This is a genomic window from Bradyrhizobium zhengyangense (assembly GCF_022012435.1).
In the GTDB taxonomy this organism is placed as follows: domain Bacteria; phylum Pseudomonadota; class Alphaproteobacteria; order Rhizobiales; family Xanthobacteraceae; genus Bradyrhizobium; species Bradyrhizobium zhengyangense.
The window spans coordinates 1-57,671 of the sequence record NZ_JAKLUA010000022.1 but is presented as its reverse complement, the minus strand read 5'-3'; the positions used below and the strand labels follow the sequence as shown (position 1 = coordinate 57,671).

Sequence of the window (57,671 nt, the reverse complement as noted above, 5' to 3'; positions counted from 1 at the left end):
CTGCGCGTCTATGTCCGCCAGCTCCGCCAGAAGATCGAAGCCGATCCGGAGCGCCCGCAATATGTGCTGACGGAGACGGGGATCGGGTACCGGCTGAAGGCGGGGGATTGACTTCCTGTTGGGACGCGATTCTGCTTCCATATCGTCATTGCGAGCGCAGCGAAGCAATCCAGAGTCCCTCCGCGGAACGATCCTGGATTGCTTCGCTGCGCTCACAATGACGGAGCAAATCAACCCGCCTTCCTCTGCCGCGCTGTGGATCGGTGCGTCTTCTTGGCAGCGTGCCGCCGCCCCGTCGCCCGTCGCGCATGCGACTTCGCCGCGGTTTTCTTCCCGCCGCGCCCCTTCAAGCTCTGCTTCAGCGCATCCATCAGGCTGACAACATTGCTCGGCCGCTCCTCGGGCTCCGGTAGCTCAATCTTCTTGCCGCTCGCCTTGCGCTTCACCAGCGCCTTCAGCGCAGTCTCGTATTCGTCCTTGAATTTGCTCGGGTCGAAATGGGCGGCCTTGGTGTGCAGGATGTGGCCGGCGAGCTCGACCATGTCCTTGGTGATCTTCGGGCTCTTGATGTCGTCGAAAAACGCGTCCTCGTCGCGCAGCTCGTAAGGAAAGCGCAGCGTGGTGCCGAGCAGGCCCTTGCCGAGCGGCTCGATCGCGATGATGTGCTCGCGATTGGTCAGCACGATCTTGGCGAGCGCCACGCGATCCTGGTCCTTCATGGCGTCGCGGATCACGGCAAAGGCGTCGATCGCAGCCTTGCCTTCGGGCGCAATGTAATAGGGGTGGTTGAGATAGCGCTGATCGATCTCCTCGCTCGGCACGAAGCTCTCGATGTCGATGGTGTGGTTGCTCTCGATCTGGACGGCCTCGAGCTCCTCCGGCTCGATCTCGACATATTTGCCCTTGGAGAGCTCGTAGCCGCGGCCTTTCTGGTCGCTCTCGACGACGTCGCCGGTCTTGGCATCCACCATCTGCTGCTTGAGCCGGTTGCCGGTCTCGCGGTTGATCATGTGAAACCGTGTCTTCTCGGCGGCCGTGGTCGCCGGATAGAGCACGACCGGGCAACTGACCAGCGAGAGTTTCAACGTTCCTTTCCAATAAGCGCGCGGGGCCATTCCATTCTCCAGTGATTTCAACGCGTTTTGGAACTCCAACCACCCGCCAGGGTTTTGGTTCCGGGTGGGACTTTTGCCGTGATAGGCTTCAACGCGATTAGAGGATGTGGGACCGGTCGTGCTGCAAAAACTCTCCACCTATCGAAAGAAGCGTGACTTCGAAAAGACGCCCGAACCGTCGGGCAAGGCAGCGGTCGCGCCCTCAAAGCAACGGCGCTTCGTGATCCAGAAACATGATGCGACCCGGCTGCATTACGATCTTAGGCTCGAATTCGACGGCGTGTTCAAGTCCTGGGCGGTAACCAAAGGACCCTCGCTCAATCCGCAGGACAAGCGGCTGGCGGTGGAAGTCGAGGACCATCCGCTCGACTATGGCGATTTCGAAGGAACGATCCCCGAGGGGCAGTATGGCGGCGGCACCGTGATGCTGTGGGACCGCGGCACCTGGGAATCCGATGATCCCGAAGCCGGCTTCAAAAAGGGCGACCTCAAATTCACCCTGCATGGCGACAAGCTGCACGGCAGCTGGGTGCTGGTTCGCATGCGCAATCGCAGCGGCGAGAAGCGCACCAACTGGCTGCTGATCAAGCACCGCGACGACTATGCCAGCGAGGACGAGGATATTTTGGCGGAGGACAAGTCCGTGGCCTCCGGCCGTGCGATGGAACAGATCGCAGGCGGGAAGGGGCGCGCGCCAAAACCGTTCATGCTGGCGAAGAGCAAGGGCAAGGCCGATGCGGTCTGGCAATCCAACCGGGCCGAAGAGACGAAAGGGCGCACGGTCAAGCCTGCGCCCCGCGCGGCGCTGAAGAGCGGCAAAACGTTGAAGAAGAAAGCGACGACTGCGACGACGGCCAAGAAGGCCTCGGAGATGCCTGACTTCGTGGAGCCGCAGCTCTGTACCCCGGTAGAGCGGCCGCCGGCGTCGGATGGCTGGTGCCACGAGATCAAGTTCGACGGCTACCGTGTTCAGCTGCGCGTCGAGGACGGCGAGGCGACGCTGAAGACGCGCAAGGGCCTCGACTGGACCGAGAAGTTCGCATCGATCGCCAAGGAGGCGAACGGGTTGCCCGACGCGCTGATCGACGGCGAGATCGTCGCCCTCGACCACAATGGCGCGCCGAACTTTTCCTCGCTGCAGGCCGCCCTGTCGGACGGCAAGACCGAGGAGCTGATCTTCTTCGCCTTCGATCTGCTTTTCGCCGAGGGCCTCGACTATCGCCGCCTGCCGCTCGGCGAGCGCAAGGAACGCCTCAAGGAATTGCTGGAGACGCGCAAGACGAAGGCGAGCCAAATCCGTTATGTCGAGCATTTCGAGAGCGGCGGCGAGGCGGTGTTGCAATCGGCCTGCAAGCTCGAGCTTGAAGGCGTGGTGTCGAAGAAGCTGGACGCGCCATATCGTTCGGGCCGCACCGAGAGCTGGACGAAGGCCAAATGTCGCGCCGGGCACGAGGTCGTCATCGGCGGCTACAAGACCACCAATGGAAAATTCCGCTCTCTGATGGCGGGCGTGCATCGGGGCGATCATCTCGCCTTCGTCGGAATGGTCGGGACCGGCTTTGGTGCGGACAAGGTCAAGCGCATCATGCCGTCGCTGAAGACCCTGGAGGCCAAGGAAAGTCCCTTCGGCGGCAAGAATGCGCCGAGGAAAACTCGCGACGTGCACTGGCTGAAGCCCGAGCTCGTCGCCGAAATCGAGTTCGCCGGCTTTACGGCCGATGGCAATATCCGCCAGGCTGCCTTCAAGGGCCTGCGGCAGGATAAGCCGGCCGCGGAGGTCGAGGCGGAGACGCCCGTGGATACCAATCTGGCAAAACCCTCGGCCCGGAAGCGCGCCGCGCCGAAGGCCGACAAGCGAAAGGACTCCGGCACTGCCGAGGTCATGGGCGTCGTCATCTCGAAGCCGGACAAGGAGCTGTGGCCTGACGGCGGCGACGGTGAGGGCGTGACGAAGCTCGATCTCGCGCGCTATTTCGAGGCCGTCGGCGCCTGGATGATCGAACATCTGAAGGGCCGTCCCTGCTCGATCCTGCGCGCACCCGACGGCATCTCCGGCGAGAAGTTCTTTCAGCGCCACGCCATGCAGGGCACATCGAACCTGCTCGAGCTCGCCAAGGTCTCGGGCGATCGCAAGCCCTATTTGCAGATCGACCGCGTCGAGGGGCTCGCTGCGGTCGCGCAGATAGGCGGCGTCGAACTGCATCCCTGGAATTGCGCGCCTGACGCCTATGATACCCCGGGCCGCCTGGTGTTCGACCTCGATCCGGCACCGGATGTGAAGTTCGCCGATGTCGTCGAGGCGGCCAAGGAGATGAGGAAGCGGCTCGCCGACGTCGGCATGGAGAGCTTTTGCAAGACCACCGGCGGTAAGGGTCTCCACGTCGTGGTGCCGCTGCTCCACGGCGCGCGCGACAAAGTGAGCTGGAAAGAAGCTAAAGCCTTCGCGCAAGGCGTTTGCCGGCGGATGGCCGATGACGATCCCGAGCGCTACCTGCTCAACATGTCCAAGAAGCTGCGCAACGGGAAGATCTTTCTGGACTATCTACGCAATGATCGTCTGTCCACCGCGGTGGCGCCGCTGTCGCCGCGTGCGCGCGATGGTGCGACCGTGTCGATGCCGGTGACCTGGGCGCAGGTGAAGGGCGATCTCGATCCGAAGCGCTACACGGTGCGGACTGTGCCGGGCCTTTTGGCGCGATCGAAGGCGTGGGAGGGCTATGATGATGCGGCCGCGTCGATCAAGGCGGCGATCAAGAAGCTGGCGGGGAAAACGAAGTAGGCCGGAGCTACGGGCGCAACTCCCGTAAGGTGGGCAAAGCGGCGCGTGCCCACCATCTGCCTGTTACGGAGAGGGAAGGTGGGCACGGCGCAAGTGCGCCTTTGCCCACCCTACGAGATCCTCGTTGTGGTGCTAGATCCGGCCCATCAGCAGCAGGATCAGCAGAATGACGATGACGAGCCCAAGGCCGCCGCCGCCGTAATAGCCGGTGCCGTAGAACGGGCCGCCGCCGATGCCGCTGAAGCCGCCGAGCAGCGCGATAACCAGGATGATCAGAATGATCGTACCGATAGACATGAGAATCTCCTCCAGCCCTTTGTCGAAAGGGTCGTTGCAACCTGTCCCGTTGTGCGGAGGGCAACTTGCCCAGGGTTTTAAAGTTCCGGATTTGAAACGGGGCGACAGCTCCGACTTGCATGGAACCTTTGCGGCTCCACCGGGCATGACTATGTGAGGATCAGTCACCAAAGGGCAGGGCCATGTCAGCACCGCTTGTCGTCTCCATTCCACATCGCCTCGGTCGCGAGGAAGCCGTGCGCCGGCTCAAGACCGGGCTCGGCCGCGCTGCCGCCAGCATTCCCGTGATGCAGATCGAGGAGGAACGCTGGAGCGGCGACAGCATGATTTTCCGCGTCCGCGCGCTCGGCCAGATCGCGAGCGGGCAGGTCGACGTCGCCGACGACTACGTCAAGGTTCAGGTGGTGCTGCCGTGGCTGCTGCAGCGCTTCGCCGAGATGGCGCAGGCGACCATCCGCAAGCGCGGACAATTGCTACTGACCAAGGATGAGGGGAAATGAGCGTCAGGCGCGCACGCGCTGTCGTCCAGGCTTGATGGAGCTTGCCGTGCGGGCCTCGATGACAGCGGCGGGAAAATCACGGAACGCCTGCGCGAGCGGCAATTCGTTGCCCGCAAGGCCCGGCGCGGCGTAGCCGCTGACGTCGACGGTTGCGTCAAAAGCTTCGAGCGCGGGCCACTCGCGGCCCGCCTGCGTGAAGGGCGCGAATTGTCGCGCAACCACGACGATGGCTGCAGCGCGGCCGTGGTGGCGGACAAAGGAGATCACATGATCGGCGTGCGCGCCGCGCACCTCCAGCGGCTGATAACCGCCTTGCGCAAAAACGTCGGCAAGCTCAGTACGGAGCTTGAGAAGGTGCCGCGTCCACGCCAGCTTGAGCCGGCCGTCCGGCCAGGTCTTGATCAGCCCGCCCCAGTCCGGCGTTTCCAGCGAATCCAGCGCCGCTTGCCTTGCGGCAAAATCCACCGGGCGGCGGTTGTCGGGATCGACCAGCGACAGGTCCCAATATTCGGTGCCCTGGTAGAAATCGGGCACGCCCGGCAGTGTCGCCTTCAGCGTGAGCTGGCTCAGCGAATTCAGCGCGCCAAGCAGCGCGACGCGGCGAGCCAGAGTGGCAAGCGCTTCCAGGAATTCGACTGACAGTGCTGGATCGAGAATCTTCTCGATGAAGCTCTTGACGCCATTTTCATACGCTTCATGCGGATTGAGCCAGCTTGTCTCTTCCTTGCCCTCGCGAGCCGCCTTGAGCGCATAGGCCTGGATGCGCTCGACGAAACTGGCATCCATCCCCTGTAGCGGCCAGGCGCCAAGCAGGGCCTGGTAGAGCATGTATTCGAACGTTGCCGATGGCGCGCGCAGATTGGCGTGGAGCGCAAGGTGCGGCGCGTTCAGCACTTTCCAGCGCGAAACCGCGCTGGTCCATTCGCCTGATATCTCGCTGAGCGCCGCGATCCGCGCCCGCGCATCCTCGCCGCGCTTGGTGTCGTGGGTGGCCGTTGCCGTCATCCCCTGCGGCCATTCCCTGGCGCGGGCTCGCATCGCCTCGTGAAAGGCGGGTACGGTGAGGCCTTTGCTGGCGGGATCGCCGCCGACCTCGTTCAGCGCCAGCAGCCTATGGAACTGGTAGAACGCGGTGTCCTCCAGCGATTTCGCCATCATCGGTCCGGTGAATTGCTGCACCTTCAGCGCAAACCGGCGCACGCGCGGCGCGCTGTGCGGCGGGCGGCCGGGTTTGAGCAGGTCCATGGTCAGCGCATCGCGCAGGAAGTCAAAAATGCCTTCATCCGCAGCGAACCACTCTGCGCGGGCACGCGCGATGGTGTCGTCGATCAGTTTGCGGTCGAGCGCGGTCGGGCCGCTATGGGTCAGGTAAGTGCGATAGACCGGGAAGTGCAGCACGTAGAGCTCGAGTGCCTGCCGCAGGCTGTCGGCGGAGAAGTCGCGGGTCGAATAGTGCCCGTTGGCGATCCGGGCAAGCAGACGCGTCAGCACGATGAATTCGCTGGTCAGCAGCGTCTCCAGCACGCGCCTCTTGGCATCCTTCACGTAAGGCGCGAGCCGCGGCGGCCGGTTGCTGATCTGGCGCCAGGTTTCGTCCAGCGCCTCCAGCCCCCTGGCATCGACCAGCACCTGGGTGATCGCGTTCATCCACTCATAGCCGGTGGTGCCCTGGACGCCGGCAAAGTGCGGCAACTTCTCGTGCTCGCACAGGATCTTTTCGATCACGGTGTAGAACGGCTTTGCATTGCCTTGCGCGTCGCGCACCAGCCGGCGTAGACGCTGGCAATATTGTGCGGGGTCGCGCAGGCCGTCGATGTGATCGAGGCGGATGCCTTGCAGCTTCCCGTCGGTGACGAGCTGCTTCACCAGCCGGTGCGTGGCGGCAAACGTGCTCGCATCCTCGACGCGGAGGCCCGCGAGCCCGTTGACGTCGAAGAAACGGCGATAGTTGATGTCGCTGGACGCCAGCCGCCAATGGCCCAGCTTGTAGTTCTGCCGTTCCAGCAAGTGATGCAGCGCCAGCGTCTGCGCGGGGCGATCTTTTGCCGGGCGATAGGCGGCGAGGCCGTGGATGATGATGTCGGCGCTGCCTGTGATCTCCTTCAACTCCGCCTTGAAGCCCGGCGCTTCCTTGCGGTTCGGCCGGCGCAGGCCGGTGGTGTGCGCGGCGAGCGAGAGCAGGCGTTTGCCGGCGACGGTATCGGCGGCATCCGCCTCCTTCACGATCATCCGCAGGATCTCGCCATAGCGTTCCGGCGCGATCGGCAGGCGGTGCTCGAAATACCAGGCAGAAAAACTGCCCTCATCCGGATCGTAGCGCAGCTCAATGTCGCCGCGTTCCAGCGCCTCGCCATAGGACGTACCGAGGATCGGCAGCAGCACGCCGCCGCGGGCACGATAGGGCAATTGATCCCAATCGATGTCGAAGGAAACGGCGTGCGGCGAGGCCTGGCCCCATTCCAACACGTCCAGCCACCAGGGATTGTCGGCGAAGTGCACGCCGACATGATTGGGCACGAAGTCGATGATGAGGCCGAGATCGTGCTTAGCGAGCGTCTCGCTCAGCCGCGCAAAGCCGGCCTCGCCACCGAGCTCGGGATTGAACTGGCTGTGATCGACGGTGTCGTAGCCATGGGTCGAGCCTTTGCGTGCCTTCATCACCGGAGAGGCGTAGAGATGCGTGATCCCGAGCGCCTTGAGGTAAGGCACGACCGCAGCGGCCTTGTCGAAGTCGAAATCCGCGGTGAGCTGAAGCCGGTAGGTCGCAAGAGGAATCGCGGAAGGCATATCAACCTCCGAGATGCCAAACCACCGACCAGGGCGGAAGTCGGTCGCCGGCCGCGCCGCCCCAGATCGGCGTGCCTGCATTGTTGTTGGAATGCGCGATGTCTTTGTCGGACAGATTGGCCGTGAGCCGCAGCGTCGTACCGTCGCCCATGCGCCAGTGCGCATTGAGCAGGCCGTTGTCTTCAGCCACGGCATCGCCGAACCGCGCGCCCTTCAGCCGCGGCATGATCTCCCTGTGGCGAAGCGCGAGGAGATTGCGCACCAGCGCCAGCCGCGCGTCCTGTTCGGGCGTGCGACCGGTCCAGTCCAGCACGGCCGATTGCGGCGTGGCCGGATCAAGCGGATCGGGCACTTCGTCGCCGTATGTCGCGTAGGCCCAGGCATATTCCTGCTTGCGGCCCTTGCGCACGGCATCGGCAAGGCCGCCCTGGAAATCGCAGAAGAACGGGAAGGGCACCTTCGAGCCCCATTCTTCTCCCTGGAACAGCATCGGCACCATCGGCGCGAGCAGCGTCACTGCGAGCGCGGCCTCGATCTGCTGCGGCGAGGCCAGGCTCTCGAGGCGGTCGCCAAGCGGGCGGTTGCCGATCTGGTCGTGGTTTTGCAGGAAGGTGACGAAGGTCGCCGGCGGCAGCTCGCCGCTGGCTTCGCCGCGCGGCTTCTTGCCCCAGAATTCCGAGATTTCGCCCTGATAGACGAAGCCCGAGGCGAGCGCGCGCGCGAGGTCCATGCGCGGCGTCTGGTAGTCGCCGTAATAGCCGTTGAGCTCGCCGGTCAGCATCACGTGCCAGACGTGATGATAGTCGTCGTTCCACTGCGCGCGATATTTGCCGCTCGGCGGCTCCTGCGCGGCGTCGAGCATGCTGGCGCGGTTATCGCCATTCTCCAGCACGAGATGAATGTGTCGGTCGGTGGCCTTGGCAAGCTCGCCGACGGCGGCGCTGAGGTCGTGCAGCATCGACTGCTCGCCGGGAATCGCCATGATGTGGTTGGCGGCATCGAGTCGCAAACCATCGAAGCGATAGTCGGTCAGCCAGGACAGCGCATTCTCGACCGCAAAGGCCCGCACTTGCGGCACGCGATAATCGATCGCGCTGCCCCAGGGCGTGTGCGCGTCGGTGAAGAAGGTTGGTGCATAGCGGCCGAGATAATTTCCTTCGGGGCCGAAGTGATTGTAGACCACGTCGAGGAAGACCATCAGCCCGCGCAGATGCGCTTCGTCGATTAGCGTCTTCAGATCTTCCGGGCGGCCATAGGCACTGTCGGGCGCGTACCAGAGCACGCCGTCATAGCCCCAGCCGCGGCGGCCGGCGAAATCGGCCAGCGGCATCAGCTCCAGCGCGGTGATGCCTGATACGACCAGATGATCGAGCTTGTCGATCATGGCGCGGTAAGTGCCGTCGCGCGTGAAGGTGCCGACATGGGTCTCGATCAGCACCGTCTCTTCCCAGGGGCGGCCGCGCCAATCCTTCGCGCGCCACTTGAAGGCGTCGTGATCGATCACCTCACTCGGGCCGAACACATCCTCGGGCTGGAATGCAGACGCCGGATCGGGGACGTCGATCTCGTCGTCGATCCTGAACCTGTAGGGGCTGCCGACTGGCAAGCCCGCGATTTCGGCGACATACCAGCCATCCTGCCGGCGCTGCATCGCGTGCCGCCGCTCGAGCAGGAGGTCGACGCGACGCGCGCCGGGCGCCCACAGTCGGAACGACACGCCGTCCTTGGTCGGCTTCGCCCCGAAGGATGGCCTCATAGCGCCCCCGCGAACGCGAGCACGGAGCGCGGCGGCGCCTTGCTGTCGCTTCCAGACATGAAATCAACGCTGTTCAGCTTGGCATCCGTCGTATTGAGGATCTGCTGCCAGCTCTTGTATTCGGGCATTTTGGGCAATTTGAATGCGATCTCTTCGGGGGCGGCGTTCAGTACGATAAAGATCGCCGCGCTGCCCGGTTCCATCGGTCCCATCACATAAGAAAGGAACCGGCCGTCCGGAAATGTCCAGTCGCTGTCCGTCATCTCGTTGCCTTCGGGCGTCAGCCACAGCGCACCGTAGGAGATGCCGTCCTTGGGGCGGCCGTCGAGCCAGCGATGGCTGCGCAACTGCGAGAATTTTCGCCTGACGTCAGCGAGGTCAGCGACGAAATCGACCATGTCGTCGCCGTCCTTGCCGAGATTGTCCCAGCCGACCCAGCCTACTTCGTTGTCCTGGCAATAGGCGTTGTTGTTGCCGGATTGCGAATTGCCGACCTCGTCGCCAGCAAGGATCAAGGGAATACCCTGCGCCAGCATCAGACAGGCCAGCACGTTCTTGCGAAGCTGGCGGCGCAGGCCGAGGATCTTGGGATCGTCGGTCGGGCCCTCGACACCGCAATTGTTGCTGTGGTTGTCGTTGGAGCCGTCGCGATTGTCCTCGCCATTGGCCTCGTTGTGCTTGTCGTTGTAGCTGAAGAGATCGGCCAGCGTGAAGCCGTCATGGACCGTGATGTGGTTGATGCTGGCGCGCGGCCGGCGGCCATCGTGATTGAACAGGTCGGAGGAGGCCGTCATGCGGCTGGAGATATCGCCGATCAGACTGCCTTCGCCGCTCCAGTAGCGGCGCATGGCGCTGCGATAGCGATCGTTCCACTCCGACCATTGCGAGGGGAAGGCGCCGACCTGGTAGCCGCCGAGGCCGAGATCCCAGGGTTCGGCGACGAGCTTGACGGTGGCGAGCACCGGATCCTGCCGGATTGCAGTCAGGAACGAGATGCCGCGATCAAAACCGTTCGGGCCGCGCGCGAGCGTGGTGGCAAGGTCGAAGCGGAAGCCGTCGACATGGCAGACCTCGACCCAGTAGCGCAAGCTATCCATCACCATCTGCAGCACCCGCGGATGAGTGAGGTTCACCGAGGAGCCGCAGCCGGTGAAGTCGTCGTAATATCGCGGGTTCTCGCGGTTCAGCCAGTAATAGGAGGCGTTGTCGATGCCGCGATAGCACAGCGTCGGGCCGAGATGGTTGCCCTCGGCGGTGTGGTTGTAGACCACATCGAGCATCACCTCGATGCCGGCATCGTGCAGGCGCGCCACGGTGGTGCGGAAGGAATCGAGCGCGTTGTCCTGGGCATAGCGCTGCTCCGGCGCGAAGAAGGACAGCGTGTTGTAGCCCCAGTAATTGGCGAGCTTCTTCTCGACCAGCACGCGGTCGTCGACGAAGCTGTGGATCGGGAGCAATTCGATGGTGGTGACGCCGAGCTTCTTCAAATGCTCGATCATCGCCGGCGACGACAGCCCGCCATAGGTACCGCGCAAATTCGGCGGCACGTCGTCGCGCTTCTGGGTCAGGCCCTTGACGTGAGCCTCGTAGATGATGGTGTCTTCCCAGGGGATGTTGGGCCTTATCTCGCGCCGGCCCCAGTTGAAGGTCTCGTCGACCACGACGGCCTTGGGCATGCCGCGCGCATTGTCGCGCCGATCGAACGAGAGATCCTCGCGCGCCGAGCCGGTGCGATAGGCGAAATGCGCATCGCTCCAGACCAGGCGCCCGGCAAGGCGCTTGGCGTAGGGATCGAGCAGCAGCTTGTTGGCGTTGAAGCGGTGGCCGTGCTCGGGCTCATAAGGGCCATGCACGCGATAGCCGTAGAGCTGGCCCGGCGAGACGTCGTTGAGATAGCCATGCCAGACGTCCTCGGTGCGCTCCGGCAGCTCGATGCGCTCGAGCTCGCGCCGGCCCTGGCTGTCGAACAGGCACAGCTCGATCTTCTGCGCATGGGCTGAGAACAGCGCGAAGTTGGTGCCGCGTCCGTCCCAGCTTGCACCGAGGCGCGCGGGCGATCCAGCAGTCAGACGCATCGGTCAGCTTTCCGGAACGAGGAAGATCGCGGCGAGCGGCGGAATGGTGAGACGAAGCTCGGGCGACTTGCCGGCAACGGTTTGCACCTCGCCGATGTTGCCGACATTGGTGCCGCCATAATGGGCGGAGTCCGAGTTGAACACCTCTTTCCACTTGCCGGCAAAGGGCACGGGGACGCGATAGTTGCGATAGACATTGGGTGAGAAGTTGATGACCACGAGACACCGCGCGTGCTCGTCAAAACCCTTGCGCAGCCAGGCAAAGACATTGCGGTTGGCATCGTCGGTGATCAGCCATTCGAAGCCGGCCTGATCGCAATCCATCTGGTGCAGCGCCGGCACCGCGCGATAGAGCCGGTTGAGGTCGCGGACCAGCGCCTGGACGCCGGAATGGTACTTGTATTCCAGCAGGTGCCAGTCGAGCGACTGGTCGTGATTCCATTCGCGGCTTTGCGCGATCTCGCCGCCCATGAACAGCAGCTTCTTGCCGGGATGGCCGAACATGAAGCTGTAATAGGCGCGCAGGTTCGCAAAGCGCTGCCATTCGTCGCCGGGCATGCGGCCGAAGATCGAGCGCTTGCCGTGCACGACCTCGTCATGCGACAGCGGCAGGATGAAGTTTTCCGAGAAGGCGTAGTGCAGGCCGAACAGGATATCGCCGTGATGATATTTGCGGTGGATCGGATCCTTGCTGATGTAGTTCAGCGTGTCGTGCATCCAGCCCATGTTCCACTTGTAGCCGAAACCGAGCCCGCCGAATTCGACCGGGCGCGAGACCTGCGGCCACGCGGTGGATTCCTCGGCTGCCGTGGTCGCCTGCGGGAAGCGCGCGAACAGCTCGGTGTTGAAGCGGCGCAGGAAGTTGATCGCCTCGATGTTCTCGCGGCCGCCGTACTGGTTCGGAATCCAGGCACCGGGCGGGCGGCTGTAGTCCAGATAAAGCATGGACGCGACCGCATCGACGCGCAGGCCGTCGATAGCGTAGCGCTCGAGCCAGAACAGCGCGTTCGACACGAGGAAGTTCGTCACTTCGGTGCGGCCGTAATTGTAGATCAGCGTGCCCCAGTCGAGGTGGCGGCCCTGCAGCGGGTTGGCGTGCTCATACAGCGCCGTGCCGTCGAAGCTGCCGAGCCCGTGCGGATCATCAGGGAAATGTCCGGGCACCCAGTCGAGCAGCACGCCGATGCCCTCGCGATGGCAGGCATCGATCAGCGCGGCAAACTCCTCAGGCGAGCCGAAACGGCTGGTCGGCGCATAGAGGCCGGTCGGCTGATAGCCCCAGGAGCCGTCGAACGGATGCTCGCTCACCGGCAGGAATTCGAGGTGGGTGAAGCCCATGTCGCGGGCATAGGCCGGCAGTTGCTCGGCGAGTTCGCGATAGGTTAGCCATTCGTTGCCGCTCTTGCGCCGCCACGAGCCGAGATGGACCTCGTAGATCGACATCGGCGCCGACAGCGCGTTGATGCCGTCGGGCGCCGGGCGAGGCCGCGGCAGATGCGCCTCGTCGAACACGATCGACGCCGTCTTCGGCCGCACTTCGCTGGCAAACGCCATCGGGTCGGACTTCAGCGGCAGCAGATGGCCATGCGGTCCGATGATCTCGAACTTGTAATGATCGCCGGATTTGGCATGCGGAATGAACAATTCCCAATAGCCGGCGCCGCGCACGCGCATCGGATGACGCCGCCCGTCCCAGAAATTGAAATCGCCGACCACGGACACCCGCCGCGCATTCGGCGCGAGCACGACGAAACCGATACCGTCGATGCCGTCCAGCCGCATCGGATGGGCGCCGAGCTTGTCGTAGAGCCGCTGATGCGTGCCTTCGCCGAGCAGATAGAGGTCGAAATCGGTCAGGATTGGCGGAAAGCGATAGGCGTCCTCGAACTCGACGAGTTTGTCGCCGAATTTGGCGCGAAGCTGGTAGTGCTTCGAGCCGTTGGGCAGGGCGCCGATGAACAGGCCGGAATCGTGGACGCGGTCGAGCGGCGCGACTTCGCCATGCTCACCGACCGCCTCGACATTGGAGGCCTCCGGCAGGAAGGCGCGCACCACGCTCTTGCCACCCTCGGGATGCATCCCGAGATAGTGGAAGGGATCGGAGTGGCGCCCCTCGATGATGGCGTAGGCTTCGGCTGGCAGTTTAGGCATGGGCTTCGCTCCCGGCACTGGACAGAATGCGAAGCAGGCCGGTCAGCGGCGCATGGAGCCCTTCGGGCCGGTGGGACAGCTCGTACTCTACCTCGTCGAACGCTAGATCAAGCAGGAAAAACCTTAACATGCTTTCCGCGGAATGTGCGTCTTCCGGCCAGAGCCGCCGGTCGGCCATGGCCTCACGATAGGCGGACTGGAAGGTCGCGGTGGCGCGCTCGCGCCATTCGTCGAGCGCGGCCGTAATCCGGCCGTGTTCATGACCCCCGCCCGACAGCGCCCGGCCAAGCGCGGCGTTAACCGAAAGATCGATCGAGCGGACCAGGCCGGCGACATCGCGCGCGGCAGGCAGCTTGCGCCGCTTGTCGACCAGGGTGAGGTGCGGATCGCCGTCGAAATCGATGATGAAGATGTCGTCCTTCACGATCAGAGTTTGCCCGAGGCGGAAGTCGCCATGATGACGGATGTTCAACCCGCCGATGTCGGATGGCAAGAGCGCATTGACGTGGCCGGGCAAGGTCGCGCGCATCGCGACGAGCTGATCGATCAGGGGCCGGTCAGCCTCGCGCAGGCCGTCCCGGGCATCGGCCAGCCGGTCGAAGACCCGCTCGGCCCTTGCCTTGAGGTCTGTCGTCCAGCGCTTGACGTCGGCTTTGCCGATCGGTTCAGGGGCAAGGTCGGGGGATTTTGCGGCGGCGAGCGCCATGTGCAACTCGGCGAGCCGACGGCCAATCTGCGCCACGAAGTGCAAATAGGGTGACTGCTCCTGGGTCTCGCGGTGCATTTCATCAGGCGGCAGCACCCGCTGCTCGTCGATATAGCGGTCGAGGTAGCCCGTGGTGACGGCCCAGCCGTCACCCTGGTTCTCGACATAGGCATGCAGCACGCCGAGCGCGCTGCGGCTGACGCCCTCGACCAGCTCGACGCTGCCGAGCAGCGCTGGTGTGTTGGGAAAGCGCGCGACCTCGGTGAGATAATTGCCGATTTCGATCTCGGGGTTGCTGCCGCTCTCGAGCCGACGATAGATCTTGGCGACATACTGATTGTCGACCAGCGCCGTGCTGTTCGATTGCTCGACCGTCCGAATGCGCGCAGGCTCCTTCACGGTGTAATCCGCGAACCGGCTTGTCGGCTTGAACTCGAGCCGCAGATTGTTCTCGTCCACGACGAGATTCTGCGACAAGCCTCGCAGGAAAAGCCCGATGAAGATCTGGTCGGTGGCGACGTCGAGCAGCGTGCCTTCGCGTGCGCCCTGGCGCACGGCGGCGAGTGCCCTCGGATTGAAGCGCTCGCGGTCGAAGCGGACCCACTCGATCTGCATCGGCAGCACGTAGCGCGTCGCGACTTCGTCGTCCGTCGTCTCGAAGAACGCGATCCACGGCCTGTTGTCGCCGATGTCGCTGAACGGCACTGCTGACGTCAGCGCAGCCTTGATGTGCTTGGGATCGTGTTCGGGATACCAGCGCGTGCGCGACAGGAATCCCGGCAGCACGTCGCGCTCGAACACGCCGCGCTCACGGGCAAGCGACACCCAGTTGGAGTTAACAGGCACCACCAGCGTTTCGAATTCCGGCACCGCGCGCGGCACCACCGGCTCGGATTTGTCGCGCTCCTGGAGCTGGAACCAATAGAAGCCATAGGGCCCCAGCGTGATCATGTAGGGCAATTCGCCGATCGCCGGAAAACGGGTACGGCCGAGCATCTCCTGCGGGATGCGATCCTTCCACGGCGACAGATCGAGCTCGGTCGCCTGCGCCGCGCGCGACAGATTGGCGACACAGAGGATGACCTCGTCGCGATATTGCCGGACATAGGCCAGCACGGCGCGGTTGGCCGGGCGGATGAAGGTCATGGTGCCGCGGCCGAAGGCGAGCGTCGACTTGCGTACCGAGATCAACCGCTTGGTCGCGTTCAGCAGCGAGGACAGGCTGCGCGACTGTGCCTCCACGTTGACTGATTCGTAGCCGTAGACGGGGTCCATGATCAGCGGCGCATAGAGACGGGCGGGATCGGCGCGGGAGAAGCCGCCATTGCGGTCCGGGCTCCACTGCATCGGTGTGCGCACGCCGTTGCGGTCGCCGAGATAGATGTTGTCGCCCATGCCGATCTCGTCGCCGTAATAGATGATCGGCGTGCCGGGGAAGGACAGCAGCAGCGAGTTCATCAGCTCGATCTTGCGCCGGTCGTTGTCCATCAGTGGCGCGAGGCGCCTGCGGATGCCGACGTTGATACGGGCGCGGGGATCGTTGGCGTAGGTGGTCCAGAGATAGTCGCGCTCGACGTCGGTCACCATCTCCAGCGTCAGCTCGTCATGGTTGCGCAGGAACAGCGCCCATTGGCAGCTCGCGGGAATATCAGGCGTCTGGCGCAGGATGTCGGTGATCGGGAAACGGTCCTCCTGCGCGATCGCCATGTAGATGCGTGGCATCAGCGGGAAATGGTAGGCCATGTGGCACTCGTCGCCACGGCCGAAATATTCCTGCACGTCCTCCGGCCATTGATTGGCCTCAGCCAGCAGCAGCTTTCCCTTGGAATAGGCGTCGAGCTCGTGGCGCAGGCGCTTGATGATCGCATGCGTCTCCGGGAGGTTCTCGTTCGAGGTGCCCTCGCGCTCGCAGAGATAGGGAATAGCGTCCAGGCGGAAGCCGTCGACGCCGGCGTCCAGCCAGCGCTTCATCACCTGAATGATGGCGCTGACGACGCGCGGATTGTCGAAATTGAGGTCGGGCTGGTGCGAGAAGAAGCGGTGCCAGTAGAACGCGCCGGCCTCGGGATCCCAGGTCCAGTTCGACTTCTCGGTGTCGGTGAAGATGATGCGCGTGCCCTGGTATTTCTGGTCGGTGTCGCTCCACACATACCAGTCCCGAGCGCTCGAGCCGGCCGGGCTGCGGCGCGCGCGCTTGAACCAATTGTGCTGGTCGGACGTGTGGTTGACGACCAGCTCGGTGATGACGCGCAGGCCGCGCTTCTGCGCTTCCTGGATGAAGCGCTTGAAGTCCTTCATCGTCCCGAAATCGGGATTGACCGCGCCGTAATCGCCGATGTCGTAGCCGTCGTCGCGGCCGGGCGAGGGGTAGAACGGCAGCAGCCACAGCGCAGTGACGCCAAGATCCTGCAGATAAGGCAGCTTCTCGGTCAGCCCTGCGAAATCGCCGATGCCGTCATTGTTGCTGTCGGCAAAGGCCTTGACGTGGAGCTGGTAGATGATGGCGTCCTTGTACCAGAGCTCGTCCGCGATCGCGGCAGCCTCGGCCTTCTTGGTGTCGACGGAAGACAGAACATTCATGGCGTGATCCTTACGCCAGGCAGCGGAAGAGCAGGGCCGGATCGCGGTCGGGATCGATACGCAATTTGATCCCGCCCCATTCGATGCGGGACTGTTCGCCTGTCATGAGATTTTCGATTGCGGTGACGTGGCGGCGCTCGCCGCCGACATCGATGGTGAGGTCGCCGAGCGGCAACCAGATCTCGCGCGCATGGCGCGAGAGGGCGATGGCCGCGATGATCGCGTTCACCGGTTCAGCGGCCTCCTTGACGAAGGCGATGGTCTCGCCGTCCTCGATGCCGAGGAAGCGCAGATTGCTGGTCTGCTGGAGCGCGGCGTTGTCGTTGCGGATACGGTTGAGTGTCGTGATCCAGGGTTTGATATTGCCTGATTTGTCCCAGTCGCGCTGGCGGATCTGGTACTTCTCGGAATCCTGATATTCTTCGCGGCCGGGCACGGCCTCGTGCTCGAGCAGCTCGAAGCCGCTATAGAGGCCGTAATTCCCTGACAGCGTTGCCGCCAGCGCGACGCGCGACTTGAACATCCAGGCTTCGCCGCTCTGCAAATGATACGGCAGCAGGTCCGGCGTGTTGACGAACAGGTTTGCCCGATAGAAATCCCGCTCCGGATAGCGCGAGAGCTCGCCGAGATATTGCTCCAGCTCCCACTTCCCTGTGCGCCAGGGGAAATAGCTGAAGGACTGCGCAAAGCCGAGCTTGGCGAGGCCCTTCATCAGCTTCGGCCGCGCAAACGTCTTGGAGAACAGGATCACCTCGGGATGCCGCTGACGAATCTCGTGGATCAGCCACTCCCAGAACGGCAGCGGCGCGGTGTCGTGATTGTCGATCGCGAAGATGGTCACGCCATGGTCGATCCAGAACAGCATGGCGTCGCGAAACGCGTTCCACAGCCCGGCCCGGTCGACCGAGGCGAAATCGGGGATCACGATATCAGAATAGGGGCCGTCCGCCGTCCGCACCGAACGGTCCGGTCGCCATTTGAACCATTCCGGATGCTGCGTCAGCCAGGGATGATCGGGCGAGCATTGCACGGCGAAATCGAGCGCGATCTCGAGGCCGAATTCGAGGCAGGTCGCGACCAGCGCGCGGAAATCCTCGATGGTGCCGAGCTCGGGATGCAGAGCATCGTGGCCGCCCTCAGCCGAGCCGATCGCATAGGGCGACCCGGGCTCGCCCTCGGTTGCGACAGGCGCGTTGTTGCGGCCCTTTCGGCTTGTGCGGCCGATCGGATGGATTGGCGTGAAGTACAAGACGTCAAAGCCCATCGCCGCGATATCGGGCACGCGCGCGATGCAGTCGCGGAGCGTGCCGTGCTGGCCGGCAACCGCGCTCTGGCTACGCGGCATTATCTGATACCAGGCGCCGAAGCGCGCCCTTTCGCGGTCGATAACAAGCGGGAAGTTCGGCGAGCGGGTCAGGTCCGGCCGCGCCTGGCTCTCGGCCATGGCCTCGCCGAGGTCGGTTGCGAGCAGCGAGGTGACGTCGCCGTTCTGGAGATAGTCCTCGCATTGCCTGACGATCACGGCCGCGGCGTCCTGTTGCGCGCCATGCGCCTTGGTCAAAAGGCCAGCGCCCTCGATCGCATCAAGCGTCACGTCGCCACCGGAGAGCTGCTTGCGCTCGACCCCGTGGCGCCAGGTGGCGAATTCGTCGGTCCAGGCTTCGATGGCATAGACATATTGCCCTGCTTCGGTCGGCGTGAACGCGCCGGACCAGCGGTCGTCGCCATGATGGATCATGGGCTCGCGGCGCCATTCACGGTCCTGCTCGCCGCGCCAGACCAGCGCCGCGCTGATGGTGGCGTCGCCGTCGCGATAGATGTCGGCCCACACCTCGACCCGATCGCCCGCGATCCGCTTCACGGCGAAGCGGCCGCCATCGATCAACGGATAGATATCTTCGATGAGGAAAGCGCTGCCGGCGGCGGCACTCTCGACAGTTTGAATTGTCTTGTTCACGGTGATGCCATTGACAAGAAAGCAGGAGCCCGTTTCCCTTGTCGGGAACCTACGCTTGGTACCACTATAGAAAGCCGCTTGTGTGTCATTGGTTCCCATGGGAACGGCAGGTGCGGTTTGGGAGTTACCCCTGACTAACCTCTTCCGCGACCTCGTTAAAATCCATGCCCCCGGCCAGACAATGGCCTGCAAGCTGCGTGCCGAATGGATCTTTTAGCTCAAGCCCAGACCAAGGGCGTTCAATCCGAATTTGTCGACGCCCTCGGCAAGCTGCGGGTCACCGCGCCCGAGGCGCTCAAATCCATCCTCGATGCCCTGCCGGAGAAGCGGGTCTATCGCTTCGTCAGCGGTCCGGTGGTGGTGCGCGCGCTGGGCAATCCGCGCACCGAGCTTGCTGCCGTCGGCACGGCGCCGCTGCAATGGAAAATCACCGGCAAGGGCAATGTGATCGGGCAGGGCGAGACGCGCGAGCCTGTTATCGCCTGGCCCGCCGGCCTGCCGCTCGGTTACCACCGGCTGACGCTGACCGATGCTACGGGCGCGACGGAAGAGGTGCCGATGATCGTGGCACCCGAGCGCGCCTTTGGCGGCGAGTTTGACCGCGGCTGGCTGCTGGCCGTGCAGCTCTACTCCGTTCGCTCCGACCGCAATTGGGGCATCGGCGATTTCACCGATCTCGCCGGTCTTGTCAGGCTCGCCAAGCGGCTGGGGGCTGACGGCGTCGGGCTCAATCCGCTGCATGTGCTGTTCGACGATCATCCGGCCGATTGCAGCCCCTATTCGCCGAACAGCCGGCTGTTTCTCAATCCGCTGTATATCGACGTCGAGGCCATTCCCGAATATTCGGCCGACCTCGTCCCGGACGCCGCCACGACCGCCACGCGGCTGCGCCAAGGCGATCGTGTCCCTTACGCCGACATGGCGGCGCTGAAATGGCTGGGCCTCCGTGCTGCCTTTGACAGCTTCTTGAAGACCGCGACCGGTGTCCGGCGTAACCAGTTCGATGCGTTTCGAGCGGACCGCGGGCCGCTGTTGTCACGCTTCGCCTGCTTCGAGGTGCTTCGGCATCGTTTCAATGTGCCGTGGTGGGAATGGCCAGTGGAATGGCAGCAGCCGGACGATGCCAAATGCGCTGAAATGCGCAAGGGACCCGACAAGCACAGGGTCGAGTTCGTCGAATTCGTGCAATGGACGGCGGATAGCCAATTGCGCGCCGCCAAGGAGCTCTCCGCCGAGCTCGGCATGCGCGTCGGGCTCTATCTCGACGTTGCCGTCGGCGTGCAATCCAACGGCTTCGATGCCTGGAACGAACAGACGTCAATCTCCCGCCACCTTGCGGTCGGCGCGCCGCCTGATGTCCTCAATACCGTCGGTCAGGATTGGGGCCTTGCCGGCTTCAACGCAGGCGGCCTGGAGGCGCAGTCCTTCGTGCCCTTCGCGAACATGCTGGCCGCCTCGATGCGGCATGCCGGCGCCATCAGGCTCGATCACGTGCTGGGGCTGAAGCGGCTTTATCTGGTGCCGCGCGGCTTCAAGCCCGATAACGGCGCCTATGTGCAGATGCCGCTGGAGGCGCTGCTCGCGGCGGTCGTGTGCGAGAGCGTTACCCACAAATGCATCGTGATCGGCGAGGACCTCGGCACCGTGCCCGAAGGCTTCCGCGAGACCATGCAGGATTTCGGCATCTGGTCCTACCTGGTCATGATGTTCGAGCGCGACGATGCCGGCCATTTCCGCAATGTCGACCACTACCGGCCGAACGCGCTGGTCACGCTCAACACGCATGATCTATGCACCTATGCTGGCTGGCGCTCGTTCGGCGATCTCAAGATGAAGCTGTCGCTCGGGCTCGATCCCGGCGAGAACGAACAGGCGCGCTGGGATGCGCTCGGCGCGCTCGATCAGATTCTGCACCAGAACGGGATCAACGCCAACGACCTCTACTCGGTGCTCGGCTTCCTGTCGCGCACGCCGTCGCGGCTGCTCGCGGTGTCGATGGAAGACCTGCTCGGCGTGATCGACCAGCCCAACATTCCCGGCACGATCGACGAGCACCCGAATTGGCGGCAGCGGCTTCCCGTCGCACTCGATCAGATCGCTGCCAAGGTCGATCTCGCGGCTTTGAAGGCCGCGACGCGGGAACGTTCGCTCATCGGTGGGCGTTGATATCCGGGGATTTCCTAGGCTCGCAAAACATTGTCTCAGAAGATCGAGAACTATGCGCTGATCGGCGACTGCGAGACCGCGGCGCTGGTCGGGCGCAACGGCTCGATCGATTGGCTGTGCTGGCCGGCCTTCGATTCTGACGCCTGCTTTGCCGCGATCCTCGGCACGCACAAGAACGGTCGGTGGCTGGTCGCGCCGAGCGAGGACGTCACAAGTATCTCGCGCCGCTATCTCGGCAACACCCTCATCCTCGAAACGCGCTTTGAGACCGGGAGCGGCACCGTCGCGCTGGTCGACTTCATGCCGCCGCGCGGCAAGGCGTCCGACATCGTGCGGCTGGTGCGCGGCGTCAAGGGCACGGTGAAGATGCGGATGGAGCTTGTCATCCGTTTCGGCTTCGGTGTCGATATTCCCTGGGTGAGGCGGATCGACCATTCACTGCTGGCGGTCGCCGGCCAGGACATGACGGTGCTGCGCACGCCGGTCGAGACGCGCGGCGAGGATCTCACCACGGTGTCCGATTTCGAGGTCAGGGACGGCGAGACCGTGCCGTTCGTGCTGACCTACGGTCCCTCACATCTCGATCCGCCTGAATCGATCGACCCTGATATCGCGCTCCGGGAGACCGAAAAATTCTGGAAGGAGTGGTCAAGCCGTTCCACGCATGACGGCGAGTATCGCGATCTCATCATGCGTTCGCTGATCACGCTGAAGGCGCTGACATTCGGCCCGACAGGGGGCATCGTCGCGGCGCCGACCACCTCGCTGCCGGAAAAGCTCGGCGGCGCCAGGAACTGGGACTACCGCTTCTGCTGGCTCCGCGATGCCACCTTCACGCTGCTGGCACTGATGAATTCGGGTTACACCGACGAAGCCTTGGCCTGGCACAATTGGCTGCTGCGCGCGGCCGCCGGCTCGCCCGCCAACATGCAGATCATGTACGGCATCTGGGGCCAGCGCCGGCTGCTGGAATGGGAGGCAAGCTGGCTCGATGGCTATGAGGGCGCCCAGCCGGTGCGTGTCGGCAATGCCGCGCATGCGCAGCTTCAGCTCGACGTTTACGGCGAGCTGATCGATGCCTTCCACCAGTCGCGCATGGCTAAGCTCCAACTCGACGATGAGGCGACCTGGGCGCTGGAATGTGCGGTGCTGAATCATCTCGCCGAGGTCTGGGACCATCCCGACCATGGCATCTGGGAGCGGCGCGGCCAGCCGAGGCACTACGTCTTCTCCAAGGTGATGACCTGGGTCGCCTTTGACCGCGCCATCAAGAGCGCCGAGACTTTTGGCTTCAAGGCGCCGCTGCTGCATTGGCGCACCTTGCGCGAGGCGATCCATCGCGACGTCTGCAACAGAGGCTTTGACGCGGAAGAGAACGCTTTCGTCGAGTCCTACGGCTCAAAACTGCTCGATGCGAGCGTGCTGCTGCTGCCGGGTGTCGGCTTCCTGCCGGCCGACGATCCGCGCATCCGCGGCACCATCGCGGCCGTCGAGAAGCACATGATGCGCGACGGCTTCGTGCTGCGGCATGACCCGCGCGAGGTCTCCGAGGAGACCCAGCCGATCGAGGGCGCGTTCCTGGCCTGCACCCTGTGGCTGGCCGATGCCCACGTGCTCGCGGGCGACCTCGATCGGGCGCAGGCGCTGTTCGATCGCATCGCAGGGCTTGCCAACGACGTCGGGCTCCTCGCCGAAGAATATGATCCCGTCGCACGCCGCCAGACCGGCAATTTCCCGCAGGCGCTGACGCATATCGCGCTGATCAACACCGCGCATAATCTCTCGGCGGCCAGGCACGCCAGCGATAAGCCGGCGATGCAGCGGTCGAAATAGCAGGGAGCGCGCGGTAGGGGAGGGTCTTAACCCCTCCCCGCTGGGGAGAGGTACGACCAGCTGCGCACTTGACGCAATTAAGCTCTAGCCCAACCCATTCCGCTTCAAGATCATCTCCATCGCCTCGGCAAACCCGTCCTGCTCGTTGCTCGCGGTGACGTTGGTGGCCTGGTCCTTGACGCTGTCAGTGGCGTTGCCCATGGCGATCGAGGTGCCGCTGACGCGGAACATGGCGAGGTCGTTCTGCATGTCGCCGATGGTGGCGACCGCATCCAGGGAAATGCCGAGCCGCTTGGCCATGGCCTGCACGAACGTGCCCTTGTTGAAGCCGGGCGGGGTGATGTCGAGATAATAGGTCTGGGAGCGGACCGCGGTCGCCTCGCTGCCGAGCGCCTGCTGCATCGCCTTCTCGCAAGCCTCGAGGCCCGCCGCATCGGCGCTGGCGCCGACGATCTTGCAGGCGCTGGCGAGATGCGGTGCAAAATCCGTCACGATGGTGGGATCTGAGCGGATCGTGTGCTGCTCATGCGCGACGTATTTACCGCTGGGGTTATCGATCAGCCATTTGTCGTAAGTGAAAAGCCAGATGTCGGCGCCGAACTCCCGGAGGATCTGCAAGCTGCGCTCGGCCGCGTCCTTCGGGATCAGATGCTGCTCGACCGGATTCATCTCGGGATCGACGATCGAGGAGCCGTTGAACGGGCCGACCGGCAGCCACAACGCCAGCGGCTCGATCAGGAAGCGCATGCCGATCGCAGGCCGGCTGGAGGTGATGGTGAAGCCGATGCCGGCCTGGTGCAGCCGTTGCACCGCGCTCCGCGCGCGCTCCGTCAGCGTCTTGTCCTTGGTCAGCATCGTGCCGTCGACGTCGGAAACGATCAGTGAGATTTTCGTCATGGCTCGGCCCTGCTTTTCCCGCCGTCGATTTTCAGCTGCCGCACGATGCCATCGACGATTGCTTCGACGGATTCGTCGATCGAGGCCGTGATGACGTGCTCGCTCGCCTCCGGCGGCTCCAGCGTGTTGAACTGGCTGGTGAGCAGTCCGGGCGGCATGAAATGGCCCTTGCGATGCGCCAGCCGATCGGCGATGAGCTCCTGCGTGCCCTTCAGGAACACGAAGCGGACGTCGTCGCGCCCGCGCAGCAGCACCTCGCGATAGGTATGCTTGAGCGCCGAACAGGCGATGATGATTGGCTCGCCCTTGCCGCAGGCCCGCGCGATCTCGTCGGCGATGGCGTTGAGCCAGGGCCAGCGGTCCTCATCGGTGAGGGGATGGCCGGCCCGCATTTTCTCGACATTGCTCTTGGGGTGGAAGCTGTCGCCATCCTCGAATCGCCAGCCGAGGCGGTCGCCCAGCGCAGCTGCAATCGTGCTCTTGCCCGAACCCGACACGCCCATCACGATCAACGCACAAGGTGCTTTAGTGCCCGCCACGAATCCCCTCCGGAAGCGCGGCCCGGTCGACCAGCCAGACGGTCTCACCATGCGAGCGCGCGCGTAACGCCGGCAGATTCTCGCCATTGAGCAGGCGCGTCAAGATCGGCTGCTTGTCGTGCCCTGCAATCTCGAACAGCATCTCGTGACACGAGGCCAGCGTGGGAAGCGTCAGCGAGACCCGCGGCACGAAGGGCGCGACATTGGCTTTGGGCACGCCGACGACCCAGCGCGCAGTTTCCTCGACACCGGGATAGCCGGGAAACAGCGAGGCGGTATGCCCATCGGGCCCCGCACCCATCAGGACGAGATCGAACAACGGCCGTGCCGGATCGAGGCTTTCAGATCCGTAGAAGGCTTGCAATTCGTGTGCATACGCCGCAGCGCTCTCATCCGGATTTTCAACCAGGGTCGGAATCGGATGGATATGGCCTGACGGCGCGTTGCGATCGAGAAACGTGGCGCGAGCGACGGCCATATTGTTGAGCGGATCGCTCGTGCCGACAAAGCGCTCATCGCCGATGAACCAATGCACGCGATCCCAGGGGATCTTGCCGCGCCAAGCCTCGCTACCGAACAGCTGATACAGCTTCTTCGGGCTCGACCCGCCGGTGAGGCAAATCGCGATGCGGCCGGGATTGGCTGCGATGCGGGCGATCGCCCGCTCGGCGGCGGCTTGTGCGAGGGCTTCGGCGTCCGCGACGACGATCAGCTTAGGCTCTGCGGCTGTCGCCATCACAAAAGCTTCCGCCAGCTTCGGCCGTCGCGCCGCAGCAGCTCGTCAGCGCAGGCCGGGCCGTCGCTGCCGGCTTCATAGGTCTCGATGCCATTGTCGCCCGCGGTCTTCCAGGCGTCGAGGAACGGCTGCACCGCCGCCCAGCCGGCCTCGATGCCATCGGCGCGCTGGAACAGGATGTTGTCGCCGATCATGCAGTCGTAGATCAGCGTCTCGTAGCCGGTGGACGGATCGGCGCGGAAATAGTCGCCATATTTGAACTTCATCTCGACGCCGTCGATGGTGATGCTCGGCCCCGGGATTTTTGCATTGAACTGAAGCTCGATGGTTTCGGTCGGCGCAATGCCGATGGTGAGGAAGTTTTGCGAGAGACGGTCGACCGTCGTGCCTGAAAACATCGACAGCGGCGCCTGCTTGAACTTGATCGCCACCTCAGTGCGCTTGTGGCCCAGTGCCTTGCCCGTGCGCAAGTAAAACGGTACGCCGGCCCAGCGCCAATTGTCGATCATCAGCTTCAGCGCGACAAAGGTCTCGGTGGTGCTGCCGGGCTTGACGTCTTCGGTCTTGCGATAATCAGCGATCTCGTCGTCGCCGATGCGGCCTGCAAGATATTGCGCGCGCACCGAGTTTCGCAGCGCCTCCTCGTGGTTCGGTTGCTGGATCGAGGTGAGCACCTCGGCCTTTTCGGAGCGAACCGAATGCGCGTCGAAGCGCGCCGGCGGCTCCATCGCGACCAGCGACATCAGCTGGAACAGATGGTTCGGCACCATGTCGCGCAGCGCGCCGGTGGCATCGTAGAAGCCGCCGCGATGGCCGACGCCGAGCTTCTCCTCGACGGTGATCTGGATGTGGTCGATGTGGTTGCGATTCCAGATCGGCTCGAACATGCCGTTGGCAAAGCGCAGCACCAGGATGTTCTGCACCGTCTCCTTGCCGAGATAATGATCGATCCGGTAGATCTGGTGCTCGTCCATGATCTTCAAGAGCTCGGCGTTCAACGCCTTGGCCGAGGCGAGATCGGTGCCGAATGGCTTTTCGATTACGAGGCGGCGCCAGGCGCCATTCTCCTTCATCATGCCGGTGCGGCCGAGCTCGCGCGCGGTCGGCGCGAACGCGGCCGGCGGGGTTGCCAGATAGAACAGCCGGTTGCCGCCGGTGTCCTGCGCGCATTCCAGCGAATCCAGATGCTCGCGCAGACGATCGAAGGAGGGCGGGTCCTTTGCGTCGGCTTCGACGAAGGTCACGCATTCCAGCAGCCTTGTGGCGATGTCGTCGTCCACGGGCCGCGTTGCGAATTGCTTCAGGCCCTTCAGCAGGCCGTCGCGCAGCTCGTCGTCCGACTGGCCCCTGCGGGCCACGCCGACGACGCAGAACTTTTCCGGCAGCAGGTGCTCGGCCGCGAGATTGTAGAGGGACGGCATCACCAGGCGATGGGTGAGATCGCCGGTGACGCCGAAAATGACGAAGGCGCAGTTTTCCGGCTTGCGCTTTGGTTGCGGGTCTTTTGTCACGAACGTTGGGCCTTCGCTTAAGTTCTTATTTTGGCTTCGAAGCGTCCGGCTGCTTCGGCTCCTTGTGGCCGCCGAATCCCGCGCGCATCGCAGAAAGAATTTTTTCGGCGAAGGTGTGTTCCCGACGGGAACGGAAACGTGTGTAGAGCGCAGCCGTCAGCACTTCGGCCGGAACGGCCTCATCGATGGCCGCATTCACGGTCCAGCGTCCTTCGCCGGAATCCTCCACGAAGCCGGAATATTCCGCGAGCTGTGGGCTGTCGGCGAGTGCCGTCGAGGTGAGGTCGAGCAGCCAGGACGGGATCACGCTGCCGCGGCGCCAGACCTCGGCGATATCGGCGAGGTCGAAATCGTAGCGATGATCGGCCGGCAGGGCGTCGATGTTGGCGTTCTTGAGGATGTCGAAACCTTCGGCATAAGCCTGCATCAGGCCATATTCGATGCCGTTGTGGATCATCTTGACGAAGTGCCCGGCGCCGACCGGACCTGCATGGATGTAGCCCTGCTCGATGCGGGGATCGCGACCCTCGCGTCCCTCGGTGCGCGGAATGTCGCCGGCGCCGGGGGCGAGCGCTGCGAAGATCGGATCGAGCCGGTCGACGACCTGCTTCTCGCCGCCGATCATCATGCAATAGCCGCGGTCGAGGCCCCAGACGCCGCCTGAGGTGCCGACGTCGACATAGTGGATGCCGCGCGTCTTCAGTGCCTTGCCGCGACGCACGTCGTCCTGCCAGAAGGTGTTGCCGCCGTCGATGATGACGTCGCCCTCCTGCATCACGCCGGCGATCGTCTCGATGGTTGCTTCCGTGATGCGGCCCGCCGGCAGCATCACCCAGGCCGTGCGCGGCCGCTCCAGCTTCGAGATGAATTCTTCGAGCGTCGCCGAGCCGACCGCGCCGTCCGCGGCGAGACCGGCGACGGCCTTGGCGTCCTTGTCATAGACCACGGTCGAATGTCCCTGACGCATCAGGCGGCGAACGATGTTGCCGCCCATCCGGCCGAGGCCGATCATGCCGAGTTGCATGTGAGAAATTCCCTTAATTCAGCGCGTCGTTGAGCGCGGCATTGAGCGCCGCAAGACCTTTCTTGAGCGGCCCCTTCAGGTGCACGCGAAGCGCGCGCCGGCCGCGCTCGGTCAGCACGTCGAAATCGCCACGCGCCTGTGCCGCCTTGATCACGCCGAAGCTTGCCTTCTGGCCCGGCACAGGAAGGTCCTTGGCGTCGTCGGCGGTGATCTGGAGGAACACACCGCTGTCGGGCCCGCCCTTATAGGCCTGGCCTGTCGAGTGCAGGAAGCGCGGGCCGAATTCGGCGGCGGTTGCCAGATGTCGCTTCTCCAGCACGGCCGTCCGCATCTCCTGCAGCGCCTCGATGTTGGCCTTGTCGCGCGCGATGTAGCCGAGCAGGGCAAAATAATCGCCGCGCCGCGAGCGGGTGATATGGGCCCTGAGCCAGGAGGTGAGGTCGCCATTGGCGCCCATCGTGCGCAACGCGGCGGCGTTGTGGTCGTCGGTGTAGAGATCGAACTCTCTGGTGCTCACCACCGGCTCTTCGGCCGGCAGCGCACCGGTCTTCTCAAACGCCGACGTCAGCTCACGGGTCTTGATCTTGGCCGCTTCGACGTCAGGCTGGTCGAACGGATTGATGCCGAGGATCGCTCCCGCTACCGCTGTTGCCATCTCGAAGCGGAAGAACTCCTGGCCGAGATGGTCGATCGACTTCATGACGATGCGCACCACCGGATGACCGGCTGCTTCGATCCCGGCGAGCGCCGAGTCATGGGCGACATCCGTTTCGCCCTCGGTGCGGATGTCGATGAAGAAACGGTCGCTGCCGTAAGCCGCGGACTCCCTCAACGGCTCGCCGGCGATCGGGATCAGGCCCTTGCCCTCCTTGCCGGTCGATTCCGCGATCAGCTGCTCGGCCCAGGCGCCGAAATCGGCGATCTTCTTCGACGCCAGGATCGTCACCTTGTCGCGGCCTTCGAGGCCGGCGAGGCCCATGGCGAGACCGAGCTGCACGCCCGGGTTCTCGGCTGGCGGCACGTCCGGTCCGCAAGAGCGGGCCATTGCCAGCGCATGCTTGAGGAAGGTCCTGACGTCGATGCCGGCGGTGGCCGCCGGCACCAGGCCGAACGGCGACAGCACCGAATAGCGGCCGCCGATCGAGGGCTCGCCATGGAAGATGCGGGCATAGTTCAGCTTCTTGGCCGCCTTCTCCAGCGACGAACGGGGATCGGTCACCGCGATGAAGCGGAAGCCGGTCTTGGCCTTCGGGCCGAGGGCCTGCGCGACGCGCTCGTGGAAGTAATCCTTCATTGCGTTCGGCTCGGTGGTGCCGCCTGACTTGCTCGACACGATGAACACCGTGTTGGCGATGTCGATCTTGGCCTCCATCGCCCGCACCTCGGCCGGATCGGTGGAGTCAAGCACGTGCAGCTTCGGGAAGCCGGCCTTCCGGGCAAACGTCTCCGCCAGCACCTCGGGGCCAAGGCTCGATCCGCCCATGCCGAGCACGACGGCGTCGGAGAATTTCTGGCCCTTCACGCGGCTCGCATAGTCCTCATAATCGGCGACATCGGCCTTGGCGGCGCTGTCGAGCCAGCCGAGCCATTTGTCCTCGTCCGTCCCGGTCCAGACCGACTTGTCGCGCTGCCACAGCCTGCGGATTTTTGCCGATGCGCGCCATTCCTCGGTGCTCTTGGCCACGGCCTTGCCGAGGCCGTCGCCGAGCGAGAGAAGCTGGCGGTCGATCGCGGGGCCGAGCACGGTCGCGCGCTTGTGGGCGACCGCGCCGTAGAGCTTGTCGGCGGCGTCCGCAAACAGCTTGACGCCGTCCTTGACCAGTTCCTCGGTGATGGCGTCGAGCGAGACGCCGGAGCGCTCCAGCTCTTCCAGCACGCGATAGGCGTCTTCGACATTCTCCTCCAGGCTGTCGCGCGGCTTGCCATGGTCACGGAACGCATCGAGCGTCGCCGGCGGCACGGTGTTGATGGTGTCGGGGCCGATCAGCTCCTCGACATAAAGCACGTCGCTGTAGTCCTTGTTCTTGGTGCCGGTGGAGGCCCACAGCATGCGCTGCAGCTTGGCGCCCTTGGCGGCGAGCTTCTCCCAGCGCGGGCCTGCGAACAGGCGCTTGTAGTCCTGATAGGCGACCTTGGCGTTGGCGATCGCGACCTTGCCCTTCAGCGCGGCGAGGCGCTCCTTCTCGGAGGGATCGTTGGCCCGTGCGATCTTCTCGTCGAGCTGCTTGTCGACGACGGAATCGATCCGGCTGACGAAGAAGCTGGCCACGCTCGCGACATGGGAAGGATCGCCGCCGCCGGCAACGTATTTTTCCAGACCGGCGATATAGGCCTCGGCGACCTGGAGGTAGACCGCTTTCGAGAACAGCAGCGTGATGTTGATGCTGATGCCGTCGCCGATCAGCGTTTCGATCGCCGGCAGGCCCTCTGGCGTCGCCGGCACCTTCACCATCAGGTTCTTGCGATTGACGTCCTTCCAGAGCCGCCGTGCTTCGGCGACCGTGCCCGACGTGTCAATCGCCAGATAGGGCGAGACCTCGAGGCTGACATAGCCGTCGCCGCCCTTGAGGCGGTCATAGACCGGGCGCAGCACGTCGGCAGCGTTCTGGATGTCCTCGACCGCGACCGCCTCGAACAGATCGGCCACGGTCCGGTCGCCGCGCTTCAGCGCCTTGCCGATCGGGGCGTCGTATTCGTCCGAGCTGCCGATCGCCTTCTCGAAGATCGAGGGATTGGAGGTGACGCCCTTGACGCCATCGGTGTCGATCAGCCGCTTCAGGTCGCCCTTGGCGATGAAGCCGCGGGCCAGGAAGTCCAGCCAGACGGCTTGTCCGTGCTTTTCCAGTTCTTTGACGGGATTCATGATGCTTATTTATCTCCAAGCCTGCGGACGGAGGGGGTTTCCGCACCGGTCCTGACGCGCTATCCTCTAGCTAGCATGCTCCCGCGAGGGAACCAATCAAGGGTATGGGCGTCATACTCATAGCCTAACTCCGTCGCGATCATGACGATCCAGGCGGCCGTCGTGCTTTTGCGTAATAATAATTTGGCCGGCATGGGTCGGCCGAGGCTTTTGGTTGAGGTCGATTATTCGCGTCGCGAGGTGTCGTCAGGAGGAATGGTCCGCCTGATCGTCACGGGGCTCGGTTGCGAATGGCCATGCTGGGGGAAAGCATGCACACTCGTCCTGATGGTGTTGCCGTCGCCGATAACCGGCAATCGATTCCGTCGGCGACCTGCATCGATTCGTCTCATGATCTCGAAGTCGGGCAATGCGTCACGCGCATGCGGCTGCTGGTCGCGGCAGGCTTCGCGGTGACGCTGCTCAGTGCAAGCCTTGCTTTCGACTGGTGGGGCGAGATCGCACCCTATGAGACGACGATAGGCTATCTCGGCGTCGCTCTGTTCGGCCCTGTGACCGCCTGGTTGATCTGGATGCTGCCGGCCGAGCGCGGGCCGGTGGTGATCGTCACCCTCTTCGGCATCCGCGACTTGCGGATCGGCAATGAGTTTCTGCTCTGGGAGTCGATTGCTGATGTCTCGGCTGAGGAATGCCGCGGCCGCAAGGCGATTGTGCTGACACCGACGCCTGCCTTGCAGCGACAGCTTTCCTACATCCGTGCCGCCACGCGCGGCGCGCAGGATGAACGGATTGTTATCCGTCCGGAGGGGTTGGCGACCGATTTTGACACACTGCTGCGCGCTTGCCGCGATTGCCACGCTGCAGCCAACCCGGCCGCTGCAAACAATCAGGCCATCGCATTGCAGCAGGAAGATGAACGCGGCACCCGCGGGATCGCCTTGCAAGCGTCATAAGTTTGCCGCTCGCAAATCGTCATGTTGCAGTGCCGGAGGAAGGTGCCCCGGTATCGCCCGGATGTGGCGAGCCAGTGACAATTTCTGGAAATACGCCAAGATGGACAGAGATTCGCACAAATTACAGGCAAGTGCCTGTTCGTAATTCAGCGAGTGCCTACCTTGTGCGTTGCGTCGTGTCGGCACCCGGGTGTCCAATGATCGTCATGTGCTCACGCTGATTCGAGAAGCGGCCTGAGGAACGGTCCAGTAACTGCTTTCGTTTCAGCTTGTAGCGGAACTCACGCGGAGAGGGATCATGTACAACGATTCTCTATTCAACGCTTTCGCTCGGTCGTTCGAGGCGAGAAGCCAGCACGACATGTCGATGGCTGAATACCTGGAATCGTGTCGAAGCGATCCCATGAAATACGCCAACGCGGCCGAACGACTACTTGCAGCGATCGGTGAGCCCCAGACAATTGACACGGCCAAGGACCCACGCCTTGGCCGTATTTTTTTGAACCGCACGATCCGGACCTATCCGGCCTTCGCCGGCTTCTACGGCATGGAAGAAACCATCGAGCGCATCGTCGGGTTCTTCCGCCACGCGGCGCAAGGTCTCGAAGAGCGTAAGCAGATCCTCTATCTGCTCGGCCCGGTCGGCGGCGGCAAATCCTCGCTCGCCGAGCGGCTCAAGTCGCTAATGGAAGTGCATCCGATCTACGTGCTCAAGGCCGGCGACGAACTCTCGCCGGTGTTCGAGAGCCCGCTCAGCCTGTTCGATCCTGATCAGCTCGGACCGATGCTGGAAGAGAAGTACGGCATTCCGCGCCGGCGTCTCACCGGTCTGATGAGCCCGTGGTGCTACAAACGCCTCGAGGCCTTCGGCGGCGACATTTCTCAATTCAGGGTCGCAAAAATCCAGCCGTCGCGGCTGCGCCAGATCGCGATCGCCAAGACCGAGCCCGGCGACGAGAACAACCAGGACATCTCCTCGCTGGTCGGCAAGGTCGATATCCGCAAGCTCGAGACCTATGCGCAGAACGATCCCGATGCCTACAGCTATTCCGGCGGCCTCAACCGCGCCAACCAGGGCGTGCTCGAATTCGTCGAAATGTTCAAGGCACCGATCAAGATGCTGCATCCGTTGCTGACCGCAACGCAGGAAGGCAACTATATCGGCACCGAGAATATCGGCGCGATTCCGTTCACCGGCGTCATCCTCGCGCACTCCAACGAAGCGGAGTGGGCGAGCTTCAAGTCGAACAAGAACAACGAAGCCTTCATCGACCGCATCTGCGTCATCAAGGTGCCCTACTGCCTCCGGGTCACCGAGGAGCAGAAGATCTACGAGAAGCTGATCCAGGGCTCCGAGCTCGCGGCTGCACCGTGTGCACCCTCGACCTTGGAGACGCTGGCGCGGTTCTCGGTGATGTCGCGCCTGCGCAAGCACGAGAACTCGACGCTGTTCGGCAAGATGCGGGTCTATGACGGCGAGAGCCTGAAGGAGTCCGATCCGAAGGCGCGCAGCGTCCAGGAATATCGCGATGCCGCCGGCGTCGACGAGGGCATGGACGGCGTCTCCACCCGTTTCGCCTTCAAGATCCTGGCTGCGACCTTCAACCACGATCCGCAGGAGGTCGCCGCCGACGCCGTGCATCTGATGTATGCGCTGGAGCAGTCGATCAAGCGCGAGCAGTTGCCCGAGGAAGTCGAGAAGCGCTATCTCGAATTCATCAAGGCCGACCTCGCGCCCCGCTACGCCGAGTTCATCGGCAACGAAATCCAGAAGGCCTATCTGGAATCCTACTCGGATTACGGGCAGAACCTGTTCGACCGTTACGTCGATTACGCCGATGCCTGGATCGAGGATCAGGACTTCAAGGACCCCGACACCGGCCAGCTGCTTGATCGCGAGCTTTTGAACCAGGAATTGACGAAAATCGAGAAGCCGGCGGGCATTGCCAACCCCAAGGACTTCCGGAACGAGGTCGTCAAATTCTCGTTACGCTCCCGGGCCCAGAACGGCGGCAAGAATCCGACCTGGACCTCCTATGAGAAGATTCGCGATGTGATCGAAAAGCGGATATTCTCTCAGGTCGAGGACCTGCTTCCGGTCATCTCGTTCGGTTCGAAGAAGGACGGCGAGACGGAGAAGAAGCACGGCGAGTTCGTGGCACGCATGGTGGAGCGCGGCTACACCGAGCGTCAGGTTCGCCGACTGGTCGAATGGTACATGCGCGTGAAGCAAGCCGGTTGAGGCGGATGAGAAAGTGGCCATTCATATTATTGACAGGCGCCTGAATCCAGGCGGCAAGAGTCTTGAGAACCGCCAGCGGTTCTTGCGTCGGGCCAAATCCCTGGTGCAGGGCGCCGTCAAGAAGACCTCACAGGAACGCGACATCAAGGATGTCCTGGAGGGTGGAGAGGTCACAATCCCGCTCGACGGCATGCACGAGCCGCGTTTCCGCCGTGAAGGCGGGACGCGCGACATGGTACTGCCGGGCAACAAGAAGTTCGTCGAGGGCGACTATCTCCAGCGCCAGGGCCAGGGCAGTGCCAAGGATTCCGGTCCCGGCGAAGGCGACAGCGAAGATGCTTTCCGCTTCGTGCTCAGTCGCGACGAATTCGTCGATCTCTTTCTCGACGATCTCGAGCTGCCTGATCTCGCCAAGCGCAAGATCGCGCAGACCGAGAGCGAAGGCATCCAGCGCGCCGGCTATACCACCTCGGGCTCGCCGGCCAACATCTCGGTCAGCCGTACCGTGAAGCTGGCGCTCGCCCGCCGCATCGCGCTCAAGCGCCCGCGCAAGGACGAGGTCGAGGAGCTGGAAGCCGCGATCGAGGCCTGCACCGACGAGGACGAGCGCGCCGAGCTCATCGCCCGGCTGGAAAAGCTGAAGGCGAAGACCAAGCGCATTCCCTTCATCGATCCGCTCGACATCCGCTATCGCCGCTACGAGAAGGTGCCGCGGCCGGTGGCGCAGGCCGTGATGTTCTGCCTGATGGACGTCTCCGGCTCGATGTCCGAGCACATGAAGGATCTGGCAAAGCGCTTCTACATGCTGCTCTACGTGTTCCTGAAGCGGCGCTACAAGCATGTCGAGATCGTCTTCATCCGCCACACCGATCGAGCCGAGGAGGTCGACGAGCAGACCTTCTTCTATGGCCCGGCCTCCGGCGGTACGCTGGTCTCCAGCGCGCTGCAGGCGATGCACGAGATCGTGCGGGAGCGCTTCAGCCCGGCGGACTGGAATATCTACGCCGCGCAAGCCTCCGACGGCGACAACTCCTATTCCGACGGCGAGCTCACCGGCCTGCTGCTGACCGAGAAGATCCTTCCGGTCTGCCAGTTCTTTGCCTATCTCGAGGTCGGCGAGTCGGGCGGCAGCGCCTTCGATCTCTCCGATTCCTCGCTCTGGACCCTCTATGAGCGCCTGCGCAACTCTGGCGCACCGCTCTCGATGCGCAAGGTCAGTGAGCGCAGCGAGATCTTCCCGGTGTTCCACGATCTGTTCCAGCGCCGCGACACTGCCCAGGAGAAAGCCGCTCCATGACGGAACGCTTGTTCGAAGGCGCCGATTGGGATTTCCACACCTTGCAGCGCATCACCGATGCCTGCGAAGAAGTGGCGCTGAAGGATCTCGGGCTCGACGTCTACCCGAACCAGATCGAGGTCATCACCGCCGAGCAGATGCTGGACGCCTATTCGTCCGTCGGCATGCCGCTGTTCTACAAGCACTGGTCGTTCGGCAAGCACTTCGCCTATCACGAGGCCTCGTACCGCAAGGGGCTGATGGGCCTTGCCTATGAGATCGTGATCAACTCCTCGCCCTGCATCTCCTACCTCATGGAGGAGAACACGGCGACGATGCAGACGCTGGTGATCGCGCACGCCGCTTTCGGCCACAACCACTTCTTCAAGAACAATTATCTGTTCAAGCAGTGGACCGATGCGGAAGGGATTCTCGACTATCTGGATTTCGCCAAGAACTACGTCATGCAGTGCGAGGAGCGCTACGGCCGCATCGAGGTTGAGCGCACGCTGGACGCCGCGCACGCGCTGATGTCGCACGGCATCGACCGCTATCCCGGCAAGAAGAAGCTGGATCTGCGCGAGGAGGAGAAACGTGCCGGCCGTCGCCGCCAGCACGAGGAGGAAGTCTTCAACGATCTCTGGCGCACGGTGCCCAAGGGAGCGTCGAAGACGCGGTCCGCGATTTCGCTCGAGCGCCGCCGCAAGCTGCTCGGCCTGCCGCAGGAAAACCTCATCTACTTCCTGGAGAAGAGCGCGCCGCGCCTGGCGCCCTGGCAGCGCGAGCTGTTGCGCATCGTCCGCCACATCGCGCAATATTTCTATCCGCAAAGCCAGACCAAGGTGATGAACGAGGGGACGGCGACCTACGTCCACTATCGCATCATGACCAAGCTGCATCAGCAGGGCCGCATCACCGACGGCAATTTCCTCGAATTCCTGGGCTCGCACACCAATGTGGTGTTCCAGCCTGAATTCGACGATCAGCGCTACTCGGGCTTCAATCCTTACGCGCTCGGCTTCGCCGTGATGCAGGACATCGAGCGCATCGTCACCAATCCGGAAGACGAAGACCGCGAGTGGTTCCCCGATATCGCCGGCAAGGGCGACGTCATGGGCGTGCTGCGCGACGTCTGGGCCAATTATCGCGACGAAAGCTTCATCGGCCAGTTCTTGAGTCCCAGATTGATGCGGCACTTCCGCATGTTCCATCTGCACGACGACCCCGAGGAGCGAGCGGGCATCCGGGTCGACGCCATCCACGACGAGCGCGGTTTCCGCCGCGTCCGCCGCGAGCTGGCACGGCAGCACGATGTCGGCTTCATCGACGCCAATATCGAGGTGGTCGATGTCGATCTCTCCGGCGACCGCCGGCTGATCCTGCATCACCGCGTCATCAAGGGCTCGCAGCTCAACGAGACCGACGCCAAGCGCGTGCTTCAGCATCTCGCCGATCTCTGGACCTACGACGTCGCACTGATCGAGGTCGATGCCAACGACAAGGTGCTGCGCGAATATGTCGTCAGCCCGCGTCCGATCGCGGCGGCGGTGGCCTGAAGCGGACTACGCCTGACGCTTGACGATGAGCCCGACTAGCGCGCCGTCGAAGGCGCGTTCCCTCCCGCACAAGGGGGGAGGGAACGGAGAGAGCATCGCCGTCGGTCGATCTTCGGCTCATCAGGCTTTCTTCGCCGGCTTCTTCTTCGCCTTCGACGCATTCAGTTCCACCGCCGCGCGGATCAGCGCCTTCAGCGCCTTCTCGTTGAGCTTCGCGCCCTCGCTGATATCGATCGCGCGACGCACATTGCCGTCGAGGCTGGAATTGAACAGGCCGGCCGGGTCATCCAGTGCAGCCCCCTTGGCAAAGGTCAGCTTCACGACCGCCTTGTAGGTCTCGCCCGTGCAGATGATCCCATCGTGCTCCCACACGGGAACACCGCGCCATTTCCATTCCTCGACCACATCGGGATCGGCCTCCTTGATCAGCGCGCGGATCCGCTTCAGCATCTCGCCACGCCAGTCGCCGAGCTCCTTGATCCTGATGTCGATGAGCTTCGAGGGGGACGGTCCGTCCGTTTCTTTACTTGCGGTCACGGTCTTCTTCATGACCTCGCCTCGCTGCGGCCGCTGAGATAGGGCAGTGCGAACAGATAGAGCCCGGTCGCGAGCAGCGGGATCAAGGGCACGAAGGCCATCAGGCCAATCCACGTCGCCTGAATCTGCATGGTCAGCGCAACGATGTTGGCGATCACGGCAAGCGTGAAGGCAATGGACAGCCAGCGATGGATCTGCCGGATCCACAGGTTCGAGCTCATTTCAATCTCCTGTCGGGAATGTTGGGAATGGATGCGCGTGGCTGGGCTATTCGGCCCGGGCCAGCAACTCGTCCAGCTTGGTGAAAAACTGCTTCCAGCCGGCATGCGCGCCGCCATAGGCCTGCTTCTGGCTGGGGCGGAAGCCCGCCTGCTCGACACGCAGATGCGTGCCTCCCCCTTGCGGGGTCAGCGTGAAGGTCACCACGCTTCTGAGATCGTAGGCCGCGTCCTCATGGGTGAAATTCCAGGTGTAGGCGAGGGAGCGCTGCGGCTCGATGGCGAGCACCTCGCAATCCAGCACGCCGCCCCATTCGCCGCGCAGATTGAAGCGGTGACCGACTTCAGGCTTGAAGTCGTTCTTCATCAGCCATTCCTCGATCAGATGCGGCTGCGTCAGCGCGCGCCACAGCCGCTCCGGCGGATAGGCGAACTCGCGCTCGATGATCATGGAACGTGTTTCGGTCGCAGCCCCAGTCATTGGTCCATCCTCTTCAGGAGATCGTCGAGCGCATCGAGCCGGTTTTGCCAGAAGCCGGCCATCTGGCTGGTCCAGTCGATCAGCGGATCAAGCGCGGCCGGCTGCGCGCTGTAGTGGGTCTGACGTCCCTCGTGACGGTCGCGCACGAGGCCCGCCTGCTTCAGCGCGCCCAGATGCTTTGAAACGGCCGGCTGGGAAACGCCTGATAGCGCCGTCAGTGCCCCGACCGTCTGCTCCCCCTCGCGGCACAGCCGTTCGAAGATCGCCCGCCGGGTCGGGTCGGCCAGGGTCCTGAACAGAAGGTCTGGGGTGGCGGACATGGGAATCCATAACCATGAAGTTATGGATTAATTCATAACCGTGGAGTTATGGGTCTGTCAAGTGCGGCCGGGAGAGTGATGGTGGCTTTCCGCAGCCCTCTCTCCCGTCATTAGCAATGACGGAGGATGGCGCGGACGCTCACGCCCCTCAGGGCCGCAAATACAGATATCCCTGAGACTGCAGTTCGGCCAAACGAACCACGCCGCCTTTCTCGGCACTCACGAATCCCGGCAGCAGATCCGTCAGCGTGATGTTCTGTGCCTTCATGGTGTTGCCGCAGGCGGCAAGCTCGACGCCGTCCTTCGCGAAGTTGCTGATCCGTCCGCTGACGTCAGGGTTGGCCTGCGCCTGATGGAACGCCTTCAGCGCCGGTCCGTGGATGACAAGCGCGAGGGTGACATGGTCGGGGCCGCCGACGCCGTCGATGTGGTTCTGGATGTTGCCGAGCACGAAATTGACCTTGTCGGCGTCGCTGAGGTGATAGACCACCTTCAGCTTGTCTGACTTTACAGCTTCAGTCGCAGCTTTTTCGGTCGCAGCCTTCGCGCGCGAAGCGGCAAAGGCTGCGCCCAGCGCCGAGACGGTGCTCCACAAGATGTTCCGGCGGTTCATGGCAATCTCCCGATTTTGCCCGACAGATATCACTTGTGGCGGAGCGCGGCGAGTTCCTTGCGGTCGGTCGCCAGCGCGGCGCACTCGCTGGTGTCGGTGCGGTCGAGGCGGAAAATCCCGTCGTCGCTGCCCGCGACCAGTGTTCGGTCTTCATCTTCAGTCGGCTGGTTGTGCAGCCAGATCCTGACGCTCTCCAGCCGCACGACCGCCGATTTGTCGTCCGTCGACAGCGCGATACCGACGCCGCCGCCCTCGCAATCGACACCGCAGCCGAGCCTGACCTCATTACCTTCCTTGGTGAGCACCGTGTGGTGACAGGAGCCGCTGGAATCGAAATCGCCGCTGCGGTGGCGATAGCGGAAGCCGATCCGGAACGAGTTGTGCAGCTGCTTGTCCTCGCCGTCGGCCTCCGCGGAGACCAGCAGCTTCATGGACGCGACCTTCTGCTTGGGATGCCGCGCCAGATGCTCGGCATCGTAGCGGCGGACGAAGCAGGCATAGGCCGTCTTGCCTGGAGAGCCCGCATACATCCGTGCATTGAAGGTCTCGGCTTCGGTCTTGCTCGCCTCGCGAAAGTCGTCGGCCTCCTCGGCCCGGGCAGCGCCGATGCAGGCCACGAAGGCAAGCGGAAGGATGAGGGCAAGTTTCATGATCGTACCGCCGGCGTCAGGCATTTCGGGCCCGCATCGGGACGGTGAGGGGCCAACCAGCGGTTAGTCGCAAGCCGCACGCGGCGCGTTCAACCGCACGCCCGGCCGGCAGCCTCGCGCAAGGTTCCAGGCTTACCCCTTGCGACGGGGCGCAGAAAAACCCCGGTTGTTGCAAATGGCTGGAGGCGCTTGAACATGTCCGAAAGTCAGAACTTGCCCAATCTTGCGATCGGCTATTCCCTGGCCAGGTCGTTGAAGGTACTCGGCGCGGGCCTGCTGCTGACGCTGCTCTGCGCCGCCGTCGCATTCAACTGGCTCCACGGCAAGGAGATCAGCTCGCTCCAGATCGTGATCTGCTCCGCCGGCGTTGCGCTGTTCGGCTTTGCGACCTGCCAGGCAGTCTGGCGGCTGGTCTCCGCCCGCGAGCCGGTCGTATTCATCACCCGCGTCGGCATCCGCGACACCAGGATCGCCGACGACACCATCGCCTGGCGATCGGTGCGGGACATCCTGGTCTGGCAGTTGCGCACCCAGAGGATCGTGGTGCTGAAGGTTGATCCTCTCGTTGCCGAGCAGTTTGCCGGAGGCATACTGAAGCACATCGTAACGCTGATGAACAAGGCGCTTGGCGCCGACGGCGTCATCGTCAATGCCGGCGGCCTGACCATGGACGCCGAGACCTTGTGCGAGACCTGCAAGCAGTACTGGTCGGCCAGCCGGCTCGCCACCTCGCGCCGCGTTGCGCCGGAGCCCGTCAGCTAGCGACCGATCGTGCGGCCGATCCAGTCAACGCCTCAGCGCAGGCTGGCGTTGATCTTGTCCAGCACCGCCGAGCCCGGGCACAGCGTATCCGCTCCCAGCGTGTTAAGCGGTGTCTCGACCGTGTTGAGATGGGCGTGCAGATCGTCCGCATCGGGGTCGACGTACAGGAGCCCGGTGACGATCTGTCCCTTGGCGGCGTGCTTGGCAAGGAAGGTCTGGGCGCCGAGCCGGTCATGCGGATCGTAATCGGCGTCGATCTTGCGCAGCGCGATCTTGCTGCCGTCATGCTGTTCGACCACCTGCACAGTACCAGGCGCATAGTCCACCGCGATCGGATCGCGGCCGACCAGCACGTCTAGCCGGTTCACGGCGTCGTTGTGCTCGCGGACATAGTCAAAGCTCTTGGTCGAGCCGGCATGGTTGTTGAAGGCGATGCAGGGGCTGATGACGTCGATGAAGGACGCGCCCTTGTGGCCGATCGCAGCCGCGATCAGCGGCACCAGCTGGCTCTTGTCGCCGGAGAATGAGCGCGCCACGAAGGTGGCGCCGAGCTGCAGCGCGATCGCGACGAGGTCGATGGCGTTGTCGGTGTTGGTCACGCCCTTCTTCGACTTCGAGCCGCGGTCGGCGGTTGCCGAGAACTGGCCCTTGGTCAGGCCGTAGACGCCGTTGTTCTCGACGATATAGGTCATGTTGACGCCGCGCCGGATCGAATGCGCGAACTGGCCGAAGCCGATCGAGGCGGAATCGCCGTCGCCGGAGACGCCGAGATAGATCAGATCGCGATTGGCGAGGTTGGCGCCCGTCAACACCGAGGGCATGCGGCCGTGCACGGAGTTGAAGCCGTGCGAATTGCCAAGGAAGTAATCCGGCGTCTTCGAGGAGCAGCCGATGCCGGAGATTTTTGCCACCCGGTGAGGTTCGATCGAGAGTTCGTAGCAGGCCTCGATGATCGAGGCCGTAATCGAGTCATGGCCGCAGCCGGCGCATAGCGTCGAGATCTTGCCTTCGTAGTCGCGATGCGTGTAGCCGAGCTCGTTCTTCTTCAGGCTCGGATGATGGAATTTCGGCTTGGCAATATAGGTCATGATACGGCCTTGCGGAGCGGGGTCACCTTGAGGTGATCCTGGTGGTCGCCAATGGCTTTTGCGATGAAGCGGGCGGTGATCGGGGTGCCGTCATAATGCACGATCGGCACGAGGCGGACGGGATCGATGCCGTTCTCGTTGACGATCAGCTGGCGGAGCTGGCTGTCGCGGTTCTGCTCGACGACATAGACGAAGTCGTGCTCGGCGAGGAAGCTCGCGACACTCGAGTGGAACGGGAAGGCGCGGATGCGCAGGCGATCGAGCTGATGCCCGCGCTCTTCCAACAGGCCGATCGCCTCGTCCATCGCCGGCGAGGTCGAGCCGAAATAGATCACGCCATATTTGGTCGGCCGTTCCGCATTGGCCTGCAGCGGCCGCGGCACGAGGTCCTGCGCGGTCTCGAACTTGCGCACGAGCCGCTGCATATTGTCGGCATAAACCGAACCTTCCTCGGAATAGCGCGCATAGCGGTCGCGCGAGGTGCCGCGGGTGAAATAGGAGCCCTTGGTCGGATGGGTGCCGGGATAGGTGCGGTAGGGGATGCCGTCGCCGTCGACGTCGAGATAGCGGCCGAAGTCGCGGCCCTCTTCCAGCATCTCCGCGGTCATCACCTTGCCGCGGTCATACTGCCTGGCATCGTCCCATTTCAGCGGGCGGCAGAGCCGGTGGTTCATGCCGATGTCGAGGTCCAGCATCAGGAAGATCGTGGTCTGCAGCCGCTCGGCGAGATCGAAGGCGGCCGCCGCAAACTCGAACGCCTCAGCGGGATCTTCGGGGAACAGCAGCACATGCTTGGTGTCGCCATGCGAGGCATACGCACAAGCGATGATGTCGCATTGCTGGGTGCGGGTCGGCATGCCCGTCGAGGGGCCGGCGCGCTGGATGTTCATGATCACGGCCGGAATCTCGGCGAAATAGGAGAGGCCGATGAACTCGGTCATCAGCGAGATGCCCGGGCCCGAGGTCGCGGTGAAGGCGCGGGCGCCGTTCCACGAGGCGCCGATGACGATGCCGATCGAGGCCAACTCGTCCTCGCCCTGCACGATCGCGTACTTCGCCTTGCCCGTTTCCGGATCGTGCCGGTACTTCTTGCAATGGGCGGTGAAGGCTTCAGCCACCGACGAGGACGGCGTGATCGGATACCACGCGCACACCGTGGCACCGCCATAGACGGCGCCGAGCGCGGCGGCGCTGTTGCCCTCGATGAAGATGCGGTCACCGACCTTGTCGGATTTCCTGATCCGCAGCCCGATCGGGCATTTCAAATTCTGCAGCGCCCAGTCGCGGCCCAGATGCAGCGCGTGGACGTTGGAGGAGAGCAGCTTCTCCTTGCCCTTGTACTGCTCGCCGATCAGCTGCTCGATCAGCTTCGGGTCCATCTCCAGCAGCGCGGAGAGTGCGCCGAGATAGATGATGTTCTTGAACAGCTGGCGCTGGCGCGGATCGGTGTAGGTCGAGTTCGTGATCGCGGTCAGGGGCACGCCGATCACGGTGATATCGTCGCGGAATTTGGTCGACGGCATCGGCTTGGTGGAATCGTAGAACAGATAGCCGCCGGGCTCGATGCCGGCGACGTCCTTGTCCCAGGTCTGCGGGTTCATCGCCACCATCATGTCGACGCCGCCGCGGGCGCCGAGATGGCCGTCTTCCGTCACCCGCACCTCGTACCAGGTCGGCAGGCCCTGGATGTTGGAGGGGAAGATGTTGCGAGGGCTGACAGGCACGCCGTGGCGCAGGATAGCGCGCGCGAACATTTCGTTCGCGCTGGCCGAGCCCGAGCCGTTGACGTTGGCAAAGCGGACGACGAAGTCGTTTACGCTGCTGATCGGCTTTTTGTCGGACATGTCGAACCTGCGTGAGTCATCTCGATTAGATATTTCTGCATGTCCCAGGCGCCGGTGGGACAACGCTCGGCGCACAGCCCGCAATGCAGGCAGACGTCCTCGTCCTTGACCATCACGCGCCCGGTCTTGAGATCGCTGGACACGTAGAGGTCCTGGTCCGGATGCGGGGAGGGCGCCTTCAGGCGCGTGCGCAGGTCGCTCTCCTCGCCATTATGGGTGAAGGTGATGCAATCCATCGGGCAGATGTCGACGCAAGCATCGCACTCGATGCAGAGCGAGGTCGAGAACACCGTCTGGACGTCGCAGTTCAGGCAGCGATGCGCTTCGCCGAGCGCGAGCTTGACGTCGTAGCCGAGCTCGACCTCGGTCTTGATGTCCTTCAGCGCGACCACCTTGTCGCGATGCGGCACCTTGAAGCGCTTGTCGATGGAGATGTCGTTGTCATAGCTCCATTCGTGGATGCCCATCTTCTGCGAGGAGACATGCACCTCCGGCAGCGGCCGCTCGGTGATGTCCTCGCCCGACAGCATCTTGTGGATCGACAGCGCGGCGTCGTGACCCTGCGCCACTGCCCAGATGATGTTCTTGGGCCCGAACGCCGCGTCGCCGCCGAAGAACACCTTTGGATTCGTCGAGACGAAGGTCTTCGGATCGACCTTGGGCATGTGCCATTTGTCGAACTCGATGCCGCAATCCTGCTCGATCCAGGGGAAAGCGTTCTCCTGCCCGACCGCGACCAGCACGTCGTCGCAGGAAATGGTCTGATCGGGATCGCCCGAAGGCACCAGATTACGGCGGCCCTTTGCGTCGTATTCGGCCTTGACGTGCTGGAAGGTGACGCCGATCAGCTTGCCGGCGACATGCTTGAATTCCACCGGCACCATGTAGTTGAGGATCGGGATATCCTCGTGGATGGCGTCTTCCTTCTCCCAGGGCGAGGCCTTCATCTCCTCGAAGCCGGAACGTACGATCACCATGACTTTCTCGCCGCCGAGACGGCGCGCGGTGCGGCAGCAATCCATCGCGGTGTTGCCGCCGCCGAGCACGATCACGCGCTTGCCGATCTTGTCGGTGTGACCGAACGATACCGAGGATAGCCAGTCGATGCCGATATGGATGTTGGCGGCAGCCTCTTTCCGACCGGGAATGTCGAGCTCGCGGCCGCGCGGCGCGCCGGAGCCGACGAAGATCGCGTCGTACTTCTCCGCGAGCAGCGCCTTCATGCTTTCGATGCGGTGGCCGCCCTTGAATTCGACGCCGAGGTCGAGGATGTAACCGGTCTCCTCGTCGATGACGGAATTGGGCAGGCGGAACTTCGGGATCTGCGTCCGCATCATGCCGCCGGCTTCGGGATCGCCGTCGAACACCGTGCAGTGATAGCCGAGCGGCGCGAGATCGCGCGCCACTGTCAGCGAGGCCGGGCCACCGCCGACGAACGCAACGCGCTTGCCGTTCTTCGGGCCGGGATGTGGCAGGCGCTGCTTGATGTCGTCCTTGAAGTCGGCAGCGACACGCTTGAGGCGGCAGATCGCCACCGGCGTCTCCTCGACGCGTCCGCGGCGGCATGCCGGTTCGCATGGACGATCGCAGGTGCGTCCCAGGATCCCGGGAAACACGTTCGATTTCCAATTGATCATGTAGGCGTCGCTGTAGCGGCCTTGCGCGATCAGTCGGATGTATTCGGGAACCGGGGTGTGCGCTGGACAGGCCCACTGACAATCGACCACTTTGTGAAAGTAGTCGGGGGCCGCGATATCGGTCGGTTTCATTCCTACCCTCGTCCGCGCAGGCTCAAAGACCTGGCGGCCTCTTCTTGAGCTTGTCGACGCTTAACGCGCGGCGATCTGGTTTCTGAATGACGTCATTGGGTTAGCTTATTAGAACTGTTCCGGAGCACAACGGCAAATTTGCGCGCTTCCCCTCTTTCATGGGAGCCAAGCGTGCACAGCATTAACGCGCCGCGCTCGAGATGCGTGCGGTGCAATATGTTGCGATGCGGATAGACGCTCAGCTGCGCGCGATGTCGCTCTTCGCGAGGTCCCACATCAGGCTGTAGGTGCCGACGGAGACGGGCAGCGGGAAGGGCGCCGCAGCCGGTCCGGTGAAGCGCTCGGCGATGACGGCTGAGACCGCACCGACATGCGTGCCGTCGATCAGCACGAACCAGTCGCGGGCACCTTCGTTGCGCACCGCCGGAATATCCCCCGTTGCGCCAGACAATTCCGGCTCGCTTTCGAGCAGGTGCATCGAGATGATGCCGTCACGATCCCCCGGCACCAGTTTTTCTTGCAGTGCATCACGCCAAGCACCGGCATTGTCCGGCGTGGGTCGCAGCCGCACCAGGCCGAGCGCGGCACCGCGGCCGGTGCCCTTGCTGATGGTGATGCGCGCGACCACGCGCAGCATGTTCTTGAAATGCGCCATGGTCTGCCGCGACCACTCGGTCTGGTTGGCGAGTCGTACGCGGTAGGCGGGACTATCGAGCACGTCCAACGTCGCGGTCGAATAGAGCGAGAGATATTTGGGACTGGCCGCGTGCGCGACATAACGGCGCGCCTCCAGAAAGCCCTCGATCGCGACGCGCTCTTCCAGATGTTCGCGATCGTACCAGCGGTTGAAATCGGCCTCGTCAGCCGCGTCGATATTCATCGACGTCAGCAGCATGCCTGTCCCGGCGATCGGCATTGTTCTTGTTGTCCTTGTTTCGCGCGTCAGCGCGCGGCCTTCGACGCAAGGTCGGCGATCGACTTCATCACCGCGTCCCGCACGCCGGCATCATAGAGCGAATGTCCGGCTTCTTCCACGATCCTGACCTCGGAACCCGGCCAAACTTTCGCGAGTCGTGCGGATGTCTCAGGAGGGCACAACAGGTCGTAGCGGCCTTGCACGATAATGCCGGGAATGCCGCTGAGCCTCGCGGCGTTCCGCAACAGCTGGTCTTCGCTCATGAAGGAATCGTTGACGAAGTAATGCGCCTCCATGAACGGCGTTGCCGGCAGCGGGCGCCAGACATTCAGCGATGCAAGGTCAATGCGCGTCTTGGTCGCCTTGTGCTCCGACAGCGCGCGCTCGGTGTCGTGCCAGGCGCGCGAGGCGGGCCCGTGCACGGCCGTATCAGGATCGAGGATGCGGCGATAATAGGCCTGCACCGGTTGCGCGCGTTCCTCCGGCGGCAGCACGCTCAGAAAATCCTCGTGCAGCGCCGGATAGAATTGCGCCAGGCGCGAGGTGAAGGCGGTCTCGACCTCCGCCTGCGTGCCCAGAAAGGTCGCGCGCAGCGCAATGCCGGAGACGCGCTCGGGATGAGCCTCTGCATAAGCCAGCGCCAGCGTCGCGCCCCAGGATCCGCCGACCACCATCCAGCGCTCGAAGGCGAACTTTTCGCGGATCCTCTCCATGTCCGCGATCAGATGCGCCGTGGTGTTGTGCTCGCGCGAGCCCTTCGGGCGACTGCGGCCGCAGCCGCGCTGGTCGAACAGCACGGCATGCATGCGCTCGGGATCAAACAGCCGGCGATGATCGGGCTGACAGCCGCTGCCCGGCCCGCCATGCAGATAGATCGCCGGAATGCCGTCGGCGCGGCCGACGCTCTCGACATAGAGCTCGTGGCCGTCGCCGACGCCGAGCATGTCTGAGGTCAGCGGTGCAAAGGGATCGGCGCGCCTGGCGGCGGTGCCTGCGTCGGCGTCAGGCATCATTCCCGGGTTCCAGGGTGCCACCGGCAAAGTTGCGATAGAGGAAGCGATTGGTCTCGCCCTCGGCCTCGCGCTCGGCCTGCTTGAAGATGGTCTCGTGCAGCGGCGACAGCGCGCAGGCCGGATCGGTGTTGGCGGCATCGCCCGTCAGCGCAAAGGCCTGGCAGCGGCAGCCGCCGAAATCGATCTCGCGGAATTCGCAGGTCTTGCACGGCTCTTTCATCCAGCCGGTGCCGCGATAGCGGTTGAAGGCCTCGGAGTTCTGCCAGATCCAGGCGATCGAATGGTTCGAGCGCAGCGACAGGAACTCGAGCCCGGTGATGCTCTCGGCGGCGTGGCAGGGCAGCACCTTGCCCGCGGGGGAGATGTTGAAGAATTGTCGGCCCCAGCCGCCCATGCATTTCTTCGGCCGCAGCGCGTAATAATCAGGCACGACGTAGTCGATCGACAGCGTGCCCTTCAGCCGCTCGCGCGCCTCCTCGACGAGGCGGGTGCACTCATCGAGTTGCGCCACTGTCGGCATCAGTGCGGCGCGGTTCTTCAGTGCCCAGCCGTAATATTGGACATTGGCGACCTCGAGCCGGTCGGCGTCGAGATCGACGGACATCTGGATGATCTCGGGAAGCTGGTGCAGGTTCTGCCGGTGCATCACCGCGTTCACGGTGAGCGGCAGGTCGAGCTCGCGCGTCCATTTCGCCACTTCGAGCTTCTTGCGGTGGCCGCCCTTGTAGCCGGCGACGCGATCGGCGAGGCCTTCCTCGATGCCCTGGAACGAGATCTGCACATGGCAGAGCCCGGCGTCCGCGAGCTCGCCGAGCTTCTCGCGCGTCAGCAGCACGGCGGAGGTGATGAGGTTGGTGTAGAGCCCGACGTCGCTGGCATGCTTGACCAGCTCGACCAGGTCCTTCCGTGCGGTCGGCTCGCCGCCGGAGAAGTGCACCTGCAGCACGCCGATCTCGGCGAGCTCGCTCAAAACCTTCTTCCATTCCTCGGTCGTCAGCTCCTTGCCCGAGCGGTCGAGCTCGACCGGGTTGGAGCAATAGGGGCATTGCAGCGGGCAGCGATGGGTGATCTCCAGCAGCACTGCGAGCGGAATGCCGAAGGTCTCAGCCGTCGAGCGGGCCTTCTCCAGCACCGCGAGGCTGTCGCTTGTGTCGGGCGGGATGGTCGGGAGCACATCGCTCATGGCGTCTTCTCCCTGATCTCGGTGAGGAACCCCTTGTCGGCGAGATCCTGCAGCATGGCGATGACATCAGTCAGGATCGCCTCGCGCGGCGCGGCGTATTTCGCCGCCAGTTGATCGGCGACATCGCCGACATTGCGCTTGCCGTCGCAGAGCTGCAAGACCTCGACTGCGATCTCATCCGGCGCCAGCACGCGTTCCGGCGCGAGGATCACCCAGACCTTGCGCGTCTCGTCATATTTCAGCTTGGCATGCCGCGGCAGCACGGGGCGGCTTGCCTCGCCGACGCTGATGTTCCGCGGCCCGGCCATGCCCCTATCCCTCAACTCGCTTTGGGCACGAACGCGCCCGGCGGAATGTTACCTTCGACATAGGCATGATAGAGCGCGTCGAGCTGCACCCACAACACGTTGGTCTTGAAGATCAGCGCATTGCAGACGGAAGCCCGCTCTTCCGGCGTCCGCGCATGCGTCCTCACATAATCGAGCGCGAAATTGGCATCGCGCGGCGCCTGCGTCAGGCGGCGCTTGAAATAGCTCATGATGTCAGGATTGACGAAATCATAGTGCTCCAGCATGCCGGCGATGCGCTCTTCGTGCAAATTGGGCGCGAACAGCTCGGTGAGCGAGGAGGCGATCGCCTCCAGCGGGCTCTTTTCGCGACAGAAATGCACGTAAGCCTCGACCGCGAAGCGCGTCGCGGGGAGAATGCCTTCGGTGGATTCCACATAGGCCGTGTCGAGGCCGAGACCTTCGGTCAGCTTCAGCCAGCGCTCGATGCCGCCCTCGCTGCCGACATCGCCGTCATGGTCCTCGATGCGGTGGCGCCATTCCAGGCGCGTGGCGCGGTCGCGGAAACGCGAGATCACCACCGCGTCCTTGATCGGGATCGTGCTCTGGTAATAGTAGCGGTTCAGCGCCCAGGCCTGCACCTGGCCCTTGTTCAGCTTGCCGCCGTGCAGCAGCTTATGGAACGGATGCAGGCTGTGATAGCGCGTCGCGCCGATATGGCGCAGCGTCGCCTCCAGCTCCTCGGCGCTCGTGAGCTTGATGTCCTTGCCGATCGAGAGCGCAGTCATTCCCGTCATGGATGCAGCATTCACAGCACGATCTCCGTTCCGTCGGCGGGTATCTGCCAGCCCGCGCCCTCGGCCGTCTTGCGTTCAGGCGATGCAGGCAGCAGTGCCGGGTTCGAGTTGTTGATATGTAGAAATATCTTTCTGCCGATCGAGAGATCGGCGAGCCGCGCGATCGCGCCGTCGTCGCCGGACATCGCGACATGGCCCATGCTCTTGCCGGTTTTGTGGCCGAGCCCGGCCTTGATCATTTCGTCGTCCTGCCAGACCGTGCCGTCGAAGAACACCAGCGCGGCGCCGTCGATCTTGGCCTTCAGCGCATCGGTGACCTCGGCACAGGCGGCGATGAAATAGAAGCACTTGCCGGTGGATTTGTCGGTGATCTTCAGGCCCAGCGTATCGCCATCGCCGCTCGCGCCGCCGGGATGTACCTTGCCTTCGAGATACCAGGCCGATTTGCCTGGCACCGCGAAAGGCAGCACCTCGAGCCCTGACCGTGCGCCGTCAGGCAATCGCGGCTCGAAGGGCTCATTGATTCCGATCGGCTGGCGCTGGACGTTCTTCTCGTTCAGCACGTTGAAGATGCTGTTGCTGGCCAGGATCGCCAGCACCTTCTCATGCCCATAAACCGTGAAGGGCGAGCCCTCGCGCATGGATAAGAGGCCGGCGACGGCATCGACTTCGCTGTTGGTCAGGATCACGCCGGCAATGGGCGTGTGGCGCAGTGCGCCCGCCTTGGGATGCAGTTGCGGCGTGGCATTCAATTGCTGGCGCAGATCGGGGGAGGCATTGATCAGGAACCAGTGCTCGCCGTCGCCGCTGAAGGCGACCGAGGCCTGGGTTCGACAAAGCTCTTGGCCGTTTTCACGGGCCGCCCGGCAGCCCTCACACCCGCAATTCCACTGCGGGACTCCGCCGCCAGCCCCGGCGCCCAGGACGACGACGCGAAGCATGATCCGTCTCCTGGAAGCAACGTCGCGAGGTGGATCCTCAGGATCAAAAGGACTTGGACGACACAGTTTCCGTCAGTCGGAAACCGATCGTGACCGAAAGACCCACCTGCGCAGAACGCAGACTAGCCAACCGCTTATTTGCGGGTGGCGCTCACATACATGTTGATTTCCATGCCGCAGGGCACTTCGACGATCTTGGGGGCTTTCCAGGCCATTTCGGCTCTCCATTTTCGTGATTTCGGACGTATCCGCCCGGGGGTTAAATTACTGCGGGCGTAAAAGTTCGCCAGTGAAATTTTCCCGAGCACAGCCATATTGCGCCGCGAGAAATACGCGGGGAACAGTACTTTCTGGTGATACGGCCTTGCGTCTGGCGCATTCGGTCGCGAACCCTGTCCTGATAAAGCAGTTGTGAGTGCAGTGCAGCTTTCAATCCGATACAGGCCGCTTTAGCTGGATCTCGTGATGCCCAAATATTTCTTCAACACCCGTATCGGCGATGAACTGATCGTGGACCCCGACGGCGAGGATCTGCGCAACCCCGATCGCGCCTGGGAGGTCGCCCGCCAGATGATTCTGGAGGTGGTGAAATCCGAAGGCGCCCAGCCGGCCTTGCTCGAGGCGGTCATCGAGGTGACCGACGATGACGGCGAGATCGTGCTCGAATTCCCCTTCACCGAGGCGCTGCTGGACATCCCGGACGAGTCCGAAACAAGGCATTAGGGGCCTCCGTTCTCTCTCCCCGTCTTTGCGAGGAGCCCTTGCGACGAAGCAATCCAGACTGTCGCCGCGGAGGGATTCTGGATTGCTTCGCGGAGCCTGTCTTCGGGCCGCGCTTCGCGCGGACCCGGTGGCTCGCAATGACGGAGAATGAGGCGCCAGTTGGGGCCAAACCCGCTCTTCCTCCCTGCGAAATCCGCATGGCTTTGCCGCGATCCCGGCGCTAAAAGACGCCGGTCATACGGAGCAAGTCATGCAAGACCTCTGGCGCCTGTCGGCCGCCGACCTCGCTACCCTCGTGAAATCCAGGAAGGTGTCCGCCCGGGAGGCCGCCAAGGCCGGCCTCGACCGCCTGGATGCCGTCAATCCCAAGCTCAACGCCGTGATCGACCACCGGCCGGAGGACGTGCTCAAGCAGGCCGATGCCGTCGATGCCGCCATCGCCAGGGGTGAGAACCCCGGCGTGCTCGCGGGCGTCCCCGTCACCATCAAGGCCAATGTCGACCAGGAAGGCTTTGCCACCACCAACGGCCTGAAACTTCAGAAGGACCTCATCGCGCGCGAGGACAATCCGGTCGTCGCCAATTTCCGCAAATCCGGCGCGGTTCTGCTTGGGCGCACAAATTGCCCCGCCTTCTCCTATCGCTGGTTCACCACCAATCTCGTCCACGGCGACACCAAGAACCCGCGGGATGCCTCGCTGACCCCCGGCGGCTCGTCCGGCGGCGCCGGCTCGGCGGTTGCGGCCGGGATCGGCCACATCGCCCACGGCACCGACATCGCCGGCTCGATCCGCTATCCAGCCTATGCCTGCGGCGTGCACGGCCTGCGTCCGACCCTCGGCCGCATCCCCGCCTTCAACCCGGCGCTGCCGGAGCGTCCGATCGGGCCGCAGATCATGGCGGTGTCGGGACCGCTAGCCCGCACCGTCAACGATCTCAGGATCTCGCTCGCCGCGATGTCGGCCCGCGACATCCGCGATCCCTGGTTCGCGCCAGTGCCGCTCGAAGGCCCGGCGCGCGAGAAGCGCGCCGCGATCTGCCTCAACCCGGATGGCCTTGGCACCGCGCCGGAGGTGAAGGCCGCCGTGACCGACGCCGGCAAGCGGCTGGAGCGGGCGGGGTGGACCGTTGATGTGATCGAGAACACCCCGCCGATGCGCGAGGCGGTCGAGTGGCAGATCAAGCTGTGGCTCGGCGACGGCTACGAGGCGCAGCTCGAAATGGCCGAGCGCGAGGGCGATCCGGGCGCGTTGGCCTGCCTGCGTGGCATCAGCGCCAGGGTCACGCCGATGGACCAGGTGAAATACGCCAAGGCGCTGACCCGCCGCGCCACGCTGACGCGCGAATGGATGCTGTTCTTCGAAAAATATGCGGTGCTGCTGACGCCGGTCTCGGGCGAATTGCCGTTCCCGGATCATCTCGACCGCAAGGACGAGGAGTCCTTCAAGCGGGTCTGGGAAGCGCAGCTGCCGCAGATTGCCATTCCTTTCATGGGCCTGCCGGGCCTCGTGGTCTCCACCGGCCTCGTCGGCAAGATTCCTGTTGGCGTGCACATCGTCTCCGGCCGCTACCGCGAGGATCTCTGTCTTCTCGCCGGCGAAGCGATCGAGGCGGGCGGCGTGCCGCCGTCGCCGATCGATCCCGTGGGTTAGCGATGCCTGAGATTTACAACTTCAAGGCCAATTCGCTTGCTGGCGAAGAGGTGTCGATGCGCAAGTACGAAGGGCAGGTGCTCTTGATCGTCAACACCGCGAGCAAATGCGGCTTCACGCCGCAATATCGCGGCCTTGAGGATTTGCATCGCGATCTCTCGCCGCGCGGCTTCGCGGTGCTCGGCTTTCCCTGCAACCAGTTCGGCGCGCAGGAGCCGGGGCAGGCGAACGAGATCCAGGCGTTCTGTTCGACCAATTACGATGTCACCTTTCCGCTGTTCGAGAAGATCGACGTCAACGGGCCGAAGGCTCATCCGCTGTACGAGTACCTGAAACGTCAGCAATCCGGCCTGCTTGGTTCCTCCATCAAATGGAATTTCACCAAATTCCTGGTGGACCGTGCCGGCAAGGTGATCGCGCGCTATGCGCCGACCGCACGGCCCGAGGGGCTGCGCAATCAAATCGAAACACTGTTATGAGCGAGACATCAATGAGCGACGAATTTCCTGATCGACTGTCGGTCGACCCCAACAGCCCCTATTACAACGCCGACATCCTCCAGCGCGACGTCGGCATACGCTTCAAGGGCATCGAGAAGACCAACGTCGAGGAGTACTGCATCAGCGAAGGCTGGGTCCGCGTCACCGCGGGCAGCGCCAAGGACCGCTACGGCAACCCGCTGACCATCAAGGTGCACGGGCCCGTGGAGCCGTATTTTCGGGACAAGAAGTAATTGCGACCCGCGCCCTCCGTGTCGTCGTGAGGGGCCGCACTCTCTCCTCGTCATTGCGAGGAGCGCTCTCTCCTCTCGTCATTGCGAGCGCAGCGAAGCAATCCAGAATCTTTCCACGGTGACAGTCTGGATTGCTTCGTCGCAAGAGCTCCTCGCAATGACGACAACAACCACCGAAGGCTGAGCCCCATGTCCGTCCGCATCGTCGACGTCCGCGAAATCACCAAGCCGATCTCGTCCCCGATCCGCAACGCCTATATCGACTTCTCCAAGATGACGACGAGCCTCGTTGCCGTCGTCACCGACGCCGTACGCGACGGCAAGCGCGTCGTCGGCTACGGCTTCAACTCCAACGGTCGTTACGGGCAGGGCGGTCTGATCCGCGAGCGCTTTGCCTCGCGCATCCTCGAAGCCGATCCGAAGAAGCTTCTGAACGAGGCCGGCGACAATCTCGACCCAGACAAGGTCTGGGGCGCGATGATGACCAACGAGAAGCCTGGCGGCCACGGCGAGCGCTCGGTCGCGGTCGGCACCATCGACATGGCAGTGTGGGATGCGGTGGCGAAGATCGCGGGCAAACCGCTGTTCCGCCTGCTGGCCGAGCGCCACGGCGTCGCCGCCAATCCGCACGTCTTCGTCTACGCCGCCGGCGGCTATTATTATCCGGGCAAGGGGCTCTCGATGCTGCGCGGCGAGATGCGCGGCTATCTCGATCGCGGCTACAACGTCGTGAAGATGAAGATTGGCGGCGCTGATATCGACGAGGACCGCAAGCGTATCGAGGCGGTGCTGGAAGAGATCGGCAAGGACGCGCAGCTCGCCGTCGACGCCAACGGCCGCTTCAATCTCGAGACCGGCATCGCCTACGCCAAGATGCTGCGGGACTATCCCTTGTTCTGGTACGAGGAAGCAGGCGATCCCCTCGACTACGCGCTGCAGGCCGCGCTCGCCGAGTTCTATCCAGGCCCGATGGCGACAGGCGAGAATCTCTTCAGCCACCAGGACGCCCGCAATTTGATCCGCTACGGCGGCATGCGCCCGGATCGCGACTGGCTGCAATTCGACTGCGCACTGTCCTACGGCCTGTGCGAATACCAGCGCACGCTCGAGGTCTTGAAGACCTACGGCTGGTCGCCCAGCCGCTGCATTCCCCACGGCGGCCACCAGATGTCGCTCAACATCGCGGCGGGCCTCGGCTTAGGGGGCAACGAAAGCTACCCCGACCTGTTCCAGCCCTATGGCGGCTTCCCGGACGGCGTCCGCGTCGAGAACGGCCACATCACCATGCCCGATCTCCCCGGCATCGGCTTCGAAGGCAAGTCCGACCTCTACAAGGAGATGAAGGCGCTGGCGGAGTAGGTCACACCGCGGCCGCTTTACCCACCGCCATCGGCTGCCGCGCCCCATACATCAACGACCGCCACAGCCATTCGAGCGGGCCATAGCGGTAGCGGCGCAGCCACCAGGCGCTGAACAGCACCTGCGCGATGTAGACCGCGATGCCGATGGCGACGGCCTCGGTGATGCCGAGGCGCCCGAACAGGCCGAGGCCGTAGCCGTAAAAGATCCAGCCGAAGACGATGGACTGTGCGACGTAGTTGGTGAAGGCCATCCGTCCCAGCGGCGCAGCCCAGCCCAGCAGCCGCTTGCCGCGCGCGAAGTTAGCAATGCCGAGAATGGCGGCACCGTAGCCCAGCGCCAGCACGATGGTCCCGAGCGGCTCCATGCCGCCATAGAGCAAGGCCGCGCCGAGAGTGATCGCGGGAAACGCGATGACGAACAGGCCGCGCGTATTCTGCACAAGGCCGCTGCGCCAGGCCAGCGCCCCCAGCAGAAACAGCCCGATCGTGCGCAGGAAGACGAACGCGTGCAGCGAGGCGACCAGAGGAAGTTCGCGCAGGCGAAATGCCAGCACGTCGAGGAAGCCGCCCGTCGCATAGATGCGGTTGGCATCCGTGACATCGCGCCAGATCACGGCCCTCGAGGGAAACAATCCCTCCGGCGGGAAATCCTGCATGACCAGATACAGCGCCAGGGACACCAGTGCGACGAGAGCGATCAGCCAGCGCGGACCAAACAGCAAAGGCAGCATGATGAATCCGGCCAGCGCATATTCGGTGAGGATGTCGCCGTTCCAGATCAGGCAGAGGTGAATGATGCCGAACCCCAGCAGCACGGCGAGCCGGCGCAACAGCAGCGCGGTGCGGCGTCCGCTCTTGGCAAGCCGGTCGAACTGAATGGCAAGGCCGGCGCCGAACAGCAGCGAGAACAGCGCAAACGCCTTCAGCTCGATCGCCTGCGTCAGGATCATCTCAACGGCGCGATCGATGGGCGAGGCAAGCGTCTCCGGACCCAGAAACTGGTCGAAGATCGAAACGCGAAATTCCATCACGACGTTGATGGCCATGACGCCAAACAGGGCGATGCCCCTGAGCACGTCGATGGCGTCGATGCGATCGGAGGAGGGCGTAGGAGCTGCGAGGCTGTCGGATCTCATGGCGGTCGGCTCAGGCGCGTTGGATCAGTGGGCGCTCGCAACCGCGTGTCTAGCGGCCGGCGAACTCTCCTCGACGTCGTCCTGGACAAGCGAAGCGGAGCGCTGATCCAGGACCCTTTACCACAGGATCAAGTGTGACGAGGACTCGCGGTTACCGGTGTCGAGCCGCAACTTCTTTCGGGGTAATGGGTCCTGGCTTTCGCCAGGACGACAGTGAGCTACGGATTGGCGCTTTGAACCTCCTCGACGCGGTTCACGGCGTTGGCCCTTGAGACTGCGTCTTTTTCGCTCTCAAGCTTGCAGCATTGACAGCGGCAACCCAGCGGCTCGCGCTTGGCCAGGAGACGAGTCCCGTTCTCAGGAAGTAGCCGTTCACTGGTGCCGGAGGGCTTCTCAGCACAAACATGAGCTGATGTCCGGGTAGGCCAGCCCAGAACGTACTCATGCCGACGGTTTCGACGTACGACACGGGAAAACTGTTTTCCTTGAAGAGATTGCGGTGGGTGATGATCTCTCCGTCAAAGCTGAGCTCGACCAACGTAAGATACACAATCGTAGAAGCAGCGATCAGTCCCAGCACGGCGGATGCAACGGGCCCGACTTTGAAAACCTTGTAGCCGATCGCTGCGACGACGATTGCTCCCACGAGGACGAGGGTCTCCTCGAAGCTGTAATACTTGATCATGGGGCCCCGCCGGACCTGCGCCCCTACGACAACCGCATGTCCAGCAACCTGCGTCCTTCGCCCTTGAGCAGCTTCTTCACCGCGCTCGAGGCCACGACCTCGCCGTCATTGGCGTAGGCTTCGTGGTTCTTCTCGATGTCGTCGAGGCGGTAGAGGTAGTTGACCATCACGCCGGCGGATTCGCGCAGGCCTTTGGGCGAGAGGTCGCCGAGCCAGTTGATGCGCTCCAGCCGCGCGCCGTTGCCGAGATGGAAGCGGGCGACGGAATCGATCAGGCGGCCCTTCGGCGTGCGCGCCTTGAGGAAGTAGTGCGCGGCGAGCGGTTCGATCAGGCTGCGCAGCTGCGCGGTCGTCTCCGGATTCTCATACCATTTGGGATCGTCGAGGCGCTTGAGGATCTCGCGGTCCTCGTCCGACAGCGGCAAATCCTTGTCCTGCTTGATCCATTGCATGAAGCCCGGCACCGGCGACAACGTCACGAAAGTGTCGAGCTTCGGCGTTTCGCGGCGTAGCTCCTCGACCACCTGCTTGATCAGGAAGCTGCCGAAGGAGATGCCGCCGAGACCACGTTGGGTATTTGAGATCGAATAAAAGACGGCGGTGCGCGCCTTCTCGATCGGAAGATGCTGGCGATCGACCGCGAGCAGCGGCGCGATCGCGCCGGGAATGGTCTCGGTCAGCGCCACCTCGACGAAGATCAGGGGCTCGTCGACCATCGCGGGATGGAAAAAGGCATAACAGCGGCGATCGACTGGATCGATGCGGCGGCGCAGATCGTCCCAGTCTGAGATCTCGTGCACGGCTTCATAGCGGATGATCTTTTCGAGGATGTTGGCCGGGGTCGACCAGTCAATCCGGCGCAGCACGAGAAACCCCCTGTTGAACCAAGACGAGAGCAGATGCGAGACGTCGCGGTCGAGTGCCGCGAGATCGGTGTGTCCGTTCATCATGCCGAGCAGATCGGCCCGCATGGCAACGAGATCGCCGGTTCCTCCGGGCGCGCGGTTGAGCCGGCGGATCAGCTCCTGCCGCCGCGGCTCCGAGGCGAAATGCAGTGCGCTCGCGTCCTCATCGCTTGGCTGGGTGCGCCACTTTTCGATCGCCTTGGACAGGCGCTCCCGGTCCGGGCCGAAATCGCGCACCAGCCCTTCGAAGAAGGCGCGGCGGCCGGCCGTATCCAAGTCCCCGTAGATGTCGAGCACCTCGCGCGCCATGGCGGTGCCGGAGGCCTCGCCGCGGCCCGACAGCAGCGCATCGCAGAGCGCGATCAGCCCGTCGGCATCCTGCTTGGCGTCAGTGGAATCCCCCCGGCGCAGCAGCGTGCGGCCGCGCTCGGAAATTGTGGCGAGCAGGTCGGAGAAGAAGGCATTGGCCATATGGGCTTTTCGAATCCGGGTGTGTGCGGTGCGGAAGCTTACACGGGATTTAGGCGGAAGCCGATCACAATCAAGCGGAGGAAGTTGGATGTTAGGCGGTGCTATGCGCCCCAAGCACACTGTCATGCCCCGGCTTGACCGGGGCATCCAGTACGCCGCGCCTTCTCGGTTCTGGCCGCGCCGTCTCGGAGTACTGGATCGCCCGGTCAAGTGTTTAGTCCGGAGACATGGCTGACACCTGTTCGGACACATCACTGACAGGTTGGCCATTGGTCAAGTCGATTGATG

General features: G+C 63.6%; 48 protein-coding genes (1 of these 48 running past the window's edge). 15 read left to right on the top strand and 33 right to left on the bottom strand.

Annotated features, from left to right (window positions below):
• On the top strand, positions 1-111 hold the end of the coding sequence (locus tag L6637_RS37040; RefSeq protein ID WP_237862641.1) for a response regulator. 579 nt of this gene lie to the left of the window's left edge; the window shows 111 of its 690 coding nt (coding positions 580-690); the start codon falls outside the window, past its left edge; its stop codon occupies positions 109-111.
• A 119-nt stretch (positions 112-230) separates the two neighbouring features.
• On the opposite strand, the gene ku is transcribed toward L6637_RS37040, so the two are convergent.
• The gene (gene ku / locus L6637_RS37035) at positions 231-1,115 is read right to left on the bottom strand and encodes a non-homologous end joining protein Ku (protein WP_237873823.1); all 885 of its coding nucleotides are present in this window, start codon (positions 1,113-1,115) and stop codon (positions 231-233) included.
• Positions 1,116-1,233: 118 nt separating this feature from the next.
• Between ku and ligD the strand changes: the two genes are divergently transcribed.
• Positions 1,234-3,894 carry a DNA ligase D gene (ligD, locus tag L6637_RS37030; RefSeq protein WP_237873820.1) on the top strand — a complete coding sequence of 887 codons (2,661 nt, stop codon included), beginning with the start codon at positions 1,234-1,236 and terminating at the stop codon, positions 3,892-3,894.
• A gap of 132 nt (positions 3,895-4,026) precedes the next feature.
• Here ligD and L6637_RS37025 read toward each other — a convergent pair whose 3' ends face one another.
• Positions 4,027-4,191 (bottom strand): DUF3309 family protein, encoded by a 165-nt coding sequence (locus L6637_RS37025; protein ID WP_018318514.1) that lies wholly within the window; start codon positions 4,189-4,191, stop codon positions 4,027-4,029.
• A 182-nt stretch (positions 4,192-4,373) separates the two neighbouring features.
• Between L6637_RS37025 and L6637_RS37020 the strand changes: the two genes are divergently transcribed.
• Complete coding sequence (locus L6637_RS37020; RefSeq protein WP_237873819.1) at positions 4,374-4,691, top strand: polyhydroxyalkanoic acid system family protein; 318 nt, start codon at positions 4,374-4,376, stop codon at positions 4,689-4,691.
• A 3-nt stretch (positions 4,692-4,694) separates the two neighbouring features.
• Here the strand turns inward: L6637_RS37020 and treY are convergent, their stop codons facing one another.
• From treY to L6637_RS36990, 6 genes are read right to left on the bottom strand one after another with little or no spacing between them, the layout of a single operon-like run.
• Positions 4,695-7,478, bottom strand: a complete 2,784-nt coding sequence (gene treY, locus L6637_RS37015) for a malto-oligosyltrehalose synthase (protein ID WP_237862637.1) — start codon at positions 7,476-7,478, stop codon at positions 4,695-4,697.
• Position 7,479: 1 nt separating this feature from the next.
• On the bottom strand, positions 7,480-9,234 hold the full coding sequence (treZ, locus tag L6637_RS37010) for a malto-oligosyltrehalose trehalohydrolase (protein WP_237873814.1): 1,755 nt from the start codon (positions 9,232-9,234) through the stop codon (positions 7,480-7,482).
• Positions 9,231-11,309, bottom strand: a complete 2,079-nt coding sequence (gene glgX / locus L6637_RS37005) for a glycogen debranching protein GlgX (RefSeq protein WP_237873813.1) — start codon at positions 11,307-11,309, stop codon at positions 9,231-9,233. Before glgX ends, treZ begins: the two co-directional genes overlap by 4 nt.
• A 3-nt stretch (positions 11,310-11,312) precedes the next feature.
• The gene (gene glgB / locus L6637_RS37000) at positions 11,313-13,460 is read right to left on the bottom strand and encodes a 1,4-alpha-glucan branching protein GlgB (protein ID WP_237862634.1); all 2,148 of its coding nucleotides are present in this window, start codon (positions 13,458-13,460) and stop codon (positions 11,313-11,315) included.
• Positions 13,453-16,746, bottom strand: coding sequence for a maltose alpha-D-glucosyltransferase (gene treS / locus L6637_RS36995; RefSeq protein ID WP_237873811.1), 3,294 nt, complete (start codon positions 16,744-16,746; stop codon positions 13,453-13,455). The genes glgB and treS overlap by 8 nt, the downstream gene beginning before the upstream one ends.
• A gap of 10 nt (positions 16,747-16,756) precedes the next feature.
• Positions 16,757-18,703, bottom strand: coding sequence for a maltotransferase domain-containing protein (locus L6637_RS36990; protein ID WP_237873808.1), 1,947 nt, complete (start codon positions 18,701-18,703; stop codon positions 16,757-16,759).
• A 204-nt stretch (positions 18,704-18,907) separates the two neighbouring features.
• On the opposite strand from L6637_RS36990, the gene malQ reads away from it, so the two are divergent.
• Both malQ and L6637_RS36980 read left to right on the top strand, forming a co-directional pair.
• A complete protein-coding gene (gene malQ, locus L6637_RS36985; protein WP_237873807.1) occupies positions 18,908-20,869 on the top strand; it encodes a 4-alpha-glucanotransferase in 1,962 nt (653 codons plus the stop codon).
• Between the two features lie 30 nt (positions 20,870-20,899).
• The gene (locus L6637_RS36980) at positions 20,900-22,702 is read left to right on the top strand and encodes a glycoside hydrolase family 15 protein (RefSeq protein ID WP_237873806.1); all 1,803 of its coding nucleotides are present in this window, start codon (positions 20,900-20,902) and stop codon (positions 22,700-22,702) included.
• A gap of 84 nt (positions 22,703-22,786) precedes the next feature.
• On the opposite strand, the gene L6637_RS36975 is transcribed toward L6637_RS36980, so the two are convergent.
• From L6637_RS36975 to L6637_RS36950, 6 genes are read right to left on the bottom strand one after another with little or no spacing between them, the layout of a single operon-like run.
• A complete protein-coding gene (locus L6637_RS36975; RefSeq protein WP_237873805.1) occupies positions 22,787-23,599 on the bottom strand; it encodes a Cof-type HAD-IIB family hydrolase in 813 nt (270 codons plus the stop codon).
• Positions 23,596-24,138: a gluconokinase gene (locus tag L6637_RS36970; protein WP_237873804.1), complete on the bottom strand. Its 543-nt coding sequence runs from the start codon at positions 24,136-24,138 to the stop codon at positions 23,596-23,598. The genes L6637_RS36975 and L6637_RS36970 overlap by 4 nt, the downstream gene beginning before the upstream one ends.
• Positions 24,125-24,874, bottom strand: coding sequence for a 6-phosphogluconolactonase (gene pgl / locus L6637_RS36965; RefSeq protein WP_237873803.1), 750 nt, complete (start codon positions 24,872-24,874; stop codon positions 24,125-24,127). Before pgl ends, L6637_RS36970 begins: the two co-directional genes overlap by 14 nt.
• Positions 24,874-26,385: a glucose-6-phosphate dehydrogenase gene (gene zwf / locus L6637_RS36960; RefSeq protein WP_237873801.1), complete on the bottom strand. Its 1,512-nt coding sequence runs from the start codon at positions 26,383-26,385 to the stop codon at positions 24,874-24,876. Before zwf ends, pgl begins: the two co-directional genes overlap by 1 nt.
• 25 nt (positions 26,386-26,410) lie before the next feature.
• On the bottom strand, positions 26,411-27,409 hold the full coding sequence (gene gnd, locus L6637_RS36955) for a phosphogluconate dehydrogenase (NAD(+)-dependent, decarboxylating) (protein ID WP_237862625.1): 999 nt from the start codon (positions 27,407-27,409) through the stop codon (positions 26,411-26,413).
• 13 nt (positions 27,410-27,422) lie between these two features.
• Positions 27,423-30,272, bottom strand: coding sequence for a bifunctional transaldolase/phosoglucose isomerase (locus tag L6637_RS36950; protein ID WP_237873799.1), 2,850 nt, complete (start codon positions 30,270-30,272; stop codon positions 27,423-27,425).
• A 290-nt stretch (positions 30,273-30,562) separates the two neighbouring features.
• On the opposite strand from L6637_RS36950, the gene L6637_RS36945 reads away from it, so the two are divergent.
• From L6637_RS36945 to L6637_RS36930, 4 genes are all read left to right on the top strand, one after another.
• The gene (locus L6637_RS36945; protein WP_237873797.1) at positions 30,563-31,225 is read left to right on the top strand and encodes an STM3941 family protein; all 663 of its coding nucleotides are present in this window, start codon (positions 30,563-30,565) and stop codon (positions 31,223-31,225) included.
• A gap of 298 nt (positions 31,226-31,523) precedes the next feature.
• On the top strand, positions 31,524-33,467 hold the full coding sequence (locus tag L6637_RS36940) for a PrkA family serine protein kinase (protein WP_237873796.1): 1,944 nt from the start codon (positions 31,524-31,526) through the stop codon (positions 33,465-33,467).
• A gap of 19 nt (positions 33,468-33,486) precedes the next feature.
• Positions 33,487-34,764: a YeaH/YhbH family protein gene (locus L6637_RS36935; protein ID WP_237863328.1), complete on the top strand. Its 1,278-nt coding sequence runs from the start codon at positions 33,487-33,489 to the stop codon at positions 34,762-34,764.
• Positions 34,761-36,299, top strand: a complete 1,539-nt coding sequence (locus L6637_RS36930; protein WP_237862621.1) for a SpoVR family protein — start codon at positions 34,761-34,763, stop codon at positions 36,297-36,299. Before L6637_RS36935 ends, L6637_RS36930 begins: the two co-directional genes overlap by 4 nt.
• A 120-nt stretch (positions 36,300-36,419) precedes the next feature.
• Here the strand turns inward: L6637_RS36930 and L6637_RS36925 are convergent, their stop codons facing one another.
• The 6 genes from L6637_RS36925 to L6637_RS36900 form a co-directional block, all read right to left on the bottom strand.
• Positions 36,420-36,848 carry a DUF1801 domain-containing protein gene (locus tag L6637_RS36925; RefSeq protein WP_237873795.1) on the bottom strand — a complete coding sequence of 143 codons (429 nt, stop codon included), beginning with the start codon at positions 36,846-36,848 and terminating at the stop codon, positions 36,420-36,422.
• A complete protein-coding gene (locus L6637_RS36920) occupies positions 36,845-37,057 on the bottom strand; it encodes a hypothetical protein (RefSeq protein WP_237862619.1) in 213 nt (70 codons plus the stop codon). Before L6637_RS36920 ends, L6637_RS36925 begins: the two co-directional genes overlap by 4 nt.
• A gap of 46 nt (positions 37,058-37,103) precedes the next feature.
• Entirely contained in the window at positions 37,104-37,535 is a 432-nt protein-coding gene (locus L6637_RS36915; RefSeq protein WP_237862618.1) for an SRPBCC family protein, read from the bottom strand.
• Positions 37,532-37,855: an ArsR/SmtB family transcription factor gene (locus L6637_RS36910; protein WP_237862617.1), complete on the bottom strand. Its 324-nt coding sequence runs from the start codon at positions 37,853-37,855 to the stop codon at positions 37,532-37,534. The genes L6637_RS36915 and L6637_RS36910 overlap by 4 nt, the downstream gene beginning before the upstream one ends.
• A 148-nt stretch (positions 37,856-38,003) precedes the next feature.
• Positions 38,004-38,468, bottom strand: a complete 465-nt coding sequence (locus L6637_RS36905; protein WP_237862616.1) for a DsrE family protein — start codon at positions 38,466-38,468, stop codon at positions 38,004-38,006.
• A 29-nt stretch (positions 38,469-38,497) separates the two neighbouring features.
• Entirely contained in the window at positions 38,498-39,118 is a 621-nt protein-coding gene (locus L6637_RS36900) for a hypothetical protein (protein WP_237873794.1), read from the bottom strand.
• Between the two features lie 195 nt (positions 39,119-39,313).
• Here L6637_RS36900 and L6637_RS36895 point away from each other — a divergent pair, with 195 nt between their 5' ends.
• Positions 39,314-39,880 (top strand): STM3941 family protein, encoded by a 567-nt coding sequence (locus L6637_RS36895; RefSeq protein WP_237873792.1) that lies wholly within the window; start codon positions 39,314-39,316, stop codon positions 39,878-39,880.
• A gap of 32 nt (positions 39,881-39,912) precedes the next feature.
• On the opposite strand, the gene L6637_RS36890 is transcribed toward L6637_RS36895, so the two are convergent.
• From L6637_RS36890 to pqqA, 10 genes are all read right to left on the bottom strand, one after another.
• A complete protein-coding gene (locus tag L6637_RS36890) occupies positions 39,913-40,968 on the bottom strand; it encodes a 2-oxoacid:ferredoxin oxidoreductase subunit beta (protein ID WP_237873791.1) in 1,056 nt (351 codons plus the stop codon).
• Positions 40,965-42,812, bottom strand: a complete 1,848-nt coding sequence (locus L6637_RS36885; protein WP_237873788.1) for a 2-oxoacid:acceptor oxidoreductase subunit alpha — start codon at positions 42,810-42,812, stop codon at positions 40,965-40,967. Before L6637_RS36885 ends, L6637_RS36890 begins: the two co-directional genes overlap by 4 nt.
• The gene (locus tag L6637_RS36880; RefSeq protein ID WP_237873787.1) at positions 42,782-44,581 is read right to left on the bottom strand and encodes an FAD-dependent oxidoreductase; all 1,800 of its coding nucleotides are present in this window, start codon (positions 44,579-44,581) and stop codon (positions 42,782-42,784) included. The genes L6637_RS36885 and L6637_RS36880 overlap by 31 nt, the downstream gene beginning before the upstream one ends.
• A gap of 238 nt (positions 44,582-44,819) precedes the next feature.
• Positions 44,820-45,497 carry a DUF4286 family protein gene (locus tag L6637_RS36875; protein WP_237873784.1) on the bottom strand — a complete coding sequence of 226 codons (678 nt, stop codon included), beginning with the start codon at positions 45,495-45,497 and terminating at the stop codon, positions 44,820-44,822.
• A 26-nt stretch (positions 45,498-45,523) separates the two neighbouring features.
• Entirely contained in the window at positions 45,524-46,510 is a 987-nt protein-coding gene (gene pip / locus L6637_RS36870) for a prolyl aminopeptidase (RefSeq protein ID WP_237873782.1), read from the bottom strand.
• Complete coding sequence (gene pqqE / locus L6637_RS36865; RefSeq protein ID WP_237873781.1) at positions 46,500-47,693, bottom strand: pyrroloquinoline quinone biosynthesis protein PqqE; 1,194 nt, start codon at positions 47,691-47,693, stop codon at positions 46,500-46,502. Before pqqE ends, pip begins: the two co-directional genes overlap by 11 nt.
• The gene (gene pqqD, locus L6637_RS36860) at positions 47,690-48,001 is read right to left on the bottom strand and encodes a pyrroloquinoline quinone biosynthesis peptide chaperone PqqD (RefSeq protein ID WP_237862607.1); all 312 of its coding nucleotides are present in this window, start codon (positions 47,999-48,001) and stop codon (positions 47,690-47,692) included. The genes pqqE and pqqD overlap by 4 nt, the downstream gene beginning before the upstream one ends.
• Positions 48,002-48,012: 11 nt before the next feature.
• Entirely contained in the window at positions 48,013-48,792 is a 780-nt protein-coding gene (gene pqqC / locus L6637_RS36855) for a pyrroloquinoline-quinone synthase PqqC (RefSeq protein ID WP_237862606.1), read from the bottom strand.
• Entirely contained in the window at positions 48,789-49,718 is a 930-nt protein-coding gene (gene pqqB, locus L6637_RS36850; protein ID WP_237873778.1) for a pyrroloquinoline quinone biosynthesis protein PqqB, read from the bottom strand. The genes pqqC and pqqB overlap by 4 nt, the downstream gene beginning before the upstream one ends.
• A gap of 134 nt (positions 49,719-49,852) precedes the next feature.
• Complete coding sequence (gene pqqA, locus L6637_RS36845; protein WP_007595659.1) at positions 49,853-49,933, bottom strand: pyrroloquinoline quinone precursor peptide PqqA; 81 nt, start codon at positions 49,931-49,933, stop codon at positions 49,853-49,855.
• A 250-nt stretch (positions 49,934-50,183) separates the two neighbouring features.
• Between pqqA and L6637_RS36840 the strand changes: the two genes are divergently transcribed.
• The 5 genes from L6637_RS36840 to tarD all read left to right on the top strand — a co-directional run bounded on the left by L6637_RS36840 (position 50,184) and on the right by tarD (position 54,184).
• Positions 50,184-50,441 carry a DUF6894 family protein gene (locus tag L6637_RS36840; RefSeq protein WP_237862604.1) on the top strand — a complete coding sequence of 86 codons (258 nt, stop codon included), beginning with the start codon at positions 50,184-50,186 and terminating at the stop codon, positions 50,439-50,441.
• A gap of 250 nt (positions 50,442-50,691) precedes the next feature.
• Complete coding sequence (locus tag L6637_RS36835) at positions 50,692-52,092, top strand: amidase family protein (protein WP_237873775.1); 1,401 nt, start codon at positions 50,692-50,694, stop codon at positions 52,090-52,092.
• A 2-nt stretch (positions 52,093-52,094) separates the two neighbouring features.
• Positions 52,095-52,571 carry a glutathione peroxidase gene (locus L6637_RS36830; RefSeq protein ID WP_237862602.1) on the top strand — a complete coding sequence of 159 codons (477 nt, stop codon included), beginning with the start codon at positions 52,095-52,097 and terminating at the stop codon, positions 52,569-52,571.
• Positions 52,568-52,825, top strand: a complete 258-nt coding sequence (locus L6637_RS36825; RefSeq protein WP_237862601.1) for a DUF3297 family protein — start codon at positions 52,568-52,570, stop codon at positions 52,823-52,825. The genes L6637_RS36830 and L6637_RS36825 overlap by 4 nt, the downstream gene beginning before the upstream one ends.
• Positions 52,826-53,014: 189 nt before the next feature.
• Positions 53,015-54,184, top strand: coding sequence for a mandelate racemase/muconate lactonizing enzyme family protein (gene tarD / locus L6637_RS36820; protein ID WP_237873773.1), 1,170 nt, complete (start codon positions 53,015-53,017; stop codon positions 54,182-54,184).
• A 1-nt stretch (position 54,185) separates the two neighbouring features.
• On the opposite strand, the gene L6637_RS36815 is transcribed toward tarD, so the two are convergent.
• The 3 genes from L6637_RS36815 to L6637_RS36805 all read right to left on the bottom strand — a co-directional run bounded on the left by L6637_RS36815 (position 54,186) and on the right by L6637_RS36805 (position 57,383).
• Complete coding sequence (locus tag L6637_RS36815) at positions 54,186-55,322, bottom strand: DUF418 domain-containing protein (protein ID WP_237873769.1); 1,137 nt, start codon at positions 55,320-55,322, stop codon at positions 54,186-54,188.
• A 253-nt stretch (positions 55,323-55,575) separates the two neighbouring features.
• Positions 55,576-56,007 (bottom strand): hypothetical protein, encoded by a 432-nt coding sequence (locus tag L6637_RS36810; RefSeq protein WP_237873768.1) that lies wholly within the window; start codon positions 56,005-56,007, stop codon positions 55,576-55,578.
• A gap of 23 nt (positions 56,008-56,030) precedes the next feature.
• Positions 56,031-57,383 carry a malonyl-CoA decarboxylase gene (locus tag L6637_RS36805; protein ID WP_237862598.1) on the bottom strand — a complete coding sequence of 451 codons (1,353 nt, stop codon included), beginning with the start codon at positions 57,381-57,383 and terminating at the stop codon, positions 56,031-56,033.
• Between the last annotated feature and the right edge of the window lie 288 nt (positions 57,384-57,671).

Excerpts from the sequence above, each read along its gene's own strand:
- ku (WP_237873823.1), bottom strand. The coding sequence starts at position 1,115 with ATGGCCCCGCGCGCTTATTGGAAAGGAACGTTGAAACTCTCGCTGGTC.
- L6637_RS37025 (WP_018318514.1), bottom strand. The coding sequence starts at position 4,191 with ATGTCTATCGGTACGATCATTCTGATCATCCTGGTTATCGCGCTGCTC.
- L6637_RS37020 (WP_237873819.1), top strand. The coding sequence starts at position 4,374 with ATGTCAGCACCGCTTGTCGTCTCCATTCCACATCGCCTCGGTCGCGAG.
- treY (WP_237862637.1), bottom strand. The coding sequence starts at position 7,478 with ATGCCTTCCGCGATTCCTCTTGCGACCTACCGGCTTCAGCTCACCGCG.
- treZ (WP_237873814.1), bottom strand. The coding sequence starts at position 9,234 with ATGAGGCCATCCTTCGGGGCGAAGCCGACCAAGGACGGCGTGTCGTTC.
- glgX (WP_237873813.1), bottom strand. The coding sequence starts at position 11,309 with ATGCGTCTGACTGCTGGATCGCCCGCGCGCCTCGGTGCAAGCTGGGAC.
- glgB (WP_237862634.1), bottom strand. The coding sequence starts at position 13,460 with ATGCCTAAACTGCCAGCCGAAGCCTACGCCATCATCGAGGGGCGCCAC.
- treS (WP_237873811.1), bottom strand. The coding sequence starts at position 16,746 with ATGAATGTTCTGTCTTCCGTCGACACCAAGAAGGCCGAGGCTGCCGCG.
- malQ (WP_237873807.1), top strand. The coding sequence starts at position 18,908 with ATGGATCTTTTAGCTCAAGCCCAGACCAAGGGCGTTCAATCCGAATTT.
- L6637_RS36975 (WP_237873805.1), bottom strand. The coding sequence starts at position 23,599 with ATGACGAAAATCTCACTGATCGTTTCCGACGTCGACGGCACGATGCTG.
- pgl (WP_237873803.1), bottom strand. The coding sequence starts at position 24,874 with ATGGCGACAGCCGCAGAGCCTAAGCTGATCGTCGTCGCGGACGCCGAA.
- gnd (WP_237862625.1), bottom strand. The coding sequence starts at position 27,409 with ATGCAACTCGGCATGATCGGCCTCGGCCGGATGGGCGGCAACATCGTT.
- L6637_RS36950 (WP_237873799.1), bottom strand. The coding sequence starts at position 30,272 with ATGAATCCCGTCAAAGAACTGGAAAAGCACGGACAAGCCGTCTGGCTG.
- L6637_RS36945 (WP_237873797.1), top strand. The coding sequence starts at position 30,563 with ATGGCCATGCTGGGGGAAAGCATGCACACTCGTCCTGATGGTGTTGCC.
- L6637_RS36940 (WP_237873796.1), top strand. The coding sequence starts at position 31,524 with ATGTACAACGATTCTCTATTCAACGCTTTCGCTCGGTCGTTCGAGGCG.
- L6637_RS36930 (WP_237862621.1), top strand. The coding sequence starts at position 34,761 with ATGACGGAACGCTTGTTCGAAGGCGCCGATTGGGATTTCCACACCTTG.
- L6637_RS36925 (WP_237873795.1), bottom strand. The coding sequence starts at position 36,848 with ATGAAGAAGACCGTGACCGCAAGTAAAGAAACGGACGGACCGTCCCCC.
- L6637_RS36920 (WP_237862619.1), bottom strand. The coding sequence starts at position 37,057 with ATGAGCTCGAACCTGTGGATCCGGCAGATCCATCGCTGGCTGTCCATT.
- L6637_RS36915 (WP_237862618.1), bottom strand. The coding sequence starts at position 37,535 with ATGACTGGGGCTGCGACCGAAACACGTTCCATGATCATCGAGCGCGAG.
- L6637_RS36910 (WP_237862617.1), bottom strand. The coding sequence starts at position 37,855 with ATGTCCGCCACCCCAGACCTTCTGTTCAGGACCCTGGCCGACCCGACC.
- L6637_RS36905 (WP_237862616.1), bottom strand. The coding sequence starts at position 38,468 with ATGAACCGCCGGAACATCTTGTGGAGCACCGTCTCGGCGCTGGGCGCA.
- L6637_RS36900 (WP_237873794.1), bottom strand. The coding sequence starts at position 39,118 with ATGAAACTTGCCCTCATCCTTCCGCTTGCCTTCGTGGCCTGCATCGGC.
- L6637_RS36895 (WP_237873792.1), top strand. The coding sequence starts at position 39,314 with ATGTCCGAAAGTCAGAACTTGCCCAATCTTGCGATCGGCTATTCCCTG.
- L6637_RS36890 (WP_237873791.1), bottom strand. The coding sequence starts at position 40,968 with ATGACCTATATTGCCAAGCCGAAATTCCATCATCCGAGCCTGAAGAAG.
- L6637_RS36885 (WP_237873788.1), bottom strand. The coding sequence starts at position 42,812 with ATGTCCGACAAAAAGCCGATCAGCAGCGTAAACGACTTCGTCGTCCGC.
- L6637_RS36880 (WP_237873787.1), bottom strand. The coding sequence starts at position 44,581 with ATGAAACCGACCGATATCGCGGCCCCCGACTACTTTCACAAAGTGGTC.
- L6637_RS36875 (WP_237873784.1), bottom strand. The coding sequence starts at position 45,497 with ATGCCGATCGCCGGGACAGGCATGCTGCTGACGTCGATGAATATCGAC.
- pip (WP_237873782.1), bottom strand. The coding sequence starts at position 46,510 with ATGATGCCTGACGCCGACGCAGGCACCGCCGCCAGGCGCGCCGATCCC.
- pqqE (WP_237873781.1), bottom strand. The coding sequence starts at position 47,693 with ATGAGCGATGTGCTCCCGACCATCCCGCCCGACACAAGCGACAGCCTC.
- pqqD (WP_237862607.1), bottom strand. The coding sequence starts at position 48,001 with ATGGCCGGGCCGCGGAACATCAGCGTCGGCGAGGCAAGCCGCCCCGTG.
- pqqB (WP_237873778.1), bottom strand. The coding sequence starts at position 49,718 with ATGCTTCGCGTCGTCGTCCTGGGCGCCGGGGCTGGCGGCGGAGTCCCG.
- pqqA (WP_007595659.1), bottom strand. The coding sequence starts at position 49,933 with ATGGCCTGGAAAGCCCCCAAGATCGTCGAAGTGCCCTGCGGCATGGAA.
- L6637_RS36840 (WP_237862604.1), top strand. The coding sequence starts at position 50,184 with ATGCCCAAATATTTCTTCAACACCCGTATCGGCGATGAACTGATCGTG.
- L6637_RS36835 (WP_237873775.1), top strand. The coding sequence starts at position 50,692 with ATGCAAGACCTCTGGCGCCTGTCGGCCGCCGACCTCGCTACCCTCGTG.
- L6637_RS36830 (WP_237862602.1), top strand. The coding sequence starts at position 52,095 with ATGCCTGAGATTTACAACTTCAAGGCCAATTCGCTTGCTGGCGAAGAG.
- L6637_RS36825 (WP_237862601.1), top strand. The coding sequence starts at position 52,568 with ATGAGCGAGACATCAATGAGCGACGAATTTCCTGATCGACTGTCGGTC.
- tarD (WP_237873773.1), top strand. The coding sequence starts at position 53,015 with ATGTCCGTCCGCATCGTCGACGTCCGCGAAATCACCAAGCCGATCTCG.
- L6637_RS36815 (WP_237873769.1), bottom strand. The coding sequence starts at position 55,322 with ATGAGATCCGACAGCCTCGCAGCTCCTACGCCCTCCTCCGATCGCATC.
- L6637_RS36810 (WP_237873768.1), bottom strand. The coding sequence starts at position 56,007 with ATGATCAAGTATTACAGCTTCGAGGAGACCCTCGTCCTCGTGGGAGCA.
- L6637_RS36805 (WP_237862598.1), bottom strand. The coding sequence starts at position 57,383 with ATGGCCAATGCCTTCTTCTCCGACCTGCTCGCCACAATTTCCGAGCGC.